This is a genomic window from Micromonospora sp. NPDC049559 (assembly GCF_040676675.1).
In the GTDB taxonomy this organism is placed as follows: Bacteria; Actinomycetota; Actinomycetes; order Mycobacteriales; family Micromonosporaceae; genus JBFAPK01.
The window spans coordinates 62,253-118,246 of the sequence record NZ_JBFAPK010000018.1 but is presented as its reverse complement, the minus strand read 5'-3'; the positions used below and the strand labels follow the sequence as shown (position 1 = coordinate 118,246).

Below are 55,994 nucleotides of genomic sequence, written 5' to 3'. Positions count from 1 at the left end.
GGAGCGCGAGCTGGTCGGTGCTGGCGGCGTCCCGGGCGCTGTCGTACGCGGCGACGCTGCCGCCGCCCTCCTTGGCCTGGTACATCGCGATGTCGGCGCGGCGGAGCAGCTCGGTCATGTCGGCGGTGCCGGCACCCGCGACCACCACGCCGACGGAGACCTCGACCGACATCCGGACGCCGGCCACCTCGGCGGGGGCGGCGAGCCGGTCGACGATCTCGCGGGCCCGGCGCAGCGCGTGCGGCAGCGGCGGTGGCCGCTCGCCGGGCACGGCCGACTCGCCGAGCACCGGTACGGACGTCATGAGCAGGGCGAACTCGTCGCCGCCGAGCCGGCCGAGCAGCTCGTCCGGGCGGGCCAGCGCCCCGAGCCGGGCCGCGGTGATCTGTAACAGCTCGTCGCCGGCGGCGTGGCCCAGCGTGTCGTTGACCTCTTTGAAGTGGTTGAGGTCGAGCAGCAGCAGCGCCACGGGGTGGTCGTGCCCGAGCTGGTGCAGCGCGTGGTCGCCCTTGCTGAGCATCGCCGCCCGGTTGACCAGGTTGGTCAGCGGGTCGTGCACCGCCTCGTACGACGAGCGGGCCGTGACGATGCGCAGTTCCTGGTGGGTGGCGGCGTCGTGCAGCGCGGCGCCGAGCGCGTCGCCGAACGCGGAGAGCGCGTCGTGCTCCCGCTCGCCCGGCTGGGCGGTGCGCGGGAAGCGCACCCGCAGCTCCCCGACGTGCGCGGCCCCCACCATCAGGGAGCGGCTCAGCTCGTTCTCGGTACCGTCCGGCTCCGGCGCGGGCTCGGGGTGCGGCGGCAGATCCCGCTCGGTCACCTCGCCGGTCGCGTCGCCCCGGTAGCGCCGTCGCCGGCCGTCCGGGCGCACCACGTCGACCTCGACGGACTCCGCGCGGAAGAGCGTCCGCGCCCCGCCGACCCCGGCGGTGGCCACGCTCCGCTCGTCGAGCTGGTTGAGCGCCCGGGTCGCCTCGGCGAAGGCCCGCCAGGTGCGCCGCTCGTCGTCGGCGCGCAGCCGGTGGCTGTAGGTCTGCTGCAACAGCCAGAGCGCGGGCGGCAGCAGGAGCAGCCAGCGCGGGTCGAGGCCGAGCATGGTGACGGTGACCAGGCCCACGAGCACGTTGCCGACGAACATCAGCAGCTTGCCGCGTACGGTCCGGAGCAGCAGCGGGCCCAGCGGCAGGCCGTGCCGCAGCGACAGCGTGAGCGCGGTGAGCCCCACCGTCACGAGCAGGTAGGCCAGCGAGCCGAGCACCAGCGCGCCCGCGAGCACGGGCGTGGGTGCGGCGTCGAACGGCCGGCTGAGCGGCACCACGACGGAGGTCGCGACGGCGACCGCGACGGTGAGCAGGGCGGCGTTGTAGACCACGTCGAGTACGCCGCGTCGCTCGCTGAAGACCGAGAGCAGCCCCCAGGCGAGGGCGCCGCCGAGGAAGACGGCCGCCGGCAGCCAGCCGGCCGGGGCCAGGTAGAGCCCGATGACGAAGGCGGCCTCGCCCCAGCTCACGTTGACGATGCCGGAGCCGACCCGGAAGCGGAGCCGGGCGAGGTGGGCCAGCGCGGCGAGTCCGGCGGCGGCGCCGAAGCGGGCCAGCGGTGGCAGCGGGTCGTCGGGCGGCAGGGCGACGGTCGGGAGGGCCAGACCGGCGAGGATCGCGGCGAGTGCCAGGCCGAGCACCGCCACGGTGAGTACCACCGGCTGCCGGCGCGCCGATCCGGAAGCGGCCGTCCCGTCGACCGATCCGCCGGTCTGCCGACCGGAGGTCACGGATCTCCTCCGGCGGAGGTACGACCGCCGGCGGCGGGTCCGCGACGGGCGAAACGCTGGGCGTCCGGTCGTGTGACGGTCATCGGCGCCCCCTTCCGCGCACGGAGCGGGGACTTTTGGTCCCCCGGCGGAAGGCTAAGCCAAACCGGTTGGGCGCAACAGGGGTAGCTGACGGCCTTTAGCCCGGATCATGGTGCCGACTGCCGGTTGATGTCCTGGTGAACGGCACTGGGAGCGCTCCCACTAGATTCCTCGGTCCCAACCGTCTGTGTCAGATCGAGGACTACCGCCTCGGCCCGCTCCGCGTCGCCGACGCCCGGCTGCCCCGGAAAGCGGTCGGGCAGCCGGCGCAGCCGGGAGTTCATGTTACGGATGAGGAAAACCGTGGCGACGGCCAGCACCACGATGAGGAAGAGGCCCATCGGTCCGGCCAGGCCGCCGGTCCTGGTGTCCCCGAAGTTGTTCTCCGCGAGCACCCGCGCAGCGGTCAGCATGAGTGTGATCCTCCGGTGTACGGCGTGCCTCCACCGTACGCCCCGCGCGCGTCAGCGGGCATGGGCGGTCTCCCGAATCCCGGCAAAGAGGTCCGACTCGGGCAGCGGGCTCTCCACCAACGACCGGGCCAGCTCGAAGTCCTCGGTCGGCCAGGCCCGCCGCTGGATCTCCATGGGTACGTGGAACCAGAAGCCGTCGGGGTCGACCTGGGTGGCGTGCGCGCGCAGCGCGTCGTCGCGTACCGGGAAGTACTCGGCGCACTCGATCCGGGTGGTGATCCGCGGGCCCTTGTCCGGCCGCTCGTCCCACCGATCCAGCCACTCGTTGTACGGCGACTCCAGCCCGGCGGCCAGGACCGTCTCGTGCAGCGCCAAGATCTTGGCCTTGGAGAAGCCGATGTCGTAGTAGAGCTTGAGCGGCTGCCACGGCTCACCCAACTCCGGGTACCGCTCGGGGTCACCGGCCGCCTCGAAGGCCGCCACCGCGACCTTGTGGCACATGATGTGGTCGGGGTGCGGGTAGCCGCCGTCCTCGGGATAGGTGGTCACCACGTGCGGGCGGAACTCGCGCATCAGCCGTACCAGCGGCCCGGTCGCGACCTCCAGGTCCTGCAGCGCGAAGCAGCCCTCCGGCAGCGGCGGGAGCGGGTCGCCCTCGGGCAGGCCGGAGTCGACGAAGCCGAGCCACGCCTGCTCGACGCCGAGGATCGCCCGCGCCGCGTCCATCTCCGCGCGGCGGATCTCCGCGATGTTCGCCCAGACGTCCGGGCGGTCGAGCTTCGGGTTCAGCACGCTGCCGCGTTCACCGCCGGTGCACGTCGCGACCAGCACCTGCGCCCCCTCGGCGACGTACTTCGCCATGGTCGCGGCGCCCTTGCTGGACTCGTCGTCCGGGTGGGCGTGTACCGCCATCAGACGGAGTTGCTCTGCCAACTTCGGTGCCCCCTCGTTCGTGTCCATCGGCGGTGAGAGGATGGACCCTGTCATTCTTGCCGATGCCCCCGACAACAACCGCAGGAGATTACCTCCGGTGACCGGAACGCACACCATGCCCACCCCCCGTACCCCGACGTTTCCGCCGGGGCGCTACGGGCGGCGGCGGGCCGAGCGGCGACGCCGCCCGTGGCTGGCGGGTCTGCTGGTCGTGCTGTTGCTGGTGGTGATGGCCGCGGTGGCGGCACAGCTGTACCGGCGGTACGGCGACCCCACGTACGACGCCCAGGTGATCACCTACACGGAGATCACCGACCGGCAGATCGTGATCGACTTCCGGGTGACCGTACCGGCCGGCGGCGGCACGACCTGCGTGGTGCGGGCCCGCGCCCGCGACGGCGCCGAGGTGGGGCGCGAGCAGGTCACGGCGACCGCGGACCCCGGCGAGACACAGATCACCGTGCGGCACCGGCTCGCCACCACGGCCCGCCCGTTCGTCGGCGAGGTCGTCCGCTGCGTCGCCGCTGGTTGACGACGGAGGGCCGGCGGGTGTCCGGCCGGCAAACAGCCCGACAAGAAATCATCGGGCGCCCGGCGGGTACGGCACTGGTAACTTGGTAATTCGTACCCCGGTTCGCCCGGAGGTCTGTCCGTCCCGTCCACGCGAGGAGATCGTCTGTGTCCACGACCGACCGCGAGTCGAACGCCACCTGGCTGTCCCAGGAGGCGTACGACCGGCTACAGGCCGAACTCGACGAAATGATCGCCGCTCGGCCGGCCATCGCCGCCGAGATCAACGCGCGGCGCGAAGAGGGCGATCTACGGGAGAACGGTGGCTACCACGCGGCCCGCGAGGAGCAGGGCAAGGCGGAGGCCCGCATCCGTTACCTCCAGGAGCTGCTGCGTACCGCCCAGGTGGGCGAGGCGCCGAAGGCGGACACGGTGGCCCCCGGCACGGTCGTGACGATCCACTTCGACGACGACCCGGGCGACACCGAGACCTTCCTGCTCGGCTCGCGCGAGATCGCCTCGACGACCGAGCTGACCGTCTACAGCCCGGAGTCGGCGCTCGGCAAGGCGATCCTCGGGGCCCGGTCCGGACAGACCGTCACCTACACCGCGCCCAGCGGCGCCGACATCAAGGTGACGGTGGACCGCTTCGAACCCTTTTCCGGCTGATTGAATCCCTGCCGGAAATTGTCCGATTATCGGTAATCCCGGGGAAGTGGTCCAGGTTCTGATGGCGCTTTTTCGACCGAAAGTCTTATAGAGGCGCCCGCCCTTTATCTGGAAGGCTCTTCTCCGCCCGCCCACTCGGGCTGGCGACAAACGGGAGGATCCGAATTCATGCAGGAACAGGACGACGCCCACAAGGTTGACCGTCGGCGGCTGCTCCGCCAGGCCGGAGCGGTCGCCGCGGGCGCCGCGGGCGCGACCGTCGCCGCGGCGGCGGTGGCGGGACCGGCCCAGGCCGACCCGGGCGGCAACCTGATCATCGGGACGTCCAACGACGGGGGCGCCACCACCACGACCCTGGTCTCCGGCGACGTCTCCCACCCGGCGCTGCGGCTGCAGACCCCCGGTGGGGCCGCCCTCTCGGTCGCTCCCACCAAGAGCACCGACGTCAACACCAACCCGCCGGCCGGCTCCGTCTTCGTCGACCAGTGGGGCGACGTCGCCACCATCGGCGACCTCGGCGACGGCTCCGGGAAGTACGTCAACTACCTCTACTCGCCCACCTGGGCGACGATGACCGTCCCGGTGTACCCGGACCGGTACCTGCACACCGGCAGCGCCTCGGGGCGTAGCTTCATCGTCCCCGGCACCGCCACCATCGACTCGTCCGGCCGGCTGGTGCCGCGCAACGTCGCCGACGGCGCGGACCTGGTCCTCGACCTGACGGCCTACCTGCGGCCGGAGGTCGGCTACGCCGCCCTCCAGTGCAACCTGACCGCGGTCAGCGCCGCGGCGGCCGGCTGGGCGACCATGTGGAGCGGCGAGGACGACGTACCTCCGCTCGGCGGTATCAACTACCAGGCGGGCTCGGCGATCACGAACTACGTGCAGACGATCATCCACCCCGAGAACACCACCGTCAGCATCAAGGTCAACCAGCGGGTGGTGCTGGTCGTGGACATTATGGGCTTCGTGCTGACCGACCCGGTGTGGCAGGCGGCGGAGTCCACCGGCGCCCGCGCCAGCAGCAACGGCAAGGTCCGCGGCCTGCCGCTGCAGAAGCGGAACCCGGGCAAGCGCTGAGAGTCCGTACCACCGCTACCGGAAACCCCCGGCCGCCACGGCCGGGGGTTTCCCGTATCCGGGTCCAGCCGGAAGCTAGCCGCGCTCGGCGAAGAAGACCTCGTAGCCGCTGGCCCGCAGCGCGCTGATCAGGGTGTCGGAGTGCTCGGACCCCCGGGTCTCCACCGAGAGCGCCACCTCGACCTCGCCCAGCCGCAGGTGCGGGTTCTGCCGCTGGTGCTCGACGTCGACCACGTTGCCCCGGTGCTCGGCGATCTGGCTCAGCAGCGACGCGAGCTGCCCGGGGCGGTCCGTGCAGCGGACGGTGAAGCGCAGGTACCGCCCGGCGGCGGCCAGCCCGTGCTCGATCACCCGGAGCATCAACAGCGGGTCGATGTTGCCGCCGGAGAGGACCGCCACGGCCGGCGTCTCGACCTCCACCGCGCCGGCCAGCAGGGCCGCCACCCCGACCGCGCCGGCCGGCTCGACCACCTGCTTGCCGCGCTCCAGCAGCATCAGCAGCGCCCGGGAGATGTCCTCCTCCGATACGGTCACCACGTCGTCGACCAGCTTGCGTACGTGCGCGAAGGTGAGCTCGCCCGGTCGGCCGACCGCGATCCCGTCGGCGATCGTGGCGAAGGAGGGCAGCCGCACCGGCTCGCCGGCCAGCAGCGAGGGCGGGTACGCGGCCGCACCGGACGCCTGCACGCCGATGACCCGTACGTCCGGCCGCAGCGCCTTGGCGGCCACCGCGATGCCCGAGACCAGGCCCCCGCCGCCGACACCCGTGACGATCGTCCGCACCTCCGGACACTGCTCCAGGATCTCCAGCGCCACCGTGCCCTGCCCGGCGATCACGTCCGGGTGGTCGAAGGGGTGGATGAAGGTGGCGCCGGTCCGCTCGGCGAAGTCCTGCGCGGCGACCAGCGACTCGTCGACCGTGCTCCCGACCAGCTCGATGCGGGCGCCGTACCCCTTGGTGGCCGCCACCTTCGGCAGCGGGGCGCCCACCGGCATGAAGACGGTCGCGTCCGTGCCGAGCAGGCCGGCCGCGAGCGCCACGCCCTGCGCGTGGTTGCCGGCGCTGGCCGCCACCACCCCGCCGGCCCGCTGCCGCGGCGACAGCCTCGCGATCCGCACGTACGCCCCGCGGACCTTGTACGACCCGGCCCGCTGGACGTTCTCGCACTTGCACCAGACCGGCCCGCCCAGCGCGGCGCTCAGCGGCCGGGAGGGTTCCAGCGGGGTGGTGCGCGTGACGCCGGCGAGCAGCTCCCGCGCGGCCTGTACGTCGGCGAGACCGACCAGCTCCGTCATGCCCCGATCGTGCCACCACCGGCGGTCGGAGCCGGCGGCGGCGCGACGGGCATGCCGGGCGTCACAGGCCCGGCCGGCCGGGCCCGGAGGATCCGCGGTACGACGGCCCGGCCGGAGGATCGACGAGTGTCCCCGGGCGGGAGTCGTACCCGCACGAACCACGAGCGCGCGCCCGGGGACCGGGCTCAGAGCGTGGGGTTCGGCACCCGGGGCCAGCCCGGCGCGTGCCGGCGCCACGGCGCGGCCAGCTCGAACTGCCCCGCCACCCCGAGCAGCAGCAGCTCGGAGCCGGGCGGCCCGACCAGTTGCACCCCGAGCGGCAGCCCGTCCGGGCGCATCCCGACCGGTACGACCAGCGCCGGCAGGCCCGCGATGTTCCAGGGTGCGGCGTACGGCGCGTACCGGATATTGGTGAGCAGGTTGCTCACCCACGAGCGGGTCGACCACGACCGGGCCGCCGGCGGCGGCGCGGCCAGCGCCGGGGTGAGCAGCAGGTCCACCGAGTTGGCGTCGAAGAAGTCGATCGAGCGCTGGCGCCAGACGGCCCGGTCGCTTTCGCGTACCAGACCGAGGCGGTTGGCGAGCGCGCCGAGCGCCACGTGCCGGCGGCTACGCGGCTGGAGGGTGCGCCGGTCGAGGCCGGCGTACGCCACGTCGTTGGCGGCCGCGCCGAACCAGGTCGCCAGCCCGCGCACGCCCAGGGAGACCGGGTAGACCGGGTCGAGGGAGATCGCGTCGTGCCCCGCCCCGACCAGCAGCCGGGAGGCGGCGGCGACCGCGTCGCGGTTCGGCTCGTCGGCGCGTACGCCGAGCACGGGTGAGCGCAGCGAGACGGCGACGCGCAGGCGCTCGGGCGGTACGAGCTTGTCCGGCCGCCGACCGGCGAGCACCGAGAACCCGACGGCCGCGTCGGCGACGGTGGTGGCGAGGATGCCGTGCTCGGTCAGGCCCAACCAGTCGTCGGCGCCGAGCTGGCACGGCACGACCCCGCGCCCCGGTTTGAGCCCGACCAGCCCGCAGCAGGCGGCCGGGATCCGGATCGAACCCAGGCCGTCGTTGCCGTGCGCCATCGGCACCAGGCCGGCGGCGACGGCCGCGGCGGCGCCGCCCGAGGAGCCGCCCGGGGTCCGCTCGGTGTCCCAGGGGTTCCGGGTCACCCCGGTGTCGTCGTCCGTGAGCGCCCAGAGGCCGAGCTCCGGCATCCGGGTCACCCCGACGATCACGGCGCCGGCGCCGCGCAGCCGGCGCACCACCTCGTGGTCGTCCTCGGAGATCGGCGTGCGGGCGGCCGCCGAGCCGTTCCAGGTCGGCAGCCCCGCCACGGCCGTGTTCTCCTTGACCGCGACCGGCACCCCGGCCAGCGGCAGGTTGGCCAGGTCGTCCTGCTCGTCGACCTTCTCCGCCTCGACGATCGCCTCGCCGGCGCGGATCACGCGGAACGCGGAGAGTTCCCGCTCGGCCGTGGCCAGGTGGTCCAGGTGGTCCGCGACCACCTGGGTCGCGGACGCGTCACCCCGGCGCACGCCGCGCGCGATCTGCTTGGCGGTCGCGCCCACCCAGCTCCGCGTCATGTCCTGCACGGCCACCTCCCCATCGGCGTCGGCACACGGGCGGTCGGTCGGGCGGGGTCGGACCCCGCCCGTTCGCGCCCCCGGCGCGGCCGCGTGGGCCGCGAGCCGCACCGGTACGCGCGACCGGACACCGGTCAGCCGAGCGCCTGCTCCAGGTCGGCGAGTAGGTCGTCGGCCGTCTCGATGCCGACAGACAGTCGCACGAGATCGGAGGGAACTTCAAGCGGCGAGCCGGCAGCACTTGCGTGTGTCATGCGACCCGGGTGTTCGATCAGTGACTCGACGCCGCCGAGCGATTCGGCGAGCACGAACAGCTTTGCCCGGTCGCAGATGCGGATCGCCTGCTCCTCGCCCCCGGCCGCCCGGAACGAGACCATCCCGCCGAAGCGGCGCATCTGCTTGGCGGCCGTCTCGTGCCCCGGGTGGCTGGGCAGGCCGGGGTAGATCACCTGCGCGACCGCGCGGTGCGAGGCGAGGTAGTCGGCGATCCGCTCGGCGTTGTCGCAGTGCCGGTCCATCCGTACGCCGAGGGTCTTGACCCCGCGCATCGTGAGCCACGCGTCGAACGGGCCGTTGACGCCCCCCATCGCGTTCTGGTGGTAGGCGAGTTCCTCGCCGAGGGCGGGGTCCGCCGTGACGAGGGCGCCACCGACCACATCGGAGTGCCCGCCGATGTACTTCGTGGTCGAGTGCACGACCACGTCGGCGCCGTGCGCGATCGGCTGCTGCAGGTACGGCGAGGCGAACGTGTTGTCCACGACCAGCAGCGCCTCGGCGTCGTGCGCGATGCCCGCCAGGGCGGCGATGTCGGCGATGCCGAGCAGCGGGTTGGTGGGCGTCTCCACCCAGATGATCTTCGTCCGGCCGGGCTGGACGGCGGCCCGGACCGCGTCCGCGTCGGAGATCTTCGCGGGGGTCCAGGAGAGCCCCCAGCGCTCGGCCACCCGGGCGAAGAGCCGGAACGTGCCGCCGTAGGCGTCGTCGGGGATCACCACGTGGTCGCCGGGGCGGCAGACGGTACGCAGCAGGGTGTCCTCGGCCGCGAGGCCGCTGGCGAAGGCGAGCCCGACCCGGCCCCCCTCCAGCGCCGCGAGGCACTCCTGCAACGCGTCCCGGGTCGGGTTGGCCGACCTGCTGTACTCGTAGCCCAGGCGGGGCGCGCCCACCGCGTCCTGCGCGTAGGTGCTGGTCTGGTATATCGGTGGTACGACGGCGCCGGTCCGCGGGTCCGGCTCCTGGCCGGCGTGGATGGCGAGAGTCTCGAAGCCGTAGTTCATCTGGATGAGGCTAGTCTCCCCCTGTGATTGGGTGCGTCTTCTGCGGAATTGTGGCGAGTTCGGTCCCGGCGTTCCGGATCGCCGACGAAACCGCCGGGGTGGCCTTCCTGGACACCCGCCCGGTCTTCCCCGGCCACGTCCTGGTGGTGCCTCGGGAGCACGTGGAGACCCTGGTCGACCTGCCGGACGGCGATGTGGGGCCGTATTTCCGGTTCGTCCGCCGGATCACCCTCGCCGTCCAGCGGGGTCTGGACGCCGACGGGACCTTCGTGGCGATGAACAACAAGATTTCCCAGTCGGTACCCCACTTGCACACGCACGTGGTGCCGCGGCGCCGCAAGGACGGGCTGCGCGGGTTTTTCTGGCCCCGTACCAGGTATGCCTCCGACGACGAGGCCGAGGCGTACGCGAGCCGGATCGCGGCCGCCGTACCGCCCACGGACGCCGTCGACCCGCCCGCCGCGCCCTGACACCGGTGTGCTCCGTCACCCCGGCGCCCCCGCCCGGCCGGCGGGTAAGGATGGCGGGGGGTACGGCGTTACACCCGGCAGAGGTTCTGAAAGGAGTCGACGTGTTCCTACGCCGCATGAAGGCCGACCTGCCCTCCCCCGACCAGGCGCTGCCCGGCCGCCCCATCGCGATGCCGATCTCGGACCGGCACGAGGTGCTCGGTACGCCGATGAAGGGGCCGTGGCCGGAGGGGGCCCGGATCGCGGTCTTCGGAATGGGCTGTTTCTGGGGTGCGGAGCGACTGTTCTGGACGCTGCCCGGGGTGATCTCCACCTCGGCCGGCTACGCCGGCGGCCTGACCCCCAACCCCACGTACGAGGAGGTCTGCTCGGGCTTCACCGGGCACGCCGAGGTCGTCCAGGTGGTGTACGACCCCGAGAAGATCGCCTACGAGGACCTGCTCAAGGTCTTCTGGGAGAACCACGACCCGACCCAGGGCATGCGCCAGGGCAACGACGTGGGCACCCAGTACCGCTCGGCCGTCTACACCACCTCGCCCGAGCAGTACGCCGCCGCGACCGCCTCCCGTGACGCGTTCGCGCCGATCGTGGCCGCCGCGGGCCACGGGGAGATCACCACGGAGATCCGCGAGCTGGGCGACTACTACTACGCCGAGGACTACCACCAGCAGTACCTGGCGCCGACCAAGAACCCGAACGGCTACTGCAACCACGGGCCGAACGGCATGACCTGCCCGGTCGGCGTGGCCCGTACCGGCGCCTGACGCCGGGGCGTGAGTTCGGCTACATCCTGCCCGGGCTAAAAACGTTGCCGCGGCCAACCTCCGCTGGATAACGTGGCCGTACACGGGAAGGGAGGTGGTCCAAGCTTTGTGTAGCAACGGGACTCGTGAGGTGGCTGTCCGTTAGCCGCTGTCATCGACAGCTTGGATTTCCGCTCCCTCGGGGGCGGAGTCGTTTGAGGTAGAAGAGTTGTCGAGGCCGTGTGGCAGCGGTCCGGCGAATCCACGACAGCCACCCGACCCCCGGGGTGCCGGCTTAGTCCGGCCGGCCCGCGTCCACGCGGAAGCCCCGGGGGTCGCTTCATATCCCGCCCCGTCCGCACGACCCCGCGCTCCGGCGTCCCGCGCGTCCGGTCTCCCGGACCGCCGACGGCCGGGCCGGAAACCGAGAGGCCCGCCCGTGTCCGTACGCGAACTGGTGGTGCTCGGCACGGCGAGCCAGGTCCCGACCCGGCGCCGCAGCCACAACGGGTACGTCCTGCGCTGGGACGGCGAGACGATCCTCTTCGACCCGGGCGAGGGGACCCAGCGGCAGATGCTGCTGGCCGGGGTCTCCGCCACCGACCTGACCCGGATCTGTGTCACCCACTTCCACGGCGACCACAGCCTCGGGCTGGCCGGCGTCGTCCAGCGCCTCTCCCTGGACCGGGTGCCGCACCCGGTGCGCGCCCACTTCCCGGCCGGCGACGCCGAGTACTTCGAGCGGCTGCGGCACGCCAGCCGGTTCCACGAGACCGCCGAGCTGCTCCCCGAGCCGGTCGGGCGGGACGGGCAGCGGTTCGTCACGGCGGCCGGCACGTTGGAGGCCCGCCGGCTGCGGCACCCCGTAGAGACGTACGGCTACCGGCTCGTCGAGCCGGACCAGCGCCGGATCCTGCCCGAGCGGCTGGCGGCGTACGGCATCTCCGGTCCGGCCGTCGCGGAGCTGCTCCGCGCCGGCCACCTCGACCTCGACGGGCGCCGCGTTCCGCTGGAGGCGGTGAGCGCGCCCCGCCCGGGGCAGCGGTTCGCCTTCGTGATGGACACCGGCCTCTGCGACGGGGTCTACGCGCTCGCCGAGGGCGCCGACCTGTTGGTGATCGAGTCGACGTTCCTGACCGAGGACGCCGCGCTGGCCGCCGAGGTCGGGCACCTGACTGCGGCGCAGGCCGCGCGGGTGGCGGCCGAGTCCGGCGTACGACGGCTCGTGCTCACCCACTTCTCCCAGCGGTACGACAGCTCCGCCCGCACCGGCGGGGCGGCCTCCTCGGCCGAGCGCTACGCGGCGGAGGCGCGGGCGCACTTCGCCGGGGAACTGGTCGTCGCCGAGGACCTGATCCGGGTACCGGTGCCGGCGCGGCGCGGCAAGGCACCGGCCGACGCTTGATCACTTCCGGCTACCGTGGGCGGGTGGACCTCACGCTCCGGCCGGCGGTCGCCGGTGACCTGCCCGCCGTCGGCGCCCTGCACCAGCGCTCCCGCGTCGCCGCGTACCGCGACCTCGTACCCGCCGAGGCGCTGGCCGCGATCTCCCCCGAGTCGATGGGCCGCTGGTGGACCGAGCGGTGGCCGTACGAGCGCGAGACCCATCTGCTCACGGTCGCCGAGCGGGACGGCTCGCTCGCCGGCTTCACCTACGTCGGCCCGGCCGAGACCGGCGAGCCCGACGTCGGCGAGTTGTACGCCATCCACCTCGATCCCCTGGAGCAGGGGCGCGGCGTCGGCCGGGCCCTCATGATCGACGCGCTGGCGACGCTGCACGGGCGCGGCTGGCGGCACGCCGTGCTCTGGGTGCTGGCCGGCAACGAGCGCGCGCGGCGCTTCTACGAGCGGGGCGGCTGGCGGCCCGACGGGGTGGAGCGGCAGGGCAACATCGGCCCAGCCGTGACGCGCCAGCTCCGCTACCGGCGCGACCTGCCCTGACCCGCGGCGGCCCGCCGGCGTCGCCGGTGTGGATCGCCCTCGGCGGACCGGCGTCCGGCGGCGGGCTGGCGGCGGGCCGGGGTGTTCGCTCTGAGCGGACCGGTGCCGGGCATCGAGGGGCGCCGCTCGACGTTGTGTTCCGACATGAGCACCGAACGAATCGAACCGGAGCGCGCCGAGGCGGCCGCTCTGGACGCGTACTCGCAGGTGGTCACCACGGTCGCGGCGAAGGTGCTGCCGAGCGTGGCCGCGCTCTCGGTACGCGGCCCGCGCGGCGCCGGCGCCGGTTCGGCGGTGACCTTCACCGACGACGGATTCCTCCTCACCAGCGCGCACGTGGTCGAGGGCGCCACCGGCGGGCTGGCGACCTTCGGCGACGGTGCCGAGGCACGCTTCGACGTGGTCGGCACCGACCCCCTCTCCGACCTCGCCGTCCTCCGGGTACGGGCCACCACCGCACCCCCGGTCGAGTTGGGCGACGCCGATCCGCTGCGGATCGGGCAGCTCGTGGTCGCCGTCGGCAACCCGATGGGGCTCGCCGGCTCGGTCACGGCCGGCGTCGTCTCCGGGCTGGGCCGGTCCCTGCCGGCCCGCGACGGGCGGCTGGTCCGCCTGATCGAGGACGTCATCCAGACCGACGCGGCGCTCAACCCGGGCAACTCCGGGGGCGCGCTCGCCGACTCCGCCGGACGGGTGATCGGGATCAACACGGCCGTCGCCGGCTACGGCCTCGGCCTGGCCGTACCGATCAACTCCACCACCCGGCAGATCATCGGCGACCTGGTCACCGGCGGGCGGGTCCGCCGGGCCTGGCTCGGCGTCGCCGGCGTACCGGTGCCGCTGCCCCCGGCCGTGGCCGAACGTACCGGCCAGAAGCGGGGACTGCGGGTGGTCGAGGTGGTGCCGGACAGCCCCGCCGGGCAGGCCGGCATCTACCTCGGCGACGTGATCATCTCGGCCGGTGGGCGCCCGGTGCAGAGCGGGCAGGGGCTCCAGCGGCTCATGCTCGGTCCGGCCATCGGTACCCGACTGCCGGTCACCCTGCTCCGGCGGGGCGCCTTCGTCGACGTGGTCGCGGTGCCGGCCGAGCTGAACCGCTAGGCCCGCCTCCGCGATCTAGCCCGCCCCCGCGATCTAGGGCGAATCGTCGCTAGTTAATCTCCAATCACGACGATTCGCCCTAGATCGCGGGGGCGTGTTCAGCGGGCGCCGAGGTGGGCGAGCAGGTCCTGCCGGGTCAGTACGCCCTTGGGCTTCCCCTCGACCAGCACCAGCGCCGCGTCCGCCTTCTCCAGCAGCCCCACGGCCTCGCTGACCGGCTGCCCGCCGCCGATCATCGGCAGCGGGTCGCCCATGTGCCGCTCGATCGTGTCGTGCAGCTGCGCCTGGCCGGTGAAGAGGGCGTCGAGCAGGTCGCGCTCCGCGACCGAGCCGGCCACCTCACCGGTCACCACCGGCGGTTCGGCCTTGAGCACCGGCAGCTGCGAGACGCCGTACTCGCGCATGTAGTCGATCGCGTCCCGGACGGTCTCGGTCGGGTGTACGTGGATCAGCTCGGGTATCCCGCCCGGCTTGCTGGCCAGCGCCTCCGCCACGGTCGCCTCGGTGGTGTCGGGGGTGCGCAGGAAGCCGTAGCGGGCCATCCAGTCGTCGTTGAAGATCTTCGAGAGGTAGCCCCGGCCACCGTCGGGCAGGAGCACCACGACCACGTCGTCCGGCTCGGCGCGGCGGGCCACCTCCAGCGCGGCCACCACGGCCATGCCGCAGGAGCCGCCGACGAGCAGCCCCTCCTCGCGGGCCAACCGGCGGGTCATCTCGAAGGAGTCCTTGTCCGAGACCTTCACGATCTCGTCGCAGATCGTCCGGTCGTACGTCTCCGGCCAGAAGTCCTCGCCGACGCCCTCGACCAGGTACGGCCGGCCGGTACCGCCGGAGTAGACCGAGCCCTCCGGGTCGGCGCCGATCACCCGTACCGCGCCGCCGGACGCCTCCTTCAGGTAGCGCCCGATGCCCGAGACCGTGCCGCCGGTACCGACGCCGGCGACGAAGTGGGTGATCCGCCCCTCGGTCTGCTCCCAGACCTCCGGTCCGGTGGTCTCGTAGTGGGAGCGCGGGTTGGCGGGGTTGGCGTACTGGTTCGGCTTCCACGCGCCGGGGATCTCCCGGGCCAGCCGGTCGGAGACGTTGTAGTACGAGCGGGGGTCCTCCGGCGCGACCGCGGTCGGGCAGACCACCACCTCGGCGCCGTACGCCCGCAGCACGTCCTGCTTGTCCTTGCTGACCTTGTCGGGGCAGATGAAGACGCACTTGTAGCCCTTGAGCTGGGCCACCAGGGCCAGGCCGACGCCGGTGTTACCGCTGGTCGGCTCGACGATCGTGCCGCCCGGCTTGAGCAGCCCGTTCCGCTCCGCCTCCTCGACCATCCGCAGCGCGATCCGGTCCTTGACCGAGCCGCCCGGGTTCAGGTACTCCACCTTGGCGAGCACGGTCGCCGAGATCCCGGCGCTCACGTTGCGTAGCCGTACCAGCGGGGTGTTGCCGATCAGCTCGACCACGTTCTCGTAGTAGCGCACCTCGTTGTGCCCTTTCCGTCTGACTCGCCCGAGGGGTCGGGTCGCCGCTCAGGCCAGCCTACGTGCCGTCAGCGGACCACGTGGCCGGGGATGACGCTCTCCCGCCGCCGTTCCCACTCCAGGAAGCGCTCGGTCTCGGAGAGCACGCTGCCCGCCAGCCATGTGATCATCAGCGCGTCGTCGGCCAGGCCGAAGACGGCCAGGAACAGCTCGGGCGCGAGGTCGATCGGCGAGGCCACGTACGCCGTCGCGGCGACCATCATGGCCAGCCGCAGCCCGCCGTCGTACTCCCGCCGGAGGGTCGCCTTGATCATCCGGGGGATCGCGGCGAGCCGCCTCCCCAGCGGTGGTCCGCCCCGCGCGCCCGACGCCAGTGCCCTGGCCAGCGCGCCGAAGGCCGCCGTGCGCTTCAGTGTCTTGGTCATGCTCCCCGCCTCCTCCACGCCAATGATGCACACGCCGGCAAGGCGCACGCATCGACGCGTCTGCCCGGGAAGGTACCCCCGGCTGTCATCTTCCAGGCATCCGGCGGCCCGTACGGCGACAGCGGGTGTCACCCGGCCGAGATAATCTCGAAAGTCGCGGAATGACGCGGCAGGCGGGGGGCGCTTGATGGATCAGGCCGGAACGGCGGTACGCGACCAGGCACCATGGCGCGTCGCGCGACGGGTCGCCAAGGTGGCGGCCGTGGGCGCCGGCGCGACCGCGCTGACCGCGGCGGCCACGACCGGGCTGCTGCTGGGTCAGGCCCGGCAGGCGCGGCGGGTGATTCCGCTGGCCGAGGCTCCGCCGCCGCGCGGGGACGGCGTCTACGGCGCCAAGTACCCGGGCCGACCGATCACCGTGGTGCTGCTCGGCGACTCGTCGGCCGCCGGCTACGGGGTGCACCGCCCACGGGAGACCCCGGGCGCGCTGCTCGCCACCGGCCTGTCGCGCCGGCTGCGCCGCCCGGTGCGCCTCTACCGCCTCGCCGTGGTGGGCAGCCTCTCGGCCGGGCTGGCGCCGCAGGTCGAGGCCGCGCTGGAGCGCTCGCCGGACCTGGCCGTGATCCTGATCGGCGGCAACGACGTCACCAACCGGACCCCGCACGCGGTGGCCGTACGGTTCCTGGTCGACGCGGTGCGCAGGCTGCGCGACGCCGGCGCCCAGGTGGTGGTCGGCACCTGCCCCGACCTCGGCGCGATCCAGCCGATCAAACCGCCGCTGCGCTGGCTGGCCCGCCGGTGGAGCCGACAGCTCGCCGCGGCGCAGACCGTGGCCGTGGTGGAGGCGGGCGGCTGGACCGTCTCGCTCGGGGACCTGCTCGGCCCCCGGTTCGCCGCCGAGCCGGCCCGGATGTTCGCCTGGGACCACTTCCACCCGTCGGCCGAGGGCTACGCCATCGCCGTCGCCGCCATGCTGCCGACCGCGCTGGCCGCGCTCGGCGCGGCGGACGAGCGCCGGGCCGGCCTGGTCGAGGGCGAGGGCGTACGGTCGCTCCCGGAGGCCGCGCACGAGGCGGCCCGCAACGCCGGCACGGAGGTCAGCGGCGCGCAGGTCGCGGGTCGGGACCGTGGCCCGGCGGGGCGCTGGGCGCAGCTGCGCCGACGCCGCGCCTGGTTCGGTCACCCGCGCGGCGAGGAGCCGCACCACGGCACCGAACCGGGCGCCACCGGGGAAACCGCGACGCCGTCCACCGTGGAGGGACGGGCGTGACCCTTCGACGCGGTACCGTCGCCCAGGTACGGCGCGCCCGGCAGCGGGCCCGCCCGACCCGGCGACCAACGCAGCGAGGAGCAGCTATGACCTGGACCGGCGGGCGCGTCGCCCGGCCCGGCCCCCGCACCGGGAGCACGACGTGACCGGCATCGCCCTGCGGATCACCAAGGCCGCCGCCATGACCCTCGTCGCCGGTACCGTCGGCGGCGCCGCCGTCCTCGCCGGGCAGGCGTTCCTGGCCAGCACCCGGCGCTACGCCCAGCCCGAGCTGGGCCTGGCGCTGCGCTCCACGGTGGGCGAACCGGGCCTGCCGGCGCTGCGGTTGGTGCTGCTCGGCGACTCCTCGGCGCTCGGCGTCGGGGTACGGGAGCTCGGCGACACCGTCGGCGGGCAGCTGGGCCGGCTGCTGGCCGAGGGCGACCCGGCGAACGGCATCGGCCCGCGCGAGGTCCGCCTCTCCAGCGTGGGCGTCTCGGGCTCCCGCTCGACCGACCTGGCCACCCAGGTGGCCCGGGCGCTGCTCGGCGAGCGCCCCGACGTGGCGGTGATCCTGATCGGCGCCAACGACGCCACGGGACTGCGCCGGCCGGGCGAGGCCGCCGCGTACCTCGGTGCGGCCGTACGCCGGCTGCGGGACGCGGACGTCGAGGTCGTCGTCGGCACCTGCCCCGACCTCGGGGCGGTACGGGCGGTGGCGCAGCCGCTGCGCCAGGTCCTTGGCTGGCTGGGTCGCCGGACCGCGCGGGCACAGGCCGCCGCGGTGCTCGCCGCCGGCGGACGGGTGGTGGACCTGGGCGCCGAGACCGGCCCGGTCTTCCGGGCCGACGAGGGGACGCTCTGCCACGACGGGTTCCACCCCTCGGCGGACGGGTACCGGGTCTGGGCGCACTCGCTGCTGCCCTCGGTGGCCGCCGCGGCCGCGACCGCCACCCGCCGCTGATCCCTCCCCGTGCCGCCGGCCCGCCGACAGGACGGCGGCGCCGGCCCGGCGAGCAGGGTGGCGCCGGCTGGCCCAGCGAGCACGAGCAGGGTGGCTCCGGCTGACCCGCCGACAGGGCTGCGGCGGCGCCGGCCCACTTCCGCCGGAAGTTACTCACCGGTTAACGTTGGCGCATGCCGACCGCCTCGCCCGCCGACTCCGCCGTCATCGTCGCCACCGCCCGCTCCCCCATCGGCCGCGCCGTCAAGGGATCGCTGCGCGACCTCCGCCCGGACGACCTGGCCGCCACCATCGTCCAGGCCGCGCTCGACAAGGTGCCCCAGCTCGACCCGCACGAGATCGACGATCTCTACCTCGGCTGCGGGCTGCCCGGCGGCGAGCAGGGCTTCAACATGGCCCGGGTGGTCGCCACGCTGCTCGGGCTGGACGACCTGCCCGGCGCGACACTGACCCGGTACTGCGCGTCGTCCCTGCAGACCACCCGGATGGCCTTCCACGCCATCAGGGCCGGCGAGGGCGACGTCTTCGTCTCGGCCGGGGTCGAGTGCGTGTCGCGGTACCGGCGGGGCAACTCCGACGCGCTGCCGCCCGAGGCGCAGGCACTCGTCGGCGGCGGTTGGGAGAATCCGCGGTTCGCGGCGGCGCGCGCCCGTTCCGCGGCCCGCGCCGAGGCCGGCTCGTCCGTCTGGACCGACCCGCGCCTCGACGGCGAACTGCCGGACATCTACCTGGCGATGGGGCAGACCGCCGAGAACCTCGCCCAGGCGTACGGGGTGAGCCGCGCCGAGATGGACGAGTTCGGCGTACGCAGCCAGAACCTCGCCGAGAAGGCGATCACCGAGGGCTTCTGGGCCCGCGAGATCACCCCGGTCACCCTGCCGGACGGGACGGTGGTCGGCACCGACGACGGGCCCCGGCCGGGCGTGACGCTCGACGGGGTCGCCGGACTCAAGCCCGTCTTCCGGCCCGACGGCCGGATCACCGCCGGCAACTGCTGCCCGCTCAACGACGGCGCCGCCGCGGTCGTGGTGATGCGCGAGACCCGGGCCCGCGAGCTGGGCATCACGCCGCTCGCCCGGATCGTCTCGACCGGGGTGACCGCGCTCTCGCCGGAGATCATGGGGCTCGGCCCGGTCGAGGCGTCCCGCCAGGCCCTCAAGCGCGCCGGCATGACCATCGACGACGTCGACCTGGTCGAGATCAACGAGGCGTTCGCGGCTCAGGTGATTCCCTCGTACCGCGAACTCGAGATCCCGCTGGAGAAGCTCAACGTGATGGGCGGTGCGATCGCGGTCGGGCATCCGTTCGGCATGACCGGCGCCCGGATCACCGGCACCCTGCTCAACGCCCTCGAATGGCACGACAGGACCATCGGTCTGGAGACCATGTGCGTCGGCGGCGGCCAGGGCATGGCCATGGTCGTCGAACGGCTGAACTGATCCTCCGGTAGCAGCAGGATCCGCGCGAATACCGAGAACGAGGGGCTGGTCCCGGGCCACGAGGGGCCTCATTCTCGGTATTCGCGCGGTGCGCCTGGGTGTGCTCTGCGCGGCGCGCCTGGGGTGTGCTCTGCGCGGCGCGCCCGTGATGTTTCGTCAAGCGCGCTCGTGCCCGGCGGCTTCGGGCCCGGCTCAGAGGGCGGCGCGGGTCGCCGCGATCTCGGCGGTGGCGGCGGCGAGCGCCTCCTCGGGCGCTCCGGCGGCGACGAGGTCCGCCGCGACGACCCGGAGCTGGTCGGGCAGGGCGAGGTCGTTGTCGAGGCGCGGTACGGTCCGGCGGGGCTCGCCCTCGGCGTCGGCCGCCAGGTTGGCGATCCGCTGCACGAGCCGGTGCACCAGGTCGGCGCGGGCGGTGTTACCGGTGGCGGCCTGGGCGCCCCAGCGCGGCGCCGTCCAGTGGCCGACCTGGCGGACGAACAGGTCGACGGCGCGGCTCAGTTCCTCGGCACTCATCGCCGCGAGTCTAGGACGGCGACGGCGCTCCGGCTGGACCCCGGCCCGGGTGCGCGAGCCGTCAGCGCCGCAGGTAGCCGAGGAGCCGGAGGATCTGCCAGTAGAGGAAGATCAGCCCGACCAGGATCCCGAAGGCGCAGTACCAGGCGTACCGGCGGGGCAGGCCGGCGCGGACGGCCCGTTCGGCCGCGTCGAAGTCGAGGATGAAGGTCAGGGCGCCGACCGTGATCGCGACCAGCGAGAAGACGTACGGCAGCCAGCCCACGTGCCCGGTCCGGCTGTAGACCTCCAGCCCCTGCCGCCCGGTGATCAGGTAGACCGCCAGGTTGACCAGGCTCAGCACGATCACGCCGAAGAGGGCGCCGAGCACGAGGCGGGCGAAGCGCGGGGTCGCCCGGATCACCCGGGCCCGGTAGAGCAGGGCCATCCCGGTGAAGACGCCGAAGGTACCGACCACGGCCTGGACCACGATGCCCGGGTAGAGCGCCTCGAAGCCACGGCTGGCGACGCCGAGCAGCACCCCCTGCACGATGGCGTAGAGGGAGATGACCAGTGGGTTCGTGATCCGCTTGATCGAGATCACCAGCCCGAGCACCAGCCCGGCCAGCGTGGTGCCGAGCAGGGCGGCCCCGACCGCACCGCCGGCCGGGACCAGCACCCAGGCCAGCGCGGCGACCGCCGCCGTCAGGATCAACAGCCCGACGGTACGGAGCACCACGTCGTCGACGGTGACCGCCTCGACGGGGGTGGGAGCGTACCCGCGCCGCGCCCGGACGGTTTCGTCCAGTCGGCTCAGCACCGGGTTGGTGCTCTCCATCACACGCCTTCTTCCCACGGGCCCGCAGCCGCGCGACGGGCACCCCGCACGCCTCCGAAATAGGGGAAATGCCCCTTTCCTCAGGCTACCCGCGCGGCCCGGTCCCGCCGACGGACGACGGACGACGGGCGACCCGCGAGCGGTGGCCCGCGACGGGCGACCCGCGACCGACGACCGGCGAACGCCCATCCGGGGGCGCACGGCGTCACCTCGGAAAGCCGGACGCCCGCCCCCCGGGGTACGGGAGCGGGCGTCGGTCGGACGCGGTTGCGGCGTGGACGTCAGTCGTCGCCCTGGAAGTAGCTGAGCAGCCGCAGGATCTCGAAGAAGAGCCAGACGATGCTGACCAGGATGCCGAAGGCGGCGGTCCAGGAGTAACGCTGCGGAAGACCCATCCGCACGCCCTCCTCGATCTCGTGGAAGCTCAGCACGAAGCTCAGCGACGCCACCACGATGCAGACCAGGCTGAACCCGATCGCCAGCGCGCCCCCGTCGCGCAGGCCCGTGTTCACGCCGAAGAGCGCCAGCACCAGGTTGATCATCATGACGGCGAAGAGGCCGACCATGGCGGCGACCACACCGCGGACGAACCGGGGCGTGGCCCGGATGACCCGCGACTTGTAGAGCATCGCCATCAGGAAGAAGACGCCGAAGCTGGCGACCGCGGCCTGCAGGACGATGCCGGGGTACACCGTGTTGAACGCCTTGCTCACCATGCCCACGAAGACGCCCTCGACCACCGCGTAGGCGATCACGAGCGCCGGGTTGGCGATCCGGGCGAAGGAGATGACCAGGCCCAGCACCAGGCCGACCACGAGCGCGCCGATCCAGGCGACGCCGACGAGCGCGTCGGGCACCAGGGTCCACGCGGCCGCCGCGGAGACGGCGAGGATGCCGAGCAGGGTGACGGTCTTGACGACGACGTCGTCGATGGACATGGGGCGCACGGTGGGCGGCGCGGCCGGGTATCCCGCCGCCGTCGGGTACGGCTGCCCGTAACCGGGCTGCCCGTATGGGCCGGCGGGAGCGTACCCGGCGGCCCGCTCGCGCTCGGCCGCCTGGCCGAGCCGGGCCAGCACCGGGTTGGTCGTCTTCACTTTCAGGCCTCCCTCAGGGGGTCGATGCACGACGACGTGCCGCTCAAGCGTAACCGGGACAGCAACCCACCGTGGGGAACAAAGGGCGCGGTAGCGCGTGGAATGCGGCGGAGCAGGGGGTGCCCGGGGCGGGGGTCGAACCCGCACGCCTTGCGGCAGCCGCTTTTAAGGCGGCCGTGTCTGCCTTTCCACCACCCGGGCCGGGGCCCCGGGCGCCGTAGCGCTCCGGTGACTGTCACGGTAGCGGGTTCGGGCCGACCCGGCGCACCCCGGCACGCCTTCGGCACTAGGGTCGAGGCCGTGACGAGCACAACCCGTGCGCCGCAGGAGACGAACTCCGATCCGACCGTACCGACGGGCGATTCCGGCGACCGCCGCGACCGCTGGTCCCGATGGCTCGCCACCCTCCGCCCGTACCGGCTGGACCTGGTCGTCTGCCTGCTCTTCGTCGGGTTCGCCGGCTGGCTCACCCACGGCCTGTGGCCCGACCCGTCCGGCCGGGTGCTCGCGCTCAACCCGGAGGACCAGACCCTCTACGAGTGGTTCCTGGCCACCGACTCGCGGCTGCTGCACGGCGACTTCAGCCTGCTCAGCGACCGGCTCAACGCCCCGGACGGGGTGAACCTGATGGCCAACACCACGGTCATCGCGCTGGGCGCCCTCTTCGCGCCGGTCACCCTGATCTTCGGCGCCGCCACCACCTTCGCGCTGCTGGCCGCCGGCAACCTGGCCGGTACCGCCATCGCCTGGTACCTGCTCTACACCCGTACCGTCGGAGCCCGGCGGCTGGCGGCCGGGCTCGGCGCGGCGTTCTGCGGTTTCGCCCCGGGCATGGTCTCGCAGACCAACAGTCACCTGCACATGACCGCCCAGTGGCTGGTACCGGTGATGATCTGGCTGGTGGTACGGATGCTCCGCGCCGCCGACCCGGCCTCCCCCGGACCGCACCTGCGCCGGCTCGTCACCTCCTCGCTCGGGCTCGCCCTCACCGTCGCCGTCCAGGTCTTCGTCGGCGAGGAGGTGCTCTTCCTGACCGCGCTGACGCTGGTCGTGGTGACGGTGACGTACGCCGTCGCCCGCCGCGACCTGGCCCGGCGGGTGCTCAGCCGCTTCATGGCCGGGCTGCTGCTCGCGGTGGGGGTGGCCACCGTGCTGCTGGCGTACCCGCTGTGGTTCCAGTTCGCCGGGCCGCAGAGCGTGCCGAACGGGATGTTCAGCCCCTACTACTTCTCGGCCGACCTGGGCAGCTGGGCCGCGATCTCGCCGCTCTCGATCGGCGGCTCGATCGAGTCGGCGGGGCTCACCACCGGCCCGGCCGAGTACAACACCTTCCTCGGCTGGCCGCTGCTGCTCGTCGCGGTCGCGTGCGCGGCCTGGCTGATCCGGCGCCCGCTGGTGCTGGCCTGCGCGATCGCCGGGATCCTGATGGCCGCCCTCTCGCTCGGGCCGGTGGTGCTGGTGCACGGCGAGCAGACCGGCGTACGCGGGCCGTACTCGCTGCTGCACGGCCTGCCCGTGGTGGACGGGGCGCTGCCGATGCGGTTCGCCCTGGCGCTGATCCCGCTGATCGGCACGGTCCTGGCGGTCGCCGTCGACCGCGCGCTGCGGGCGCGGTGGCAGCCGGCCCGGATGCTGGTACCGGGCGCCGTGATCGCGGCCCTGCTGCCGATCTTCCCCGCCCCGCTGCCGACGACCGGCCGCGCGCCCGTACCCGAGTTCGTCTCCGCCGGGCACTGGCGCGACTGCGTACCCCCCGGCGGGGTGCTGGTCCCCGTGCCGCTACCGACGCCGAAGGAGCCCTGGGCGATGCGCTGGGCCGCCGAGGCCGACGCCGGCTTCGGGATGCCGGAGGGCTTCTTCATCGGGCCGTACGCGGCCAAGGGCAAGGCCTCGATGGGGACCTACAAGCAGCCGACCTCGGCCCTGCTCGCCGACGTGGCGAAGACCGGCAGCGTGCCGCAGATCAGCCCGGAGCAGCGCGAGCAGGCCCGGCGCGACCTGAGCTTCTGGAACGCGTCGTGCGTGGCGCTCGCCGCCGACGAGCCGAACAGCGAGAGCCTGCGTACCACCCTGGAGGCGTTGCTCGGGCCGGCGACCCGGATCGCCGACGCCTGGACCTGGAAGGTCTGACGCGTCAAGGTCCACGCGTCGATCTAGGGCAAATCGTTGCGATTAGAGATCAAGTAACGACGATATGCCCTAGATCGGCGGGGCGGGGCGGGGTGCGGTGCGCGCGGCGGCGAGCGGGTCGGGCTACCTCCGGCGACCCCACACCGGGGCCGGCTTGCGCGGTCGGCCGTCGGCCTCCGCCGGGGCGGGCGGGGCCGCCTTCCGCTCCGGTAACGGCGCCGTCGCCTCCAGGAACTCCTCCCGCGGGTCGTGCAGCTGGCCGAGCGCCACCACCTCCCGCTTGAGGAAGAAGGCGAGCGTCCAGTCGACCACGACCCGGACCTTCCGGTTCAGCGACGGGATCCGGCTCATGTGGTACGTGCGGTGCATGAGCCAGGCGATGAAGCCGGTGAGCTTGATCCCGTAGACCTGGGCCACGCCCTTGTGCAGGCCGAGGCTGGCGACGCTGCCGGCGTGCTTGTGCTTGTACTCCTTCGGCAGCCGCCCCCGGATCACCGCCCTGATGTTGTCGGCCATCTGGTTGGCCTGCCGCACCGCGTGCTGCGCGCTGGGCGAGCAGAAGCTGCCGGGCGGGCCGGTCAGGTCCGGTACCGCCGAGCAGTCGCCGGCGCTCCACGCCCCCTCGACGACCTGGTCCCCGTCGACCACCTGGAGGGTCGGCAGGCACGTCACCCGGCCCCGGTTGTCCCGGGGCAGGTCGGTGTGGTCGAGCATCGGCGAGGGCTTCACGCCGGCCGTCCAGACGATCGTGTCGGCCTTGAAGCTGTCGCCGTCGGAGAGACTGACCATTCCGTCGACGCACGATTCGAGCCGGGTGTCCAGCCGGATGTCCATGTTCCGCTTGAGCAGCTGCTGGACGGTGTAGGCGCCCATGTCCCGGTCGACCTCGGGCAGCACCCGCTGGGTCGCCTCGACCAGCACCCAGCGCATGTCGTCGGGCGAGAGCTCCGGGTAGTACTTGAGCGCGTCCCGGGCCATGTCCTCCATCTCGGCCAGCGCCTCGATACCGGCGTAGCCGCCGCCGACGAAGACGAAGGTCAGCGCGCAGCGGCGTACCTCCGGGTCGGTCGTGGCCGCCGCCACGTCCAGCCGGTCGAGCACGTGGTTGCGCAGGTAGATCGCCTCGCCGATGGTCTTGAATCCGATGCCGTGCTCGCGCAGGCCCGGGATCGGCAGGGTCCGCGACACCGAGCCGGGCGCCACGATCACGTGGTCGTACGGCAACTCGCGGGACGGACCGATGATCGGCTGTACGATCGCGGTCTTCCGGGCGTGCTCGATCCGGGTGACGGTACCGGCGACGACATGGCAGCGCCGCAGCTCCCGGCGCAGCGGCACGACCGAGTGCCGCGGGGAGATGTTCCCCGCCGCCGCCTCGGGCAGGAACGGCTGATAGGTCATGTGCGGCTGCGGGTCGACCACGACGACCTCGGCCTCGCTCGACCGTAGCTTCTTCGACAGGCGCAGGGCCGCGTAGAGGCCAACGTGACCGGCACCCACCACAAGGATCCGTTGCGGATTCACGGTTCCATCTTTCCCCGGTTAGGCCGTCGGTGCTCGGTGGATACGCCTTCTGTGACCGAGGACGCCGCTGTGAGCTGTGTGACGCCGTCCCACGGGAGGGGTTCCGGGGGCCCCACGGACGCCCGTGCCGGGCCGGGCGGCCCCGGCGCGGCCTACCGGCGGCGGAGCAGCCAGGCGAGCAGCGCGGCGGCGGCCACGGCGACCGCGAGACCGCCGAGCAGGGCGGTCAGGTAGGTGCGCTGCCCGTCCGGCCCGGCCAGCGCGAGCAGCAGCACGGCCAGCACCGCCGAGGCGAGGACCACGCCGCACGCCCGCCCGACCCAGCGGACCAGCGGCTCGGGCGTGACCACCGCGTCGTACGGCAGCAGCGCTCCCAGCGCGCAGAGCGCGTGCGTCAGGTAGAGCAGTCCGGCCAGGGCCAGCAGCCGCCAGAGCGCCACGGGCTGGCCGTACCAGCTGGTGGTCAGGATCCAGCCGGCGACCGCGGCCAGCACGGTCAGCGTCGGCCAGACCCGGCGCGGGGAGATCGCGGGGAGGGCGGCGACGACGGCCAGCGGCAGGAGCGGGCGGCCGAGCACCAGCTGCGACGGGTACGCCACGAGGAAGGCGAGCAGCGCGCTCGCGAAGATCCCGAGGCGGACCAGCAGCGGCGCCAGCGCGGCGCGCCGTACGGCCGCGTGCAGCGCGCGGGCCCGGTCGACCAAAGAAGTGATCATCGCAGCGTCGCCCTCGGTGCCGAGGCGAGCCGGGCCACGTCCCGCAGCACCAGGTCCAGGCTGCCGGCGCCGGCCCAGCCGACCACCGGTACGCCGTGCTCACGCAGCTGCCCGATCGTGTTCTCCCGCTCCAGCCGCCAGACCCGGTACGCCAGCTCGGTCCAGGGACCCGTCTGCGGCGGGCGGGCGGTGCCGGGCAGCGTGTCCACGGCGACCACGAACCGGCCGGAGCGGGCCAGCCGGGCCAGCATCGCGGCCGACCGCTCGTCCAGCAGCGGGGTGAGGACCACCACCAGCGCGTCCGAGGAGAGCAGATGCGAGCCGAAAACCAGGTCGTACGGCTCGTACGGGGAGGATTCGGCCCGCACGTCCAGCAGCCACTCCAGCAGCGTCAGGTACTGCCGACGGCCGGTGGCCGGGCGCAGCCGGCGCGCCGACGGACCGTACTCGAGCATCGAGACCCGGTCGCCCCGGTGCAGGTAGTGTTCGGCGATCGCGGCGGCGGCCCGCACGGTGGTGTCGAGCACGGAGGCCCCGCCCCGGACGCCGCCCGAGTGGCCCGCCTCGGTGAGCACGTCGAGCAGGAGCACGACCTCGGCGTCCCGGTCGGAGAGGGTGGCGGCCACGTGCAGCTGCCGGGCCCGGAGGGAGACCCGCCAGTCGATGCGGCGCAGCCGGTCGCCGGGGCCGAAGATGCGTACGCCGGCCAGTTCGCCGCCCTCACCCGGCCGGCGCGACCGGTGCCCGCCGACCAGTCCCGCGGCCCGGGGCATCGCCTCGACCGCGTCGAACGGCTCGGTGGCCGGGTAGACCCGTACGCCCCGGGCGCCGCTGACCACCGGGCGGCTGGCGAGCAGCCCGTCGCAGGCGGCGACCCGCGCGGCGGCCGGGCCGAGCTGGTGGCGGCCCCAGCGCAGCGACTCGCCGGCCAGTTCGATGGTGGCCTCCTCGCCGGGGCGCAGCGCGAGCGCGAACGGCCGGTCGACCCCGCCGGGAGGGATCGCGTCGTCCGGCCCGGGCACGCCGGCCCGGTCGATCTTCAGCCAGGGCGAGACCAGGCTCCGCACCACGACGAGGTGGTAGCCGACCTGCTCGGGGTTGTCCACCACGATGCCGCCGCTGACCTCGCCCCCCTCCACCAGGTAGTTGTCGTCGGCCTCGACCGTTACGCCCGGCGCGGCGACCGGCCGGCGGCGCAGCGCGTACGCCGTGCCGAGCGCGAACGGCACCGCGAGCACGACGAGGTCGACCCGGCCGAGGAGCACCCCGGCCAGGAGCAGCACGCCGGTCAGCAGCACGGCCCGCCCCAGCGCCCGGGTGGCGCCCCACGACGGCGTACCGGCGGACTCCTCGCCCGCCGGCGCGCCGGCCGGACCGGGACCCGGCGGTACGGCCGGCCGGACCGTGGCGGAGGGCCCCGCCCCGGCGGGCGCCTGCTGGACGGTCATCGAGCGGCGTAGCTCGGCAGCGCCCCGCTGGCCGGCGCGGGCGTCGAGTCGAGCACCTCGTTCACCACGAAGGAGGGGTCGACCCGGCGCAGCCACATCTCCGGGCGCAGCGTGATCCGGTGTGCCAGCGCCGGCACCGCCACCTCCTTGACGTCCTCCGGGATGACGTAGTCGCGGCCGGCCAGCGCGGCCTTGGCCCGGGCCAGCAGCAGCAGCGCCAGCGACCCGCGCGGCGAGGCGCCGACCAGCACCGAGGCGTGCTCCCGGGTGGCCGCGGTCAGCGCGACGATGTACCGGCCGAGCGAGTCCTCCACCACGACGTTCTCCAGGGCCGCCTGCATCGCCCGCAGCGTCGGCGCGTCCACCACGGGCTCCAGCTCGGCCTCCTCCCGTCGGCGGGAGATCCGGCGCCGCAGCACGTCCCACTCCTCCTCGGCCGAGGGGTAGCCGAACGAGACCCGCAGCAGGAACCGGTCCAGCTGTGCCTCGGGCAGCGGGTACGTCCCCTCGTACTCGATCGGGTTGGCGGTGGCCAGCACGTGGAACGGCGCGTCCAGCCGGTACGTGACGCCCTCGACGGAGACCTGCTTCTCCTGCATCGCCTCCAGCAGGGCCGCCTGCGTCTTCGGCGGCGTCCGGTTGATCTCGTCGGCGAGCAGCAGGTTCGTGAAGATCGGTCCGGCCCGGAAGGTGAACTCCGCGCTGCGCTGGTCGTACAGGAAGGAGCCGGTGACGTCGGCCGGGAGCAGGTCGGGCGTGAACTGCAACCGCCGGAAGTCCAGCCCGAGCGCCTGCGCGAACGAGCGGGCGGTCAGCGTCTTCCCCAGACCCGGCAGGTCCTCCAGGAGCACGTGCCCACCGGCCAGGATCCCGGCGAGCACCAGCTCCAGGGCGGGCCGCTTGCCGACCACGACCGTGCCGACCGAGTCGAGCACGGTACGGGCCAGCCGGCCCACCTCGCCGGCGGGAATCTGGTCGACGTCTGTCATAGCTTCTCCAGTGGGGCGACGATGGCCGCGAGTTCGCGCGGGGGCGGGGTACGGCGGACAGGGGTGCTCAGGAAGTTCCACAGTGGCTCGCCCAGCAGCTCCCGGGCCCGGCCCGGGTCGCTGGCGCGGGTCAGCCCGTGCCGCTGGCGCAGCCGCTCGTCGGCGAGTTCGCCGAGCATCGGCCGGAGGTTCTCGTTGCACCAGTCGCGGTCGCCGTGCGCGCGGCCGAGGGCCTTCTCCCACCGCTTCACCGCGCCGCGCAGCGCGTCCTGGGCGCCCCAGCGGTACGTGCCGTCCTCGCGGTCCGGATTGCGGTACGCCCGGCGCCGGGCCGGGGGCGGCGGCGCGACCTGCGCGGTGAACCGGCGCAGCGCCAGCAGGGCGAGGGCTCCGGCGGCGATGGCCGGCACCGGCAGCGCGACGCCGAAGAGGCGCAGCCCGAAGACGGTGACCACGGTGAGCGCGGCGGCGGCCAGGACGGTCCGCAGCCACCAGCGCGGACCGGTGGCGCCGCCGCGTGCCCGGGGCGGCTCCTCCTCGTACCGCAGCAGGTCGTCGATGCTCGCGCTGGGATCGCTCATCCGCCGGCCCCCGTGGTCAGTTCCGCGCGCAGCCGGGTCAGCGCCGACCGCGCCTGGGCCCGCGTCCGCTCGTCGACGGGGTGGGTGGCGTAGCGGGCCTCCCGGTAGACGTGGGCGAAGTCGGAGAGGACGTCCGCGCTGACCACCGTGGGCGTGCCGCCGGTCTCCCCCGCTCCGCCCCGCAGCAGGCGGCTGACCAGGTCGGTCGGGGTGTCGCCGATCCTTCGGGGCATGCCGGCGTCGGCGGCGGCCTGCTCCAGCCGGACCCAGCAGGCGATCACCGCGCGGCGCGGGTCGGCGTCGGCGTCGGAGAGGTCGACCAGCCCGGCGTCGAGCGCGGCGACGACCTCCTCGGCGGTGCGTTGCGCGGGCGGCCGGCGGGTCCGGCCGGCGCGGGCGCGCCGCTGGGCGCCCCGGCGCCGCAGGTCCCGGATCAGCGCCCGGATCAGCAGCCCGGCCAGGACGGCGGCGAGCAGCAGGCCGAGCACCATCGCGGCGACGAGGATCCAGTCGGGGATCGCGGCCCCGTCGGCGTCGGCGACCGGTTGCGGTGTCGGCGACAGTACGGGCGCCTGGTAGTCGGGCAGCGGCACGTCGTCGACCACCGGGTCGGTCCGGGTGAACCGGAGCGTCGAGTGCGAGGCGGCGAGGGCGGCGAGGGCGAGCAGACCGGCCACCACGGCGAGCGGCCAGAGGCGGCGCAGCAGGGCGGCCCCGGCGAAGTCCGTGCGGCCGGCCGGCGTGGTCCCGGGACGCTCGTCGCCGACCGACATCGCCACCGCCCTCTAACCCGCTCCGACCCGCGTCACCGCGCCGCGGCCAACCGCTTCGCCCGGACGAACACGTCGTCCAGCATCTCCGGGGTGAGCCGGCCGGTGAACGTGTTCTGCTGGCTGACGTGGTAGCAGCCCAGCAGATCCGGCACGGCCCCGCCGCCCGACCAGTGTGCCCCATGGCCGAACGCGGGTCGCGGGCTGGGCGGGACGACACCGTACACCTCGCGCAACACCGGCCACCACGCCGCCCAGGCGAACGCGCCGAGGGCGACCACGACGCGCAGCGTGGGCCGGACGAGCGCCACCTCGCGGTGCAGCCACGGCGCGCAGGTGTCCCGCTCGGCCGGCGTGGGCTTGTTCTCGGGCGGGGCGCAGCGCACCGCCGCGAAGATGCGGGTGTCCCGCAGGGCCAGCCCGTCGTCGGCGGCCACGCTGGTCGGCTGGTTGGCCAGCCCGGCCCGGTGCAGGGCGGCGAAGAGCACGTCACCGGAGCGGTCCCCGGTGAAGATCCGGCCGGTGCGGTTGCCGCCGTGCGCGGCCGGCGCGAGGCCGAGGATGGCGATGCGCGCGTCGGCGTTGCCGAATCCGGGCACCGGCCGGCCCCAGTACTCCTGCTGCCGGAAGGCCGCCCGGCGCACGGCGGCCACCTCCTCGCGCCACGCCACGAGGCGGGGGCAGGCGAAGCAGTCGCTGACGGCGCCGTCGAGGTCGGCCAGGTCCGTCGCCCGCCGGGCGCGGGCGACCACCTCCTCGGCGGTACGGGGCTGCGGGCCGCGCGGCTCAGCCAAGCTTGGCCCGGAACAGTTCGAGGGTACGGGCCCAGGCGCTGGCCGCGGCCTCCCGGTCGAAGACGTCGGGGCGGTCGTCGTTGAAGAAGGAGGGCGCGGTGCCCGGGTAGTCGTAGACGGCGCACTCGCCGCCGGCCGCCTCGATCGCGCGCCGGGCCGCCGCCACGCCCTCGGCCGTCGCGGCACCGTCCTGTTCGGGGCGGTGGACGAGCGCCGCCTTGCCGGCGTAGTCGGCCCATCCGGTGCCCATCCGCTCCCAGGGCAGGACCGGATAGAAGGCGGCGGCCGCGACGATCCGCTCGGAGAGCGGCGCGGACCAGAGCGCGAGACCGCCACCGGCGGCGAAACCGACGCAGCCGATCTTGCCGGTCACCTCGGCGCGCCCGGCCAGGTACTCGGCGGCGCCGGCGACCTCCTTGGCGGCCTGGTCCAGGCCGCTCAGCAGCGCGTCCACCGACTCCGCCGGGGTGCCGCCGGCGACCGCGCTGGGCCCGCCGGGGCAGAGGTCGGGCGCCAGGGCCACGAAGCCCGCCTCGGCGAAGCGGTCCGCGATCGAGGTGATGTGCGCCCCGAGCGTCCACGACTCCTGGATCACGACGACCGCCGGGCGGGTCCCGCCATCGGCGGGCAGGGCGAGGTACCCCTCGCGCGTGCCCCCGTTGCTCCGGTAGCTCACCGTCTCACCCATCGGCCGTCCTCCTGTCGGTCAGTCATCGTTGGCTGGTCGCACAGTCCGCCCGGCCGAGGCTTTCCGGCCGGGAGGCTGAGGTCGCGTCGCGTGCCGGTAGCCTGCCATGCCGAACGGGGGCGGCGAAAGACAACGGCGACGTGGCGTACACCTCCCGTTGACTTTCGGGTACGCCACGTCGCCGCGCTGGTCCGTGTTTCAGGTGACTTGCCCCGAAACCCGGGGCCGGTTCACATCGGAGTCACCTCTTGATCGGCTCCAGACAGAGGACGTCGCCCTTGTCGCCCTTCTTGCCGCTCCAGAAGGCCCGCTCGGCGGTGGGGAAGTCGGGGCAGGGGTTCTTCGAGGCGGTGAACTGGCTCTCGGTCATCTTGCCCTCGATCTTGCCCACCACCTTGTGCTCGGCCTTCGGGTCGTCGCACTTGATGGTCTTGATGTCGTTCTCGTTCTGACCGACCATGCACTCGCCGACCGCGGCCGTCTCCGGGACGCTGTTCACGTACTTCCAGGCGAGGCCGCCGGCCACCACCGCCCCGAAGGCGAGCAGGGCGACGACCAGCACCTTGACGATGCCCGCGGCCGAGCGGGCCTTCGCCGGCTCCGGCTCGTCCGCCGGGCCGGTCCCCTGCTCGCCGGCCGGGCCCATGCCCTCCTCGCCGGCGGGGCCCATGCCCTGCTCACCCGCCGGGCCCATGCCCTCCTCGGCGGTCGGCGCCGGGCCGCTGCCCTGCTCGGCCGGGGCCGGGCCGGTGCGCTGCGCGGGTATCGTCGTCCCCTCCCGCTGCTCGGGCGCGACCGCGCCCGTACCCTGCTCGGCCGGAGCCGCGTCCGCGTCCGGCGTTGCCGCGGCGGCCTCCCGCGCGGACGCCGCCTCACCCGTGCCCTGCTCGGCCGGGGCCGCGCTCGTGCCCTGGATCGATTCCGCTTCGGGCGCGCCGGGCTGCGGCGGAACCGTGGCCTCCGCCACCTGCTGCGACGACGGGGTCTCCGGCTGCTGGGCCGGGGCCTCCGGCTGTTGCGGCGGGTTGGAGCCACCAGCCGGCGGCGGTGCGGCCTGCTCAGTCACGAGGTTTCCTTTCGAGGGGTGGAAACTTCCGAGTCGCGGAAGTCAGCAGACGACACCGTAGCGATCACGGCCACCCCGCCGCAGACCCGAACCATCCGACTTTCAGGTAGTGGGCGTGGGGCTGACCGGTTGCGGGGCAGGTGTCGCCCCTCGTCCGGGCTGCGCCGGTTGCGAGACGGTCGGTGCCGGTACGGACGGGGGCGACACCGACGGCGACGCCGTCTCCGCAGGTGTCGGCGATGCCAGCGGCGAGCCGGGGCCGCCACCCGGGGCGAAGAACTGGAACGGGGCGCTGCCCGGGCAGTACGGGTACGTCGGCCAGGGCTGTTCCGCGAAGGTCTGCTGTGACTCTGCACACCACGGGTAGCCGAGCCGGATCGGCTGCCCGTTCTGGTCGAAGAGCCGCACGTCGCGCAGCAGTCGGCCCTGCCGGTCGTAGACGTAGACGTCCTGCACGTTGGAGTACGCGTTGTCGATCGCCGCGGGCTCGTACATCCGACCGCCCGCGCTGCGGTCCAGGTCGACGAGGCTCCCGAGTCCGAAGAGGACGAGCAGTGCCGCCGCGACGTTCAGCGCCACCTTCTGCCAGCGGCGGTAGCCCGGGCTGCGCCGGCCCAGCCAGATCGACCCGGTGACCGTGCCGGCGAGCAGCATGGCCCCGCCGACCAGGCTGTCGCCGAGCCGGGGGAGCACCCCCACCTGGCTGCTCAGGAACACGGCCAGGACCATGGCCACCAGGTAGCCCCGCAGCACCCACCAGGCCGGGCGCAGCAGCCGCAGGAAGTCGCTCGCCCGGGCGTACCCGATGACCGGGCCGAGCCGGCCGTCGATCTCGCGCAGGCGGCGCCGCACGGTCACCACCGCGGTGGCGACGCGCTGGTCCACCGTCGGCGCGGTACGCGTGGCGGCGACGCCGGCCGCGGCGCGCAGCTCGGCGGCGTACGCCTCCGGCGGGCCCAGCCGCTCGGTCAGCGCGCCGTCCGCCTCGGCGGCCACCTCGGTGAGGTGTTCCGGCAGGTCCTCCAGCAGTTCGTCGCGTACCCGCGGGGGCAGGTCCGCCAGGGCGGCCCGGACCCGCTCGACGTAGTGCGCGACCTCCTGCTCCCGGGGACTCATGATCCGGCTGCCCCCGGCCGCGCCGTCCGGCCGGCCGCCCCCGCCCGCGCCGCCACTCCGGCCGCCGTCGCCGATCCCGCCACCCTCGCCGATGCCGCCGAACCGGCCGCCGTCGGTCGTGCCGCCCTCGGTCATGCTGCTACCCCCCGATCGTCGAGCAGACTGTCCATCGTGGCGGCGAAGGATCGCCACACCTTGCCGGAGTGGCGCAGCTGGTCGCGCCCGGCCGCGTTGAGCGCGTAGTACTTCCGGTGCGGTCCCGACTCGCTCGGGACCACGTACGTCGTCAGCAGGCCGGCCTGGAAGAGCCGGCGCAGCGTGCCGTAAACGGATGCGTCGCCGATCTCGTCGAGGCCCGCGGAACGCAGGCGCCGCATGATGTCGTAGCCGTAACCGTCCTCGTCCCGGAGAACGGCCAGCACCGCGAGATCGAGCACGCCCTTGAGCAACTGGGTCGTGTCCACGCGGTGCAAACTACTGTCCAATGCAGAATACCGTCAAGCACGTGGTACTTCGCGGCGCGTCACTGGCCCGCTGGGGCACTCAAGATCCGCACAAATACGGAGAAATAGTTCCCTCGCGGACGGCCCGAGGCCACTCTTTCTCGGTATTTGTGCGGATCTTGCCGGCGTTCCGGCGGATCTCCTCGGCGTCGCCTACCCCGATGGCCGGTCCGGGTCCGACTAGCCAGTCCGCTCCAGGCCGGCCAACGAGGTGACCACCTCCGGCTGTAGATGCCCAGCCGGAAGCGCCGGGAACGACGGCGGCCAGTGGCTAGGCTGTGCCCATGGCCATCGACGTCGTGGATCAGGTTGCCGCCACCGTCGTCTCCAGCCGGTCAACGGCATACGCATCGTCGGCATCGACGGCCCGAGCGGCTCGGGGAAGAGTCACCTCGCCCGCAGCCTCTCCGAGGCGCTGGGGGCGCCGGTCATCGAGATCGACGACTTCGTATCGTGGGAGAACTTCGCCGGTTGGTGGCCACGCTTCGAGGCCCAGGTGCTCACACCCCTTCTTCACGGCGAGGCCGCCGTCTACCAGGCGAGAGACTGGGCGGACTGGTACGGCGACACCCTCGGCGAGTGGAAGACCCAACCTTGGACGCCCATCATGATCATTGAAGGCGTCACCTGCACCCGCCGCGAGACGGTCGGTCGGCTCGCCTACGCCATCTGGGTCGAGGCACCCGCGCCGATGCGACTGGCACGCGGCCTCGCCCGCGAGGGCGCCCAGCCCGGTGCCGAGCGGCTCTGGCGAGAGTGGATGACCGAAGAAGAGCGTTTCTTCAGCTCCGACGGCACCCGCGAGCGTGCCGACCTCATCATCGACACCGCCCGTCACGGCTGACGACAACTCGCTCCGCTGGGCCGGACGAGGAGAAGCCAACCAGCAACCTGCGGTCGTCCAGCGCCTCAAGTCACCGGGCTCAGGCCGCGCGCGACGCCTGGAGGGTGGCGTCGGCCTGGCGCAGCAGCCTGGGCAACAGGCGAGCCAGCGCATGCGACTGCGCGAGGTCGACCGGCCAGCGGTCGACGTCCTCCTCGAGGGTGAATTCCAGCAGTACGCCGCCGGGCGAGACGGGCCCGACGTCCATCCGCCAGAGACCGACGTTCATCTGGATGATTTCGTTGCCGCGGGCCATTCCGACGAGCCTGGAGTAGTGCAGTCCCGCCGAGTCGGCGCAGTCCGGGCCGCGCAGACACCACGAGGGATGGGTGGAGTTCGATAGGTTGTTCATGGGCCGGGCTCCTTCCCGGTCAAGGCTCGGGGATCAGAGCGTCACCTCCACCCCGAGCCGCCCAACGCTCACTATCCAGATTCTGGGGCCCTGCTAAGGTGGGGCGCTCAGCGCGTGCCGAGGCCACTCTTTCCCCGCACTTGCGCGACCTTGCCACCTTCGGGGCGATCTTCACGCGCGGCAGGCTCGCGCCGCTCTAGTAGCCTCCCGCCATGGCACCGTCGCTCCGGCTGGAGAAGGTCACCCCCGACAACGTCGTCCCCGCCTGCCGGCTGCGGGTACGCCCCGACCAGGAGCACCTCGTCTCGCCGGTCGCGCAGTCCCTGGCCGAGGCGTACGCGCAGCCGGAGCTGGCCTGGCCGAGACTGATCTACGACGGCGAGCGGCTGGTCGGCTTCGTGATGGCGTTCCTGAAGGTCCACTTCGACGATGATCCGGCCGACACCTACCGGTACGGGCTGTGGCGGCTCAACGTCTCCGCCGACGGGCAGGGGCGAGGGTACGGCCGCTTCGCCGTCGAGTCGGTATGCGAGGAGATCCGGCGGCGCGGGCAGTCCCGGGCGTACGTGCTCTTCGTGCCCGGCGAGGGCGGTCCCGAGGGCTTCTACCGCCGGCTCGGGTTCGAGTTGACCGGCGAGCGGGTCGAGGAGCAGGTCGTCGCCGCGCTCCCCCTGGCCTGACGCCGGGGGAAGGTGGTGGCGTCGGGCGGGGGCGAGGCCACCACCTTCCCGCGCGGCGACAGGCGCGGTCGACGGCGGGGTCAGCAGGCGATGCGGCCGGCGAAGAAGCCCTGGTTGGCCAGGCTCTGCTGGATCGTGTAGACGCCCACGCCGCGACCCGCGGTGACACCGGCCAGGCCGCCCGTACCCGAGCCGGGCACGATCCGCCAGAGCTCACGCCCGTTCGGCGCCGTCGGGTTGGCGAGCAGCCGCGCGAACCCCCGCACCACCTCGTACCGGAAGGTGCCCGTACCGCAGCCGGTCACCGCGCCCGTGAAGGTACCGGTGCCGTGGTAGACCAACGAGTTCGGCTGCGGGCCGGCCCGCAGGCAGAGGTCGTAGACGGCGCCGCCCTGCCAGGTGTCACCGGCCTGGACGCCGAATGTCGCGTTGCCCCGGATGGCCTGCCCGCCCGGGCAGGGCAACGTGCTCGGGCCGGAGCCACCGTCGTCGGTGAAGTGCGTCAGCACGGGGAGGCCGGGTCCGGGCGGCCAGCCTGGTCCGCCGGGCCAGCCGGCGCCGGGAGGCCAACCCGGGCCACCGGGCCAGGGGCCGGACGGGTCATCCCCGCCGGCCCGGGCGGGGGCCGGCACGGCCAGGACCAGCAGCACGGCGGCGAGGCCCAGCAACAGCGCGGCCAGGCCCGGTCGGGCGCTCTCGACGATCCGGGCCAGCCACCCGGTCCGTCCGGGACGGGTGGGACCGGACGCACGGGCGGTGTTGGTGGTCCGCGCCGCCGGGGTGGCGTACGCAAGCGGGGGCTGGGGGCGGGCGGGGAGGGGAACGGCCATGATCGGCTCCTAGCGGTGGTGCTTCAGCGCCAGGGCCACGAGGGGTGGACCGGGGGCGGTCCGAGCGTGGCCTCCGACGCCAGGTGAGCCGACCGTACGGGCCCAAACCAGGCTACTTCTGTCCTTGATCTGGCAGATCGCACCGAAACACCCGAAAGTGCGTTCAGGAACCGTGCCAACCTTCCGGCGTGGGCCGATGGACGGTCACAGCAGGCTGTAGGCGATGCCGTCGAGGATGTCGTGCTCGCTCGCGATGACGTACGGCATGCCGGCCCGTCGCATGATGACCTGTAGCACCAGGGCGCCCGCCCCGATCACGTCGGCCCGGCCCGGGTGCATCACCGGGATCGCCAGCCGCTGTTCGGCCGTACGCGCCAGCAGGTCGGTGGTGACCTTCGCCACCTCGTCGTACGAGGCGCGGGCCCGGTGGATCAGTCGCGGCTGGTACGAGTCGAGCCCCTGTGCGATGGCGACCACGGTCGTCACCGAACCGGCGAGCCCGATCAGGGTGGCCGCCTCGCGGCCGGGTACCGCCTCCAGCGCCCGGTCCACCGCGGCGCTGATGTCCGCCTCGGCGGCCGTGATCTCGTCCAGTCCGGGCGGGTCGCCGTGCAGGTGCCGCTCGGTCATCCGGACGCAGCCGATGTCGACCGAGACCGCCGCGTCGACCCGCAGCCCGGTCCCGGACGTGTCGTCCCGGTCCCCCACCACGAACTCGGTCGAGCCGCCGCCGATGTCGACCACCAGGTACGGCGACGCGATGTCGGCGGGGAGCCCCCGCACGGCACCCGTGAAGGAGAGCCGGGCCTCCTCGTCGCCGCTGATCACCTCGGGCGTGACGCCGAGCGTCTCGGTGACCATGCGACGGAAGTCGTCGGCGTTCTCGGCGTCCCGGGAGGCGGAGGTGGCGACCATGCGTACCGCCTCGGCGCCCAGCGCGGAGATCTCCGCCGCGTACGCCGCCAGCGCCACCCGGGTCCGTTCGATCGCCTCGGGCGCCAGCCGCCCGGTGCGGTCGACCCCCTGGCCGAGCCGGACGATCTCCATCCGGCGGCTCAGCTCGACCAACGGCGCCTCCGGACCCGCCGACGGCTCCGGCAGGTCGGCCACCAACAGCCGGATCGAGTTGGTGCCACAGTCGATCGCCGCTACCCGTCTCGTCACACCAGCCACGCTACAAGGTCGGGTGGACGACCCTGCGAGGGTCCGCCGGAAGAGACGGGCCCGAGAGGCCCGGGGCGCCACGGGGGGATCGGCTACAGATAGAGCTTGCGAAGCTCCCGGGCGATGTCCGGTACCTCGGTCAGTCGGCCGGCGGCGACCGCGAGCACGATCGACGCGACGTCCAGAAGGTTATCCACGTCGAGGTACCTGATCACTCGGCCAGCCGACGCAGCAACTCGGCATCACGGTCGGCGACGTCTCTCGCGAGATCCCGGACGCGCGCCCGCTGGTTCCGTTGCGCGACGTACTGCTCCAGCGCGACCACGATCGTCGCGTTCATGGAGCGGTGGTCGCACTCCGCCGGTTCCTTGAGCCGCTCGTACAGTTCGTCGGGAAGATCGACCGTGGTGACCATGGGGAAATCATGCCGTCTTCCTCGGGCAACAGTAGGTATCCGCAGCCGTGGACGCGAGCGGCGTGGGCACACCGAGGCCGCCCCTGAACGGCCCGCGGCCTCGCCTCGGCCTCAGAGGTGCAGGAGCATGCGGGTGTTGCCGAGGGTGTTCGGCTTGACCCGGTCCAGGTCGAGGAACTCGGCGACCCCCTCGTCGTACGAGCGCAGCAGCTGCTCGTAGACGGCCTGCGGCACGGGTGCGCCGTCGATCTCGACGAACCCGAACGAGCCGAAGAACCCGGTCTCGAAGGTGAGCACGAAGACCCGGGAGACGCCCAGCTCCCGCGCGGTGTCGAGCAGCTCGGCGACGATCCGGTGCCCGACCTTCATGCCCCGGCAGTCGGGGTGGACCGCCACGGTACGAATCTCGGCGAGGTCCTCCCACATGACGTGCAGGGCCCCGCAGCCGACCACGGTCCCGTCGTCGGGGCGTACCGCCACCCAGAACTCCTGCACGTCCTCGAAGAGCGTCACGGTGGCCTTGCTGAGCAGGCGCCGCCCCGAGGTGTACAGGTCGACGAGATCGCGGATGCCGCGTACGTCCGAGGTGCGCGCCCGCCGGATGACCAGATCGTCCCCCATGCCGCCGAGCCTAACCGCGCCCCTCGGGCCGCCCGCCGACGAGGCCCGGCGGTCAGTCCGCGTCGCCCGCCACCTCGACGCAGGGGCCCGCGCTCCACCAGGGCTCCACCAGCGCGAGCGTCTCGTCGCCGAACGGGTTCACCCCGGGCCCGACCGCCAGCGCGTGCCCCAGGTGCACGTGCAGGCACTTGACCCGGCCGGGCATGCCGCCGGCGGAGATCCCCGCGATCTCCGGCACCTCGCCGATCGCCTCCCGGCGGGCCAGGTAGTCCTCGTGGGCCGCCCGGTAGCGCGCGGCCAGCTCCGGATCGCGCGCCAGCCGCTCGGCCATCTCCTTCATCACGCCGGCCGACTCCAGCCGGCTCGCCGCGCCGACCGCCCGGGGGCAGGTCAGGTAGAACAGCGTCGGGAAGGGCGTGCCGTCCGCCAGCCGGGGGGTCGTCTCCACCACGTCCGGGTTGCCGCACGGGCAGCGGTGCGCCACCGCCCGCGTGCCGCGCGGCGCCCGGCCGAGCTGCTCGCCCACCGCGGCCAGGTCGCGCTCGGTCGCCGGTTGGCGCTCCGGCGGCGGTACGAGGGCGGCGGCGGGCTGTTCCGGTGGTACGACCGTGCTCACGGGGTGGGTGCCTTCTCGTCGTTCGCGGCCCGGATGCTCGACCACAGCGTGTCGTACCAGGGCTCCGGGGTGGTCTTCTGGCCGGGCGGCGGCAGGCCCGCGTCCCGGGCTGCGCCGGCCTCGTCCGGCAGCGTCACGAGCAGCGTCTCCCCCGGGTACGCCATGTAGAAGCGCTGGCGGGCCTGGATCCGGACGTACTCGTCGTCCTTCCACTTCGCCGCCTCTTCGGAGAGCTTGCCGATCAGCTCGGTCTGCTGGCGCTGCGCCGCCTCCATCCGGGCGATGTCCGACTGCTGGTTCAGGTAGACCCGGACCGGATAGGTGTACGCGAGCGCGAGCGCGACCAGCACCGCCACGAGCGCGGTCACCCGGCCGGTGAAGCGGCGCGGCTGCGGCGCCGAGGTACGCCGCACGCCCCCGGCCGCGGCGGCGCGCCGGGCCGCCGCCGGGCGGTTGGCGGAACGGGGGGCGGCGCCGCCCCGGACGGCACCGAGCCGGGGTGCCGCGGCCCGCGACTCGGCGCGGCCGATCGGCTCCCGGGCGCCGGTGCGGCTCGCCCGTACCCCGGCGCCCCGGCCGGGCTGGCCCGGTCGGCGGGCGGGGCGTTGACCACTCGGTGTCCGGCGTTGCGTCATTCTCGTGCCACCCTCCCCCGGTCAGCTTCTCGCCAGCGCGCCCGGCGCGAGGGCACGGGCGCGTGCGGCGCCAGGCCGCGTACCCACGCGGGCTCGCCCCTCGCGCGGGCCGAAGTCCGGGAGGCCGGCCCGCGGGCGGGCCTCCCGGAAACGTGCGTCAGGCCGAACGGTAGCGCGGGAACGCGCCGGCGCCGGCGTACCGCGCCGCGTCCGCCAGCTCCTCCTCGATCCGGAGCAGCTGGTTGTACTTCGCCACCCGCTCGGAGCGGGCCGGCGCGCCGGTCTTGATCTGGCCGCAGCCCGTGGCGACCGCGAGGTCGGCGATCGTGGTGTCCTCGGTCTCGCCCGAGCGGTGGCTCATCATGCAGCGGAAGCTGGCCCGGTGGGCCAGGTCGACCGCGTCCAGCGTCTCGGTCAGCGAGCCGATCTGGTTCACCTTCACCAGCACCGCGTTCGCCGAGCCCTCGGCGATGCCCCGGGCGATCCGCTGCGGGTTGGTGACGAACAGGTCGTCGCCGACGATCTGGATCCGCTCGCCCACCGACGCGGTCAGCGTGCCCCAGCCGCTCCAGTCCTCCTCGGCCAGCGGGTCCTCGATCGAGACAATCGGGTACGCGTCGAGCAGCTGGTGGTAGTAGTCCGCCATCTCCTCCGCGTTCCGCTTGGTCCCCTCGAACGTGTAGACCCCGTCGGAGAAGAACTCGGTGGCGGCCACGTCGAGCGCGAAGACGATGTCCGTACCGAGCCGGTAGCCGGCCTTCTCCACGGCCTCGCCGATCAGGTCGAGCGCGGCGGAGTTCGTCGGCAGGTCGGGGGCGAAGCCGCCCTCGTCGCCCAGACCGGTGGCGAGCCCGCGCTTCTTCAGCACCGACTTGAGCGCGTGGTAGACCTCGGCGCCCGCCCGTACCGCCTCGCGGAACGTCGGCGCGCCGATCGGGGCGATCATGAACTCCTGGATGTCGACGTTCGAGTCGGCGTGCGCGCCGCCGTTCAGGATGTTCATCATCGGCACCGGCAGCAGGTGCGCGTTCGGCCCGCCCAGGTAGCGGAAGAGGCTCAGCCCGGAGCTGGCGGCGGCGGCCTTCGCCACGGCCAGCGAGACGCCCAGGATGGCGTTCGCGCCCAGGCCCGACTTGTCGGCGGTGCCGTCGATGTCCAGCATCCGCTGGTCGATCAGCCGCTGCTCGCTGGCCTCGTAGCCGACGAGCTGGTCGACCACCCGGTCCTCGATGTTGGCGACCGCCTTCTCGACGCCCTTGCCCAGGTAGCGGTCCTTGTCGCCGTCGCGCAGTTCGAGCGCCTCGAAGGCGCCGGTGGAGGCGCCGGACGGTACGGCGGCGCGGGCGATCGTACCGTCGTCCAGCCCGACCTCGACCTCGACGGTCGGGTTGCCGCGCGAGTCGAGAATCTCCCGAGCGACGATTCCCTCGATGGTGGCCACTGTGTAGCTCCTCGTTCTCTGGTTCGATCCGGTCCGGTCGGGCCGCGACGGTGCGGCTGAGCGTTCCCCGGGCAGCGTATCGGGCCGGGGCCGGCCACCGGACGGTGCCCGGCGGACCCGCCGGCCCGACCCCCCTGCCCGCCCGGCGGACCCGCCCGCCCGACCCCCTCCCCGCCCGGCGGCGTCCCGCCCGTCCCACCGGGGCGCGGGCCGCCCCGTCGACCGGGCACGGGGTTTCCAAACAGTGCAACGGGTTTGCGCGCGCACGCCCCGATCGACCAGGCTGGTCACCATGCCTGCAGTCGCGAACCTGTCTCGGGTCCTGTCGGTATCGATCGCCGCCATGCTGCCGCTCGCCGGCTGCGCCGCGATCGAGGACGGTGGGCGGGTGATCGGCCGGGCCGACCTGGTCAACGACCTGGCCGCCCGGCTGGACCGGGCCGGCGAGCTGACCTACTGGGCCGAGTACCAGCTCCCCGGCGGGCAGAGCGCCGCCATCGCCCAGGCGCAGAAGCCGCTGCGCGCCGCGTACACGTACCCCGGCGGGAAGTTGACCGTCACCGCCGACTCGACCGCCGAGTGCGACACCGCCGCCGCGAAGCCCACCTGCACGCTGAACCCGCCGCCCTCCCCGTCGACCCGTCCCTCGGTCACCGTCTTCGCCAGCGCCAACAAGCGCGGTCTGGTCACCCCGCCGGTGGTGATCGGCCTGCTCACCGCCGCCGCGCTGGACCCGTCCGCGGTCATCGAGCAGCAGGACACCACGGTCGCCGGGCGGCACGCGACCTGCGTACAGGTCGACGGGCTGGCCAACGCCCCGACGTCGAGCTTCAACGCCTGCGTCACCACCGAGGGCGCCCTCGGCCGCTTCCGTGGCGTGCTCGACGGGAAGGAGGCCGATCTCGCGCTGAGCCGCTACCGCACCGAGGTGGACAGCGGCGTCTTCGACCTGCCGAGCGGGGCCGGGGTGATCGACCGCCGGGCCGGTACCCGGTGACCTCCGCGCCGCGCTTCGTACCCGGCGCCGCGACGGGAGTGCTCGCGGACCCGGCCGACCGGTGCCTGGTGGTCGCCGGGCGGGAGCTGCTCGTGGGCGCCGACGGCGCGCTGCCCCGGGTCGCCGAGCTGCCGCCGGAGACCGAGTGGATCCCGCTCGGCCTGCTGGACGGCGGACGGGTCTGGGCCGCCGCGCTGCCGACGCCGGACGCGGCCCTCGGCCGCTGGCACGGCTGGCCGACCGTGGCGGCGGCGCTCGGCGAGCCGCTGGCGGCGCTGGCCGGGCGGGCGTTGCAGGTGGTGACCTGGCGGCACAGCCACCGCTACTGCGGGGCCTGCCGGGCCGAGCTGACCGACGTGCCGGGCGAGCACGCCCGCCGCTGCCCGGCCTGCGGGCTGTACGTGCCGATGCAGCTCTCCCCGGCCGTCCTGGTGGCGATCCACCGGCCGGGGCGCGCCGGCGGTACCGACGAGCTGCTCCTGGTGCGCCACTCGTACGGGCCGACCGAGCTGTGGGCCCTGGTGGCCGGCTTCGTCGAGGCCGGCGAGTCGCTGGAGGAGGCGGTGCACCGCGAGGTCGCCGAGGAGGTCAGCCTGCGCCTCGCCGGGGTGACCTACTTCGGCAGCCAGCCCTGGGCGATGTCGGGGCCGGGGGTGGTGCTCGCCGGGTTCAGCGCGGTCTGCGCCGAGCCGGACGCCGAACCGGTGGTCGACGGGGCCGAGCTGACGCAGGCGCGCTGGTTTCCGCTGGACGCGCTGCCGGCGGAGCTGCCGCCGGCGTACTCGATCTCGCGCTGGCTGATCGACGCGGCCGTCGCCACGGCGACCGCCGGAAACCGCGCCGCCGTCCCGGCGCCCGCCGGGGGCGGGGTGCCGGGACAGCGCGCGCCGGAGCGCCCGGCCGGGTAGCCGGGCGCCGCCCCGGTCAGACCGCGAGCAGCGTACGCAGGTGCCGGGGCGGCGGCGAGCCGTGCGCCAGCATGGCGTCGTGCCACTCGCGCACGCTGGTGCCGTCGGGCCGGCTCGCGGCGATCTCCGCCACCTCGGTGTAGCCGACGAAGTACGTGGAGAGCTGCGTCGAGGTGAGCAGCGCCCGCCGCCACTTGCCGGCCGCCTCGCCCTCCTCCTGGAAGGCCCGCCCGGTGAGCAGCGCCATCGCCTCGCCCTCCGGCAGTTCCTCGCAGTGCACGAGCTGGTCCAGGATCGCGTTGGCGGTCATCCGCAGCCGCATCTTCAGCTGCTGCATCCGCACCGGCAGGCCGCCGTACCCGAGCTCGGCCATCGCCTCCTCGGCGTAGACGGCCCAGCCCTCGACGAACGGGCCGGAGAAGCCGAGCGCCCGCGCCCGGGTGCTGCCCCGGTACCGGCGGGAGTGCGCCAGCTGGAGGAAGTGGCCGGGCATCGCCTCGTGCACGGTCAGGTTCCGCACCATGTGGTCGTTGTACTCCCGGTAGAACGACTCGACGCGCCGCGGCGACCAGCCCGAGGGCGTGGGCGAGATGCAGTAGAAGGTCGGTACCGGGGCCGTCTCCAGCGGGCCGGGCGGATCGCAGTACGCGACCGAGACGCCCCGGGCGAACTCCGGCATCTCGGTGATCACGCACGGGTCGTCCAGCAGGGTGACCAGGTCGTGCGCGCGGACGAACTCGGTCGTCTCGGCGAGCGTCGCCTCGGCCAGCGGGACGATGCTGCTGTCGTCCGGGCGCTCGGCGGCCAGCCGGTCCAGCGCCTGTCGCACCGTCTCGTCGCCGGGCGTACCGCCGGTGAGCGCGGCGGCGGCCTCGCGCAGCTCCTCGGTGGCGCGCTCCAGCGCGTCCTGGGCCCGCCGCAGCACCTCGGCGGCGGAGAGCTCGGTGTCCAGGGTGTGCCAGAGCCGGGCCTCCCAGAGCCGCCGGCCCAGCCGCGGATCGCGGCGGGTCGCCCGCTCGTCGTCCAGCCCGGCGCGCAGCCAGCCGGCGAAGTCGTCCAGCGCCTCGGCCGCCGCCTCGGCCACCGGCTCGACCCGGGAGGTCAGGCCGGGCACCCGGTCCAGCAGCGCGGGCAGCTCCCGCCGGACCAGGGCCGCCGTCCCGGCGAACTGCCCCACGGCGGTCTCGACATGGATGCGGGGCATGTCGCGCAGGGTGGCGCGGGCCGTCGCGAGGGCATCGGGTACGGCGGCGAGCCGGCCCGCGAGGCTCTCCAGGCGTACCTCGACCGGCGCGAACGGCCGGGCGATCAGCGCGTGCAGCAGCGGCCCCGGGTTGTGGTGCAGCGGGTTCCACTCGTGCTCGCGGACCTCGGTGGCCTCGAAGATCTTCCGGTCGACCAGCGCGGTCAGCACCGCGTGGTCCACCTGCTCCGGCAGGTCGAGCCCGTCCGCGTCGACCTCGGAGAGCGCGTGCGCGGCGTCGCGCAGCATGGCGACGTCGGCGGCCACCCCCTCGGTGGAGAGGTCCGGCAGGTGGTCGTCGTTGCGGTGCTCACCGGCCGACGAGGCGAGGCCGGGGCTGGCGTCGAGGATCGCCTCGACGATGCGCTCGGCCAGGGGGACGAAGGAGGACATGCCCCAAACCTAGTCAACCCCGGTCGGCGAGCCGGTCAGGCGGTACGTCGGAGCGCCCCCGCACGCCGTGCCCGCCGCCGCCCGCCGTGCCGCCCGGCGCACGTCCGCCGGCCGGTGCGCGCGGGCACCGTGCCTCAGCCGGCACGTCCGCCGGCCGGTGCGCGCACGGTGGCTCAGCCGGCGCGGACGGCGGCGACCACGCGGCGCACCTCGTCGCCGTCCGTGGCCTCGTACCCGTCGCGGCGAACCGGGGCCCGCAGGTGCACCTCCCGCGCCCCTGTGCGGTCGAGCACCTCCCGGACGTTGTGCGACCGGATGCCGCCGCCCGCGATGATCCGCAGCCGGTCGCCGGCCCGCCGCCGCAGCTCGGCGAGGCGCTCGGCCCCGGCCAGCGCGGTGGGCGCCGCGCCCGAGGTCAGCACCGCGTCGGCGCCGAGCGCGATGATCTCCTCCAGCGCGTCGAGCTGCTCCGGCACCTCGTCGAACGCCTTGTGCACCGTCACCGGCAGCGGGCCCGCCGCCGCCACGAGGCGCCGCAGCACCGGCAGGTCGAGGTCGCCCCGGGCGTCGAGGGCGCCGAGCACCACCCCGACCGTCAGCCCGTTCGGGTTGGGCGCGTCCCGGATCGCCTCGATGTCGGCCAACATGATCTGTTCCTCGACCGCGCTCACCCGGAAGTTCCCGCCCCGGGGGCGGACCATCACCCGTACGCCCACCCGGCGCAGCGACGCCAGCGCCACGGCGATGGTGCCGGGGCCGGGCGTCGTGCCGCCCTGGCCGAGGTCCGCGCAGAGCTCCACCCGGTCCGCCCCGGCGGCCTCGGCCACCAGCGCGCTCGGTACGTCGCCGACGCAGATCTCGACCGTCGTCGGAGTCGACGCCCCGGCGGTACCCTCCGCGTCAGCGGCGGCACTCCCCGCGCTCGCGGCGGCTCCCTCCGCCGGCGCGGCGGCCGACGGGCTCACGCGGGCGCACCCGTCGCGGTGGCGGCGGCCGGGGTCTCGGGCCGCAGCGGGAAGTGGCAGGCGACCTGGTGCAGTCCGCCCGCGAGCGGCGGCTCGGTCTCGCAGATCTCCTGCGCCAGCGGGCACCTGGTCCGGAACCGGCAGCCCGTGGGCGGGTTGAGCGCGCTGGGCAGCTCGCCCTTGATGGTGATCCCCTCGCGCGGCGCGGCCGGCTCGGCCGTCGCGGTCGGCACGGCGTCGATGAGCGCCTGGGTGTACGGGTGCCGGGCGGCCCGGACCACCTCGTTGGCGGGGCCGACCTCGACGAGCTTGCCCAGGTACATCACGCCGATCCGGTCGGCCATGTAGTCGACGACGGAGAGGTTGTGGCTGATGAAGACGTACGCCAGGCCCAGCTCGCGCTGGAGGTCGCGCATCAGGTTGAGCACCTGCGCCTGGATCGAGACGTCGAGCGCGCTCACCGGCTCGTCGCCGACGATCAGCCGCGGTTGCAGCGCCAGCGACCGGGCCAACCCGATCCGTTGCAGCTGGCCGCCGGAGAACTCGTGCGGGTACCGCTCCAGGACCCGCCGCGACAGGCCGACCTGGTCGAGCAGGGTGGCGATGCGCCTGCGGCGCGAGGCGCCGTCGCCGACCCGTTGGATCTCCAGCGGTTCGGCGAGGATCGCGTCGACCCGCATCCGCGGGTTCATCGCCGCGTAGCTGTCCTGGAACATCAGCTGGACCTGCCGGTGCATCCGGCGCCGCTCGCGCCCCTTGAGCGTGGCGAGGTCCGTGCCGTCGAGGACGATCTGGCCGGCGCTCGGCTCTTCCAGGCCGACGACCAGCCGGCCCACCGTGGACTTGCCGCAGCCGGACTCGCCCACCAGCCCGAAGGTCTCCCCCGGCCGGACCTCGAACGAGACCCCGGCCACCGCGCTCACCGTCCCGGCGACCCGGCGGACCAGCCCGCCCGAGTTGGCCTCGTAGTTCTTGACCAGCCCGCGTACGGACAGCACCGCCGGAGCGTCCCCGGTCGGGGCGGTCGCCGCCCCGGTCGGCGCGAGGGCTTCCCCCGCGCGCGCGGCCGTCGCCCCGGCGGGTGCGGTCGCTTGCCCGGCCGGCTCAGGCGCGTTCTCGATCGCGACCGGTACGGCGCCGCCCGTGCGCTGGGCGGGCACCTTCGCGCCGGCCGCCTCGGCCACCGGACCGGAGCCGGCCGCCTCGGCCGCCGGACCGGAGCCGGCCGCCTCGGCCACCGGACCGGTCAGCTCCTCCCACCGCCCGGGGACCGGGTGCAGACAGGCGTGCTGGTGCGTACCGCCGGCGAGGGTGACCTCGGTGGTGCGGCACTCGTCGGTGACGAAGCGGCAGCGCGGGGCGAACCGGCAGCCGGTCAGCGGCCGGGACAGGTCCGGCGGCAGGCCCGGGATGCTGTAGAGCCGGCCGTGCGCGCCGGGCTCCCGCATCGCCGACTCGGGCAGCGACTCCATCAGCGCCTCGGTGTAGCGGTGCCGGGGCGACTGGAACAGCTCCGCGGTCGCGGTCGTCTCCACCACGCGGCCGGCGTACATCACGGCGACCCGGTCGGCGCGTCCGGCGATCACGCCGAGGTCGTGGGTGACCAGGATGACCGCCATGCCGAACTCGGCGCGCAGGTCGTCGATGAGTTCGAGGATCTGCCGCTGCGTGGTCACGTCGAGCGCCGTGGTCGGCTCGTCCGCGATCAGCAGGCGCGGCGAGCAGATCAGGGCCATGGCGATGACGACGCGCTGGCGCATGCCGCCGGAGAGTTCGTGCGGGTAGTTGTCGACGATCCGGTCCGGGCGCGGCATCCCGACCCGGCGCAGCATCTCGATCGCCCGCTCGCGCGCCTCCGCCTTGCCGACCCGCTCGTGCACGCGCAGCGGCTCGGCGACCTGCGCCCCGATGCGCTGGGTCGGGTTGAGCGAGGTGAGCGGGTCCTGGAAGACCATGCCCATCCGCAGGCCGCGGATGCGCCGTACCTCGTGGGCGGGGAGGGTCCGCAGGTCGCGACCCTCGAAGAGGATCTCCCCGCCGACCACGTCGCCGCCCGAGGGCAGTAGTCCCATGATCGACAGTGCGGTCATGGTCTTGCCGCTGCCCGACTCGCCGACGATGCCGAGGGTCTCGCCCGCCCGGACCTCGAGGTCGACGCGGTCGAGGGCGTGCACGGTACCGCGGCGCAGCGCGATGTCGGTGCTGACCTGGCGGAGCCGCAACAGGGGCTCGGTGCCGTCACCGGTACGGGCGGTGCCCGCCGGACGGACGGCCGGATCGGTCGATGCGCTCATCTTCGGTGCTCCTGCCTTCCTGCTCCTGCTACCGCCGCCGGAGGCGGACCTCGAAGGCGTCCCTCAGCCCGTCGCCGATGAAGTTGAAGGCGAGGACGATGAGGATGATCGCGATGCCGGGCGGGTACAGCAGCCACCAGTGGCCGCTGTAGGTGTCCGCGAGGCCGTCGGAGAGCATCCCGCCCCAGTTGGCCGCCGGTGGGGGCACGCCGAGGCCGAGGAAGGACAGGTACGCGACGTAGAGGATCGCGTCGGCGACCTGGAAGGTCGCGTTGACGATGACGGTACCGATGGCGTTCGGCACGATGTGCCGGCGTACCGCCCGGCCGCTGGTGCCGCCCATCCCGCGCATGGCCTGGATGTACTCGCGGCTGCGCAGGCTCAGCGCCTCGCCGCGGACCAGCCGGGCCGGACCGAGCCAGGCGAAGGCGCCGATGATGAGGATCAGCATCGGCACGCTCGGGGTGACGATGGCCGCCAGCAGCATGAAGAGGAAGAGCGCGGGGATCGACATCACCGCGTCGACGACCCGCATCATCGCCGAGTCGACCCAGCCGCCGACGAAGCCCGAGACCGCGCCCCAGATCGTGCCGACGGCGGTGGCGAGGATCCCGGCCGCCAGCCCGACGACGATCGAGGTCTGCCCGCCGAGCATCAGCCGGCCGAGTTGGTCGTAGCCGACCCCGTCGGTACCGAGCGGGTGCCCCTTGGTGCCGGGGGCGAGGTGCACCGCCGACAGGTCGGTGTGCACCTGGTCGGTGTGGTAGAAGAGCGGCCCGAGGAAGCAGACCGCCGCCAGCAGCAGGAAGAGCCCGAGACCGAGTACGGCCAGCCGGTTCTCCACGAAGACGGCCGCGCCCTGGCGCCACAGGCCCCGTACGGGTGCCTCGTCGGCGTCGAGCCGCGGTGCGGGTCCGGTCGGTACGCCGACCGGTTCGGACAGTGTCGTCACGACTGGCTCCCTCGAAGTCGGACCCGCGGATCGACGGCGGCGTAGAGCAGGTCGGCGATCAGCGCGCCGAACACGGTGGCGATCGAGATGATCAGGGTGACCCCGAGCAGGATCGGGAAGTCGCGCTTCAGCGCCGCCTGCCAGAAAAGCTGCCCCATGCCGGGGAAGTTGAACAGCGACTCCACCACCAGCGCGCCGCTGAACAGCGCGGGCAGGTACATCCCGAGCAGTGTGATCACCGGGAAGAGGCCGTTGCGCAGGACGTGGCGGACGACCACCCGGCGCTCGCCGAGCCCCTTGCTGCGCGCGGTCCGTACGTAGTTCTCGTTGAGGTTGTCGACCATCGAGGAGCGCACGTACCGGGAGTACGCCGCGATCGTGACGATGGCGAGCGTGACCGTGGGAAGCACCAGCCCGGCCGGGTCGGCGAGGACCTCGGAGAGGGTGAACCCCTGCGGCGCCTCGGGCGGCAGGATCGGCCACACCTGCGAGAACAAGATGATCATCATGAGGCCCATGAAGAAGATGGGCGTGGCGTACGCGAGCAGCGACAGCGCGGTCACCAGGTAGTCGGGCCACCGGTTGCGCCGTACCGCCTGGACGACGCCGAGCGGAATCGCCACCACGATGGCGAGCGCCGTCGAGAGCAGCGACAGCACCATCGTCTTGGGCAGCCGCTGGCCGATCGCCTCGGTGACGGACTGGTTGAGCTGGAACGAGTAGCCGAGGTCGCCGTGGAGCAGGCGCTGTACGTAGAGCGCGTACTGCACGTACCACGGCCGGTCGTAGCCCATCTCGTGGTTGAAGGCCGCGAGCTGCTCCAGCGTCGCCTCCTTGCCGAGCGTGGCCCGGGCCGCACCGCCCGGCAGGAGGTGCAGGATGAGGAAGGTGATCACCGTGACGAGCACGACGACGATCAGGGCCTGACCCAGGCGCGTGACGAGGTACCGGACCACCGAGCGGCTCCTGTCGGTCGGGGGCTCCGGTGGCGCGGCGGGCGCCACCGGAGCCGGAAACTGTCAGCGACTCGGCTCCTCGCGGGAGCCGGTCAGTTCTTCCAGGACCAGTCCTGGAAGTACATGCTGTTCATCGGGTCCTGCGGCTCGACGCCCTGCAGGCCGGACTTGTACGCGGAGATTTGGAAGACCGGGTTCGGCATCCAGAGCACCGGCAGGTCCTTGGCGAGCAGGTCGTTGTACGCCTTGAGCGTGCTCTCGTCGCCGGAGAACTGGGTCTGCTCGATGAGCTGGTCCGCCTCCGGGTTGCTGTAGCTGCCCAGGTTCACCGGGGCACCGGTGGCGAAGAGCCGCTCGCCGCTGGCGAACGCCGGGTAGTACCAGCTGCCCTGCGAGCCGAAGAAGGACATGTCCCAGGAGCAGGTCGCCTCGCTCGGCTTGCAGGCCGGGGTGACGGCCACCGAGTCCGGCACCTCCTTGATGGTCAGGTCGATGCCGAGCTTGCCCATCTGCGACTTGATCTCGGCGAACATCTTCGTGGTGGCCGAGAAGCCGGTCTGGCTGGTGACCGTGAAGGCCAGCGGCGTACCGGCGGCGATGCCCTCGCCGCACTGGTCGGCGCCGCTACCCGCCGACTGGCAGGTGGTCTTCCCGTCCGGGGTCACCTTCCAGCCGTGGCTCTCCAGCAGCTGCTTCGCCTTGGCCGGGTCGAAGGAGTAGGCGCAGCCGGCGGAGCCGTCGGTACCGGGCTTCGGGGGCACCGGGCCGCAGGTCGGCTCGGCCATGCCGGACCAGATCACCTTGCTGATCGTCGGCTGGTCGATCAGCATCTGCATGGCCTGGCGCAGGTACGGCTGCTTGAACAGCGGCCCGGACTTCGGGTTGTTGAAGTTCAGCGCCAGGTACGTGATCGACCAGCCGTACCAGGGTGCGACCTTGTAGTCCTTGGACTCCAGGTACTTCTGCTGGGAGAGGTTCGCCGGCGGGATGTAGCCGTAGTCGATCTCCCCGCCGCGCAGCACGTTGAACTCGGAGTCGTCACTGGTGAACGGCCGCAGCACCACCTTGGCCAGCTTCGGCTTGTCGCTGCCCGAGTAGTTCTTCTGCGCGGTCAGCACGACCTCGCCGTTCGGCACGTACTTGTCGAGCTTCCACGGCCCGCTGTTGACCTTCCACAGGTCGTTCGTGGCGTAGGTCTTCGGGTCCTTCGACGCCGCCGTCAGAAAGTCGAAAACTTTCTTCGCCCCGTCCGGAGTTTTGTCGAGGTCGCTCACCGACCCGGTCGCGGAGTCCTTGTCCCAGACGTGCTGGGGCAGCGGGACGATGCGGTTGAGCTGGTTGTCCACGAACCAGGCGGTGTTGTAGACCTGGGTCGTCGTCAGCGAGAAGGTCTTGGCGTCCTTGACCGTGAAGGCGGCGATGTTGTCCGGGAAGCCGCCCTTGCGGTACGACGCCCACTTGTCCTTGTTGTTGGTGACCAGGTTCCACCAGAACTCGATGTCCCGGGTGGTGACCGGCTTCCCGTCCGACCACGTGTTGTCCTTCAGCGTGATCGTCAGGGTCTTGCCGCCGTCGCTCACCTCCGGCGCGCCGGCCATCGAGCGCTGCTCGTCGATGTTGTACTTCGCCGTGCCGTCGAGCTTGTACTGGTAGAGCATGCGGTACTGGGCCGTGCCGAAGATGGCGTTCTCGCCCTGGGTGAAGCCGGGCGCCGAGATGGGCAGGATCCAGTTGGGGGTACGGAACGCGACGGTCACCGTGTCCTTGCCCTGGCTTCCGCCCTGGCTGCCCCCGGACGAGCCGCTGCACGCGGCCAGCCCCACCGCGATGGCGACGGCACCGGCCAGGGCTGCCGTGCCGCGGAGGGCGCGCCGCCGATATCTGGATCTCATGGGTCTCCTCTGATCTGCGCGCGCCCCGGCCTGGAGGGCGCTTGGGGGGTTCGCGTGGGGATTCGCGTCCAGCCTGGTACTCCTCGAGCGCTCAATGCCGAGAATGTAGCGGGAGCGAAGTGAGTAGTCAACGAAAAGAACCCTCTTTATTCGCCTACTTTTGTCAGTCTAGGATCGAACCCGGCGAAGCAACGTCCGATACGCTTCGCGGTGGCGCCCGGCTGCCGCGTGCGGAGCGTACGCACCCCGACTCGGTCGGGGCGGCGCCGGACGGCCGCCCGGAGAAGGAGAGGTATGTCGGACCCGTCGATCTCCACCACCCTGCGCGAGCAGACCCTCCACCTGCTCGCCAGCGGCAAGGTCGCCTCCCGGGCCGAGCTCGTGGAGGCGTTGCAGGTCGCCCCCTCGACCGTCACCGGTCTGGTCCGGCGCCTCCTGGAGGAGGGCGCCATCCTGGAAGAAGGGGTGGGCCGCTCCACCGGCGGACGGCGACCGCGCATCCTGCGGCTGCGCGGGGCCGAGGGCGTCGTCGCCGTGGCCGAACTGGGCGCGCAGCACGCCCGCGTCGGCCTCTGCACCCCGGACGGGCGACTGCTCGCGGCCGAGGAGATCGCCATCGAGATCGCGGCCGGGCCCGGCGAGGTCTTCGACGTGGTCGCGGAGGCGTTCGGGCGGATCCGTACGACGAGCGCGCCCGGCCAGGCGATGCTCGGGATCGGGGTGGCCCTGCCCGGCCCGGTCGACTTCCCGCACGGCCGGCTGGTCGGGCCGGCCCGGATGCCCGGCTGGAGCGGCGTCGACGCGCGGGTGGACCTCGCCGAACGGTTCAACGTGCCGGTGGTCGTCGACAACGACGCCAAGTCGGCCGCGATCGGCGAGTACGTGGTCCGCGACCGCGCGGGCGAAGAGATGATCTACGTCAAGGCCGGTACCGGCATCGGCGGTTGCCTGGTCAGCGGCGGGCAGATCTACCGCGGCGGCCGAGGGCTCAGCGGCGACGTGACCCACGTACGGGTGGCCGACAGCGGCGAGCGGCACTGCTCCTGCGGCAGCCGCGGCTGCCTGGAGACGGTCGCCAGCGGCGCTGCCCTGGTCCGCCAACTCGCCGAGCAGGGCCTCAAGGTGGCCCGTACCCGCGACGTCATCGCCGCCGTCACCGACGCCGAGCCGACCGCGGTGACCCTGGTGCGCCACGCCGGCGGGCTGCTCGGGGTGGCGCTGTCGGGCCTGGTGAACTTCCTCAACCCCGACGCCGTGGTGATCGGTGGCGCCCTCTCCAGCCTCGACGTCTACGTGGCCGCGGCCCGCGGCATGCTCTACGAGCGCTGCCTGCCGTCGATGACCCAGTCCCTGTCCATCGAGGCCAGCGTCGCGGGCCCGGATGCGGCCCTGGTCGGGCTCGGGCATCTGGTGCGCGCCGCGGCCGACGTCCGAACCGCCTGAGGAGAACCGCCCGTGCCCCACCCGCTGCGCATCGCCATCGGCGGCATACACATCGAGTCCAGCACCTTCTCGCCCCACCTGAGCACCGCCGCCGACTTCGAGGTGACCCGGGACGACGCGCTGCTGGCGCGGTACGACTGGCTCTCGCCGGCGGCGCCCTGGGCCGCGGACGTCGAGTGGATACCGCTGCTGCACGCCCGCGCCCTGCCCGGCGGGGCGGTCGAGCCCGGCACCTACGACGCCTGGGCCACGGAGATCGTGGAGCGGCTGGCCGCGGCCGGCCCGCTGGACGGCATGCTGCTCGACATCCACGGCGCGATGAGCGTGGTCGGTCGGGACGACGCCGAGGGCGACCTGATCACCGCCATCCGCTCGGTGATCGGGCCCGAGCCGTTCGTCTCCGCCGCGATGGACCTGCACGGCAACGTCTCGCCGGTGCTCTTCGACGGCTGCGACCTGCTCACCTGCTACCGCACCGCGCCGCACGTCGACGTCTGGGAGACCCGCGAGCGCGCCGCCCGCAACCTGGTGGAGGCGCTGCGCCGGCAGGAGCGCCCGCACAAGGCGCTGGTGCACGTGCCGATCCTGCTGCCCGGCGAGATGACCAGCACCCGGGAGGAGCCCGCGCGCGGGCTGTACGCGCGCATCCCCGAGATCGAGGCCCGAGCGGGGGTCGTCGACGCGGCCATCTGGATCGGCTTCGCCTGGGCCGACCAGCCGCGCTGCCGCGGCGCGGTCGTCGCCACCGGCACCGACGCCACGGCGGCCACCGAGGCGGCCCGGGAACTCGCCGAACACTTCTGGGCGGCGCGCGACGAGTTCGCCTTCGTGGCCCCCACCGGCTCGATGGACGAGTGCCTCGACACGGCGGTGGCGGCGGTGGCCGACCCGGCCCGGCGCCCCTTCTTCATCAGCGACTCCGGGGACAACCCCGGTGCCGGCGGCGCCGACGACGTCACCTTCGCCCTCGACCGGCTGCTGGCCCGGCCCGAGGTCCGCGCCGGGTCGCTGCGGGCGGTCTACGCCTCGCTGGTCGACCCGGAGGCGGTGGCCCAGGTCGCGGACCTGCCGATCGGCTCGCCGGTCAGCGTCGCCGCCGGCGGGCGCATCGACCCGCGGGAACCCGGTCCGGTACGGCTCGACGGCGTGCTGGAGGCGGTCGCGGACGACCCGGACGGCGGCCGGTGCGTGAGCGTACGGGTCGGCGGGGTGAGCGTCTTCCTCACCTCCCGCCGCATGCAGTACCGGCTGCTCGCCTCGTACGCCCGGCTGGGCGTCGAGGTGGACGCGGTGGACCTCGTGGTGGTGAAGATCGGCTACCTCGAACCCGAACTCTTCGCGGCGGCCGGCGACTGGCGGCTCGCGCTCACCCCCGGCGGCGTCGACCAGCACCTCGAACGGCTGCCGTACCGGCGGGTCCAGCGGCCGGTCTTTCCCCTCGATCGCGACTTCGCCGCAGACCTGACCGTGGTGACCCGGTGACCGAACCCGCTACCCGGTCCGGCGACGGCTGCGTGCTCGCGGTCGACATCGGCGGCACGACACTGAAGGGGTCCGTCGTCGGCGGGGACGGCCGCGTCCGGCACTCGATCGTCGAGCCGTCGGACGCCCAGGACGACCCGGTCGGCGCGGTACGGGCGGTCTGCCGCCGGCTGCGCGACGAGGCGTTGCGGCTCGGCGAGACGCCGGCCGGGATCGGGGTGGTCTCGCCGGGCATCGTCGACGAGGCCGCCGGCGTGGTGCGGTACGCCTCGAACATCAGGTTCCGGGACGTCCCGCTGCGGGCGCTGGTGCGCGAGGAACTGGGGCTGCCCGTGGCCGTCGGGCACGACGCCCGGGCGGCCGGCGTCGCCGAGGCGGTCGGCGGGGCGGCCCGAGGTCTCGACAGCTTCCTGCTGCTGCCGCTCGGCACCGGCATCGCCGCCACGGTGGTGCTGGGCGGCGCACCCGTGCCCGGTACCGCCTTCTCGGCCGGGGAGGTCGGCCACATCCCGGTCTATCCGGGCGGGGAGCCGTGCAGCTGCGGGCAGCGGGGCTGCCTGGAGGTCTACGCCTCGGCGGGCGGGATCGCGAAGCGCTACGCCCGGCTCGGCGGGACGCCGGGGCTGGACAGCCGGGCCATCGCCGCCGCGGTCGACCGGGATCCCGTCGCCCGCTCGG

53 protein-coding genes, 1 tRNA gene and 3 pseudogenes (2 of these 57 cut by a window edge) are annotated in these 55,994 nt (G+C 73.6%); 19 read left to right on the top strand and 38 right to left on the bottom strand.

Going from position 1 to position 55,994, the window contains the following annotated elements; translation table 11 throughout:
* The 3 genes from AB0J86_RS20465 to mca form a co-directional block, all read right to left on the bottom strand.
* Positions 1-1,696: the 5' portion of an EAL domain-containing protein gene (locus AB0J86_RS20465; protein ID WP_363859171.1), read on the bottom strand. It extends 806 nt beyond the left edge of the window; only the first 1,696 of its 2,502 coding nucleotides appear in the window; its start codon is at positions 1,694-1,696; its stop codon lies beyond the left edge, outside the window.
* Positions 1,697-1,956: 260 nt separating this feature from the next.
* Positions 1,957-2,262 (bottom strand): hypothetical protein, encoded by a 306-nt coding sequence (locus tag AB0J86_RS20460; RefSeq protein WP_363859140.1) that lies wholly within the window; start codon positions 2,260-2,262, stop codon positions 1,957-1,959.
* A gap of 51 nt (positions 2,263-2,313) precedes the next feature.
* On the bottom strand, positions 2,314-3,195 hold the full coding sequence (mca, locus tag AB0J86_RS20455) for a mycothiol conjugate amidase Mca (protein ID WP_363859170.1): 882 nt from the start codon (positions 3,193-3,195) through the stop codon (positions 2,314-2,316).
* A 115-nt stretch (positions 3,196-3,310) separates the two neighbouring features.
* Here mca and AB0J86_RS20450 point away from each other — a divergent pair, with 115 nt between their 5' ends.
* The 3 genes from AB0J86_RS20450 (at position 3,311) to AB0J86_RS20440 (ending at position 5,454) form a co-directional block, all read left to right on the top strand.
* Complete coding sequence (locus AB0J86_RS20450; protein ID WP_363859169.1) at positions 3,311-3,727, top strand: DUF4307 domain-containing protein; 417 nt, start codon at positions 3,311-3,313, stop codon at positions 3,725-3,727.
* Positions 3,728-3,873: 146 nt separating this feature from the next.
* Positions 3,874-4,374: a transcription elongation factor GreA gene (gene greA / locus AB0J86_RS20445; protein WP_363859139.1), complete on the top strand. Its 501-nt coding sequence runs from the start codon at positions 3,874-3,876 to the stop codon at positions 4,372-4,374.
* Between the two features lie 168 nt (positions 4,375-4,542).
* A complete protein-coding gene (locus AB0J86_RS20440; RefSeq protein WP_363859138.1) occupies positions 4,543-5,454 on the top strand; it encodes a hypothetical protein in 912 nt (303 codons plus the stop codon).
* Between the two features lie 75 nt (positions 5,455-5,529).
* Here the strand turns inward: AB0J86_RS20440 and ilvA are convergent, their stop codons facing one another.
* From ilvA to AB0J86_RS20425, 3 genes are all read right to left on the bottom strand, one after another.
* Positions 5,530-6,750, bottom strand: coding sequence for a threonine ammonia-lyase (ilvA, locus tag AB0J86_RS20435; protein ID WP_363859137.1), 1,221 nt, complete (start codon positions 6,748-6,750; stop codon positions 5,530-5,532).
* A gap of 185 nt (positions 6,751-6,935) precedes the next feature.
* Positions 6,936-8,336: an amidase family protein gene (locus tag AB0J86_RS20430; RefSeq protein WP_363859136.1), complete on the bottom strand. Its 1,401-nt coding sequence runs from the start codon at positions 8,334-8,336 to the stop codon at positions 6,936-6,938.
* Positions 8,337-8,455: 119 nt separating this feature from the next.
* Complete coding sequence (locus AB0J86_RS20425) at positions 8,456-9,598, bottom strand: cystathionine gamma-synthase (RefSeq protein ID WP_363859135.1); 1,143 nt, start codon at positions 9,596-9,598, stop codon at positions 8,456-8,458.
* A gap of 23 nt (positions 9,599-9,621) precedes the next feature.
* On the opposite strand from AB0J86_RS20425, the gene AB0J86_RS20420 reads away from it, so the two are divergent.
* The 5 genes from AB0J86_RS20420 to AB0J86_RS20400 all read left to right on the top strand — a co-directional run bounded on the left by AB0J86_RS20420 (position 9,622) and on the right by AB0J86_RS20400 (position 13,853).
* Complete coding sequence (locus tag AB0J86_RS20420) at positions 9,622-10,068, top strand: HIT family protein (RefSeq protein ID WP_363859134.1); 447 nt, start codon at positions 9,622-9,624, stop codon at positions 10,066-10,068.
* Positions 10,069-10,169: 101 nt separating this feature from the next.
* Positions 10,170-10,832 carry a peptide-methionine (S)-S-oxide reductase MsrA gene (msrA, locus tag AB0J86_RS20415; RefSeq protein WP_363859133.1) on the top strand — a complete coding sequence of 221 codons (663 nt, stop codon included), beginning with the start codon at positions 10,170-10,172 and terminating at the stop codon, positions 10,830-10,832.
* Between the two features lie 418 nt (positions 10,833-11,250).
* Positions 11,251-12,216, top strand: coding sequence for a ribonuclease Z (locus AB0J86_RS20410; RefSeq protein WP_363859132.1), 966 nt, complete (start codon positions 11,251-11,253; stop codon positions 12,214-12,216).
* Positions 12,217-12,239: 23 nt separating this feature from the next.
* On the top strand, positions 12,240-12,752 hold the full coding sequence (locus AB0J86_RS20405; RefSeq protein WP_363859131.1) for a GNAT family N-acetyltransferase: 513 nt from the start codon (positions 12,240-12,242) through the stop codon (positions 12,750-12,752).
* 144 nt (positions 12,753-12,896) lie between these two features.
* Positions 12,897-13,853, top strand: coding sequence for a trypsin-like peptidase domain-containing protein (locus AB0J86_RS20400; RefSeq protein ID WP_363859130.1), 957 nt, complete (start codon positions 12,897-12,899; stop codon positions 13,851-13,853).
* Between the two features lie 98 nt (positions 13,854-13,951).
* On the opposite strand, the gene AB0J86_RS20395 is transcribed toward AB0J86_RS20400, so the two are convergent.
* Both AB0J86_RS20395 and AB0J86_RS20390 read right to left on the bottom strand, forming a co-directional pair.
* A complete protein-coding gene (locus tag AB0J86_RS20395) occupies positions 13,952-15,325 on the bottom strand; it encodes a cystathionine beta-synthase (RefSeq protein WP_363859129.1) in 1,374 nt (457 codons plus the stop codon).
* Between the two features lie 68 nt (positions 15,326-15,393).
* The gene (locus tag AB0J86_RS20390) at positions 15,394-15,750 is read right to left on the bottom strand and encodes a YkvA family protein (protein WP_363859128.1); all 357 of its coding nucleotides are present in this window, start codon (positions 15,748-15,750) and stop codon (positions 15,394-15,396) included.
* Positions 15,751-15,937: 187 nt separating this feature from the next.
* Here AB0J86_RS20390 and AB0J86_RS20385 point away from each other — a divergent pair, with 187 nt between their 5' ends.
* The 3 genes from AB0J86_RS20385 (at position 15,938) to AB0J86_RS20375 (ending at position 19,402) form a co-directional block, all read left to right on the top strand.
* Entirely contained in the window at positions 15,938-17,020 is a 1,083-nt protein-coding gene (locus AB0J86_RS20385; protein WP_363859127.1) for an SGNH/GDSL hydrolase family protein, read from the top strand.
* Positions 17,021-17,201: 181 nt separating this feature from the next.
* A complete protein-coding gene (locus tag AB0J86_RS20380) occupies positions 17,202-17,963 on the top strand; it encodes an SGNH/GDSL hydrolase family protein (RefSeq protein WP_363859168.1) in 762 nt (253 codons plus the stop codon).
* Positions 17,964-18,136: 173 nt separating this feature from the next.
* Positions 18,137-19,402 (top strand): acetyl-CoA C-acetyltransferase, encoded by a 1,266-nt coding sequence (locus AB0J86_RS20375; RefSeq protein ID WP_363859126.1) that lies wholly within the window; start codon positions 18,137-18,139, stop codon positions 19,400-19,402.
* Between the two features lie 192 nt (positions 19,403-19,594).
* Here the strand turns inward: AB0J86_RS20375 and AB0J86_RS20370 are convergent, their stop codons facing one another.
* The 4 genes from AB0J86_RS20370 to AB0J86_RS20355 all read right to left on the bottom strand — a co-directional run bounded on the left by AB0J86_RS20370 (position 19,595) and on the right by AB0J86_RS20355 (position 22,030).
* Positions 19,595-19,915 (bottom strand): hypothetical protein, encoded by a 321-nt coding sequence (locus tag AB0J86_RS20370; RefSeq protein WP_363859125.1) that lies wholly within the window; start codon positions 19,913-19,915, stop codon positions 19,595-19,597.
* A 61-nt stretch (positions 19,916-19,976) separates the two neighbouring features.
* Positions 19,977-20,732 carry a Bax inhibitor-1/YccA family protein gene (locus AB0J86_RS20365; RefSeq protein WP_363859124.1) on the bottom strand — a complete coding sequence of 252 codons (756 nt, stop codon included), beginning with the start codon at positions 20,730-20,732 and terminating at the stop codon, positions 19,977-19,979.
* 281 nt (positions 20,733-21,013) lie between these two features.
* Positions 21,014-21,829 carry a Bax inhibitor-1/YccA family protein gene (locus AB0J86_RS20360; RefSeq protein WP_363859123.1) on the bottom strand — a complete coding sequence of 272 codons (816 nt, stop codon included), beginning with the start codon at positions 21,827-21,829 and terminating at the stop codon, positions 21,014-21,016.
* Positions 21,830-21,949: 120 nt separating this feature from the next.
* A tRNA-Leu gene (locus AB0J86_RS20355) sits at positions 21,950-22,030 on the bottom strand.
* Between the two features lie 99 nt (positions 22,031-22,129).
* On the opposite strand from AB0J86_RS20355, the gene AB0J86_RS20350 reads away from it, so the two are divergent.
* Complete coding sequence (locus tag AB0J86_RS20350; RefSeq protein WP_363859122.1) at positions 22,130-23,959, top strand: hypothetical protein; 1,830 nt, start codon at positions 22,130-22,132, stop codon at positions 23,957-23,959.
* Between the two features lie 201 nt (positions 23,960-24,160).
* On the opposite strand, the pseudogene AB0J86_RS20345 reads toward AB0J86_RS20350, so the two are convergent.
* From AB0J86_RS20345 to AB0J86_RS20295, 11 genes and pseudogenes are all read right to left on the bottom strand, one after another.
* Positions 24,161-25,483: pseudogene (locus AB0J86_RS20345) on the bottom strand (NAD(P)/FAD-dependent oxidoreductase); the annotation flags it as partial.
* 152 nt (positions 25,484-25,635) lie between these two features.
* On the bottom strand, positions 25,636-26,199 hold the full coding sequence (locus AB0J86_RS20340; protein WP_363859121.1) for a hypothetical protein: 564 nt from the start codon (positions 26,197-26,199) through the stop codon (positions 25,636-25,638).
* Positions 26,196-27,647 carry a DUF58 domain-containing protein gene (locus AB0J86_RS20335; RefSeq protein WP_363859120.1) on the bottom strand — a complete coding sequence of 484 codons (1,452 nt, stop codon included), beginning with the start codon at positions 27,645-27,647 and terminating at the stop codon, positions 26,196-26,198. The genes AB0J86_RS20340 and AB0J86_RS20335 overlap by 4 nt, the downstream gene beginning before the upstream one ends.
* Entirely contained in the window at positions 27,644-28,636 is a 993-nt protein-coding gene (locus tag AB0J86_RS20330; RefSeq protein WP_363859119.1) for a MoxR family ATPase, read from the bottom strand. Before AB0J86_RS20330 ends, AB0J86_RS20335 begins: the two co-directional genes overlap by 4 nt.
* Positions 28,633-29,217, bottom strand: coding sequence for a hypothetical protein (locus AB0J86_RS20325; RefSeq protein ID WP_363859118.1), 585 nt, complete (start codon positions 29,215-29,217; stop codon positions 28,633-28,635). Before AB0J86_RS20325 ends, AB0J86_RS20330 begins: the two co-directional genes overlap by 4 nt.
* Positions 29,214-29,990 (bottom strand): DUF4129 domain-containing protein, encoded by a 777-nt coding sequence (locus tag AB0J86_RS20320; protein WP_363859117.1) that lies wholly within the window; start codon positions 29,988-29,990, stop codon positions 29,214-29,216. The genes AB0J86_RS20325 and AB0J86_RS20320 overlap by 4 nt, the downstream gene beginning before the upstream one ends.
* 32 nt (positions 29,991-30,022) lie before the next feature.
* Positions 30,023-30,781: a uracil-DNA glycosylase gene (locus AB0J86_RS20315; protein WP_363859116.1), complete on the bottom strand. Its 759-nt coding sequence runs from the start codon at positions 30,779-30,781 to the stop codon at positions 30,023-30,025.
* Complete coding sequence (locus tag AB0J86_RS20310; RefSeq protein ID WP_363859115.1) at positions 30,774-31,469, bottom strand: dienelactone hydrolase family protein; 696 nt, start codon at positions 31,467-31,469, stop codon at positions 30,774-30,776. The genes AB0J86_RS20315 and AB0J86_RS20310 overlap by 8 nt, the downstream gene beginning before the upstream one ends.
* 241 nt (positions 31,470-31,710) lie before the next feature.
* Positions 31,711-32,535: a hypothetical protein gene (locus AB0J86_RS20305; RefSeq protein WP_363859114.1), complete on the bottom strand. Its 825-nt coding sequence runs from the start codon at positions 32,533-32,535 to the stop codon at positions 31,711-31,713.
* Between the two features lie 102 nt (positions 32,536-32,637).
* Positions 32,638-33,786 carry a hypothetical protein gene (locus AB0J86_RS20300; protein ID WP_363859113.1) on the bottom strand — a complete coding sequence of 383 codons (1,149 nt, stop codon included), beginning with the start codon at positions 33,784-33,786 and terminating at the stop codon, positions 32,638-32,640.
* Complete coding sequence (locus AB0J86_RS20295) at positions 33,783-34,115, bottom strand: PadR family transcriptional regulator (RefSeq protein WP_363859112.1); 333 nt, start codon at positions 34,113-34,115, stop codon at positions 33,783-33,785. The genes AB0J86_RS20300 and AB0J86_RS20295 overlap by 4 nt, the downstream gene beginning before the upstream one ends.
* 250 nt (positions 34,116-34,365) lie before the next feature.
* On the opposite strand from AB0J86_RS20295, the gene AB0J86_RS20290 reads away from it, so the two are divergent.
* The gene (locus tag AB0J86_RS20290) at positions 34,366-34,998 is read left to right on the top strand and encodes a hypothetical protein (RefSeq protein ID WP_363859111.1); all 633 of its coding nucleotides are present in this window, start codon (positions 34,366-34,368) and stop codon (positions 34,996-34,998) included.
* 79 nt (positions 34,999-35,077) lie between these two features.
* On the opposite strand, the gene AB0J86_RS20285 is transcribed toward AB0J86_RS20290, so the two are convergent.
* The gene (locus AB0J86_RS20285) at positions 35,078-35,389 is read right to left on the bottom strand and encodes a hypothetical protein (RefSeq protein WP_363859110.1); all 312 of its coding nucleotides are present in this window, start codon (positions 35,387-35,389) and stop codon (positions 35,078-35,080) included.
* A 212-nt stretch (positions 35,390-35,601) separates the two neighbouring features.
* Here AB0J86_RS20285 and AB0J86_RS20280 point away from each other — a divergent pair, with 212 nt between their 5' ends.
* Positions 35,602-36,069, top strand: a complete 468-nt coding sequence (locus AB0J86_RS20280) for a GNAT family N-acetyltransferase (protein ID WP_363859109.1) — start codon at positions 35,602-35,604, stop codon at positions 36,067-36,069.
* An 80-nt stretch (positions 36,070-36,149) separates the two neighbouring features.
* On the opposite strand, the gene AB0J86_RS20275 is transcribed toward AB0J86_RS20280, so the two are convergent.
* The 7 genes from AB0J86_RS20275 to eno form a co-directional block, all read right to left on the bottom strand.
* Positions 36,150-36,899, bottom strand: a complete 750-nt coding sequence (locus AB0J86_RS20275; protein WP_363859108.1) for a hypothetical protein — start codon at positions 36,897-36,899, stop codon at positions 36,150-36,152.
* Positions 36,900-37,103: 204 nt separating this feature from the next.
* Positions 37,104-38,063, bottom strand: coding sequence for a Ppx/GppA phosphatase family protein (locus AB0J86_RS20270; RefSeq protein WP_363859107.1), 960 nt, complete (start codon positions 38,061-38,063; stop codon positions 37,104-37,106).
* A gap of 211 nt (positions 38,064-38,274) precedes the next feature.
* A complete protein-coding gene (locus tag AB0J86_RS20265; protein WP_363859106.1) occupies positions 38,275-38,478 on the bottom strand; it encodes an Arc family DNA-binding protein in 204 nt (67 codons plus the stop codon).
* Positions 38,479-38,589: 111 nt separating this feature from the next.
* A complete protein-coding gene (locus AB0J86_RS20260; RefSeq protein WP_363859105.1) occupies positions 38,590-39,099 on the bottom strand; it encodes an amino-acid N-acetyltransferase in 510 nt (169 codons plus the stop codon).
* A gap of 52 nt (positions 39,100-39,151) precedes the next feature.
* On the bottom strand, positions 39,152-39,715 hold the full coding sequence (locus tag AB0J86_RS20255; protein WP_363859104.1) for a DUF501 domain-containing protein: 564 nt from the start codon (positions 39,713-39,715) through the stop codon (positions 39,152-39,154).
* A complete protein-coding gene (locus AB0J86_RS20250; protein ID WP_363859103.1) occupies positions 39,712-40,350 on the bottom strand; it encodes a septum formation initiator family protein in 639 nt (212 codons plus the stop codon). Before AB0J86_RS20250 ends, AB0J86_RS20255 begins: the two co-directional genes overlap by 4 nt.
* Before the next feature lie 157 nt (positions 40,351-40,507).
* Complete coding sequence (eno, locus tag AB0J86_RS20245) at positions 40,508-41,791, bottom strand: phosphopyruvate hydratase (RefSeq protein WP_363859102.1); 1,284 nt, start codon at positions 41,789-41,791, stop codon at positions 40,508-40,510.
* A gap of 292 nt (positions 41,792-42,083) precedes the next feature.
* On the opposite strand from eno, the gene AB0J86_RS20240 reads away from it, so the two are divergent.
* Both AB0J86_RS20240 and nudC read left to right on the top strand, forming a co-directional pair.
* Positions 42,084-42,788: a hypothetical protein gene (locus tag AB0J86_RS20240; RefSeq protein ID WP_363859101.1), complete on the top strand. Its 705-nt coding sequence runs from the start codon at positions 42,084-42,086 to the stop codon at positions 42,786-42,788.
* Positions 42,785-43,696 carry an NAD(+) diphosphatase gene (nudC, locus tag AB0J86_RS20235; RefSeq protein WP_363859100.1) on the top strand — a complete coding sequence of 304 codons (912 nt, stop codon included), beginning with the start codon at positions 42,785-42,787 and terminating at the stop codon, positions 43,694-43,696. The genes AB0J86_RS20240 and nudC overlap by 4 nt, the downstream gene beginning before the upstream one ends.
* A gap of 16 nt (positions 43,697-43,712) precedes the next feature.
* On the opposite strand, the gene AB0J86_RS20230 is transcribed toward nudC, so the two are convergent.
* From AB0J86_RS20230 to AB0J86_RS20200, 7 genes and pseudogenes are all read right to left on the bottom strand, one after another.
* On the bottom strand, positions 43,713-45,332 hold the full coding sequence (locus AB0J86_RS20230; protein WP_363859099.1) for a DUF885 domain-containing protein: 1,620 nt from the start codon (positions 45,330-45,332) through the stop codon (positions 43,713-43,715).
* Between the two features lie 173 nt (positions 45,333-45,505).
* A complete protein-coding gene (locus AB0J86_RS20225) occupies positions 45,506-46,189 on the bottom strand; it encodes a copper homeostasis protein CutC (protein WP_363859167.1) in 684 nt (227 codons plus the stop codon).
* Positions 46,190-46,293: 104 nt separating this feature from the next.
* Positions 46,294-47,295: pseudogene (locus AB0J86_RS20220) on the bottom strand (oligopeptide/dipeptide ABC transporter ATP-binding protein); the annotation flags it as partial.
* Between the two features lie 207 nt (positions 47,296-47,502).
* A pseudogene (locus AB0J86_RS20215) lies at positions 47,503-48,591 on the bottom strand (ABC transporter ATP-binding protein); the annotation flags it as partial.
* A gap of 28 nt (positions 48,592-48,619) precedes the next feature.
* A complete protein-coding gene (locus AB0J86_RS20210; protein WP_363859166.1) occupies positions 48,620-49,534 on the bottom strand; it encodes an ABC transporter permease in 915 nt (304 codons plus the stop codon).
* A gap of 5 nt (positions 49,535-49,539) precedes the next feature.
* Positions 49,540-50,499: an ABC transporter permease gene (locus AB0J86_RS20205; protein ID WP_363859098.1), complete on the bottom strand. Its 960-nt coding sequence runs from the start codon at positions 50,497-50,499 to the stop codon at positions 49,540-49,542.
* A gap of 92 nt (positions 50,500-50,591) precedes the next feature.
* Complete coding sequence (locus AB0J86_RS20200; protein WP_363859097.1) at positions 50,592-52,391, bottom strand: peptide ABC transporter substrate-binding protein; 1,800 nt, start codon at positions 52,389-52,391, stop codon at positions 50,592-50,594.
* 294 nt (positions 52,392-52,685) lie between these two features.
* Here AB0J86_RS20200 and AB0J86_RS20195 point away from each other — a divergent pair, with 294 nt between their 5' ends.
* The 3 genes in view from AB0J86_RS20195 to AB0J86_RS20185 are tightly spaced (at most 12 nt apart) and all read left to right on the top strand, a layout consistent with a single transcriptional unit that may run on beyond the window.
* The gene (locus tag AB0J86_RS20195) at positions 52,686-53,834 is read left to right on the top strand and encodes an ROK family transcriptional regulator (RefSeq protein ID WP_363859096.1); all 1,149 of its coding nucleotides are present in this window, start codon (positions 52,686-52,688) and stop codon (positions 53,832-53,834) included.
* A gap of 12 nt (positions 53,835-53,846) precedes the next feature.
* Entirely contained in the window at positions 53,847-55,316 is a 1,470-nt protein-coding gene (locus tag AB0J86_RS20190; RefSeq protein ID WP_363859095.1) for a M81 family metallopeptidase, read from the top strand.
* A protein-coding gene (locus AB0J86_RS20185) for an ROK family protein (protein WP_363859094.1) crosses the window boundary here: on the top strand, positions 55,313-55,994 show its 5' portion. It continues 302 nt past the right edge of the window; only the first 682 of its 984 coding nucleotides appear in the window; the start codon lies at positions 55,313-55,315; the stop codon falls past the right edge of the window. The genes AB0J86_RS20190 and AB0J86_RS20185 overlap by 4 nt, the downstream gene beginning before the upstream one ends.

Bases quoted from the DNA above. Each gene is read 5' to 3' on its own strand.
- AB0J86_RS20460 (WP_363859140.1), bottom strand. From the start codon at position 2,262: ATGCTGACCGCTGCGCGGGTGCTCGCGGAGAACAACTTCGGGGACACC.
- AB0J86_RS20450 (WP_363859169.1), top strand. From the start codon at position 3,311: ATGCCCACCCCCCGTACCCCGACGTTTCCGCCGGGGCGCTACGGGCGG.
- AB0J86_RS20440 (WP_363859138.1), top strand. From the start codon at position 4,543: ATGCAGGAACAGGACGACGCCCACAAGGTTGACCGTCGGCGGCTGCTC.
- ilvA (WP_363859137.1), bottom strand. From the start codon at position 6,750: ATGACGGAGCTGGTCGGTCTCGCCGACGTACAGGCCGCGCGGGAGCTG.
- AB0J86_RS20425 (WP_363859135.1), bottom strand. From the start codon at position 9,598: ATGAACTACGGCTTCGAGACTCTCGCCATCCACGCCGGCCAGGAGCCG.
- AB0J86_RS20400 (WP_363859130.1), top strand. From the start codon at position 12,897: ATGAGCACCGAACGAATCGAACCGGAGCGCGCCGAGGCGGCCGCTCTG.
- AB0J86_RS20390 (WP_363859128.1), bottom strand. From the start codon at position 15,750: ATGACCAAGACACTGAAGCGCACGGCGGCCTTCGGCGCGCTGGCCAGG.
- AB0J86_RS20385 (WP_363859127.1), top strand. From the start codon at position 15,938: ATGGATCAGGCCGGAACGGCGGTACGCGACCAGGCACCATGGCGCGTC.
- AB0J86_RS20380 (WP_363859168.1), top strand. From the start codon at position 17,202: ATGACCCTCGTCGCCGGTACCGTCGGCGGCGCCGCCGTCCTCGCCGGG.
- AB0J86_RS20375 (WP_363859126.1), top strand. From the start codon at position 18,137: ATGCCGACCGCCTCGCCCGCCGACTCCGCCGTCATCGTCGCCACCGCC.
- AB0J86_RS20370 (WP_363859125.1), bottom strand. From the start codon at position 19,915: ATGAGTGCCGAGGAACTGAGCCGCGCCGTCGACCTGTTCGTCCGCCAG.
- AB0J86_RS20365 (WP_363859124.1), bottom strand. From the start codon at position 20,732: ATGGAGAGCACCAACCCGGTGCTGAGCCGACTGGACGAAACCGTCCGG.
- AB0J86_RS20340 (WP_363859121.1), bottom strand. From the start codon at position 26,199: ATGATCACTTCTTTGGTCGACCGGGCCCGCGCGCTGCACGCGGCCGTA.
- AB0J86_RS20335 (WP_363859120.1), bottom strand. From the start codon at position 27,647: ATGACCGTCCAGCAGGCGCCCGCCGGGGCGGGGCCCTCCGCCACGGTC.
- AB0J86_RS20330 (WP_363859119.1), bottom strand. From the start codon at position 28,636: ATGACAGACGTCGACCAGATTCCCGCCGGCGAGGTGGGCCGGCTGGCC.
- AB0J86_RS20325 (WP_363859118.1), bottom strand. From the start codon at position 29,217: ATGAGCGATCCCAGCGCGAGCATCGACGACCTGCTGCGGTACGAGGAG.
- AB0J86_RS20320 (WP_363859117.1), bottom strand. From the start codon at position 29,990: ATGTCGGTCGGCGACGAGCGTCCCGGGACCACGCCGGCCGGCCGCACG.
- AB0J86_RS20310 (WP_363859115.1), bottom strand. From the start codon at position 31,469: ATGGGTGAGACGGTGAGCTACCGGAGCAACGGGGGCACGCGCGAGGGG.
- AB0J86_RS20300 (WP_363859113.1), bottom strand. From the start codon at position 33,786: ATGACCGAGGGCGGCACGACCGACGGCGGCCGGTTCGGCGGCATCGGC.
- AB0J86_RS20285 (WP_363859110.1), bottom strand. From the start codon at position 35,389: ATGAACAACCTATCGAACTCCACCCATCCCTCGTGGTGTCTGCGCGGC.
- AB0J86_RS20280 (WP_363859109.1), top strand. From the start codon at position 35,602: ATGGCACCGTCGCTCCGGCTGGAGAAGGTCACCCCCGACAACGTCGTC.
- AB0J86_RS20275 (WP_363859108.1), bottom strand. From the start codon at position 36,899: ATGGCCGTTCCCCTCCCCGCCCGCCCCCAGCCCCCGCTTGCGTACGCC.
- AB0J86_RS20265 (WP_363859106.1), bottom strand. From the start codon at position 38,478: ATGGTCACCACGGTCGATCTTCCCGACGAACTGTACGAGCGGCTCAAG.
- AB0J86_RS20260 (WP_363859105.1), bottom strand. From the start codon at position 39,099: ATGGGGGACGATCTGGTCATCCGGCGGGCGCGCACCTCGGACGTACGC.
- AB0J86_RS20250 (WP_363859103.1), bottom strand. From the start codon at position 40,350: ATGACGCAACGCCGGACACCGAGTGGTCAACGCCCCGCCCGCCGACCG.
- AB0J86_RS20240 (WP_363859101.1), top strand. From the start codon at position 42,084: ATGCCTGCAGTCGCGAACCTGTCTCGGGTCCTGTCGGTATCGATCGCC.
- AB0J86_RS20230 (WP_363859099.1), bottom strand. From the start codon at position 45,332: ATGTCCTCCTTCGTCCCCCTGGCCGAGCGCATCGTCGAGGCGATCCTC.
- AB0J86_RS20200 (WP_363859097.1), bottom strand. From the start codon at position 52,391: ATGAGATCCAGATATCGGCGGCGCGCCCTCCGCGGCACGGCAGCCCTG.
- AB0J86_RS20195 (WP_363859096.1), top strand. From the start codon at position 52,686: ATGTCGGACCCGTCGATCTCCACCACCCTGCGCGAGCAGACCCTCCAC.